General features: G+C 55.3%; 49 protein-coding genes. 30 read left to right on the top strand and 19 right to left on the bottom strand.

Features of this window, described 5'->3' with window-relative positions:
* Positions 1-404 precede the first annotated feature (404 nt).
* The 6 genes from AD930_RS03150 to bfr all read left to right on the top strand — a co-directional run bounded on the left by AD930_RS03150 (position 405) and on the right by bfr (position 8,881).
* Complete coding sequence (locus AD930_RS03150) at positions 405-1,880, top strand: DUF3375 domain-containing protein (RefSeq protein ID WP_061505086.1); 1,476 nt, start codon at positions 405-407, stop codon at positions 1,878-1,880.
* A complete protein-coding gene (locus AD930_RS03145; protein ID WP_082781672.1) occupies positions 1,877-2,635 on the top strand; it encodes a DUF4194 domain-containing protein in 759 nt (252 codons plus the stop codon). The genes AD930_RS03150 and AD930_RS03145 overlap by 4 nt, the downstream gene beginning before the upstream one ends.
* Positions 2,628-6,035 (top strand): ATP-binding protein, encoded by a 3,408-nt coding sequence (locus AD930_RS03140; RefSeq protein WP_061505085.1) that lies wholly within the window; start codon positions 2,628-2,630, stop codon positions 6,033-6,035. The genes AD930_RS03145 and AD930_RS03140 overlap by 8 nt, the downstream gene beginning before the upstream one ends.
* Positions 6,032-7,213, top strand: coding sequence for a Wadjet anti-phage system protein JetD domain-containing protein (locus tag AD930_RS03135; RefSeq protein WP_061505084.1), 1,182 nt, complete (start codon positions 6,032-6,034; stop codon positions 7,211-7,213). The genes AD930_RS03140 and AD930_RS03135 overlap by 4 nt, the downstream gene beginning before the upstream one ends.
* A gap of 170 nt (positions 7,214-7,383) precedes the next feature.
* Positions 7,384-8,166 carry a tetratricopeptide repeat protein gene (locus tag AD930_RS03130; RefSeq protein ID WP_061505083.1) on the top strand — a complete coding sequence of 261 codons (783 nt, stop codon included), beginning with the start codon at positions 7,384-7,386 and terminating at the stop codon, positions 8,164-8,166.
* Between the two features lie 229 nt (positions 8,167-8,395).
* Complete coding sequence (gene bfr / locus AD930_RS03125; protein ID WP_179193820.1) at positions 8,396-8,881, top strand: bacterioferritin; 486 nt, start codon at positions 8,396-8,398, stop codon at positions 8,879-8,881.
* Positions 8,882-8,931: 50 nt separating this feature from the next.
* Here the strand turns inward: bfr and AD930_RS03120 are convergent, their stop codons facing one another.
* Positions 8,932-9,288 carry an ArsC family reductase gene (locus AD930_RS03120; RefSeq protein ID WP_043551137.1) on the bottom strand — a complete coding sequence of 119 codons (357 nt, stop codon included), beginning with the start codon at positions 9,286-9,288 and terminating at the stop codon, positions 8,932-8,934.
* 88 nt (positions 9,289-9,376) lie between these two features.
* Between AD930_RS03120 and AD930_RS17630 the strand changes: the two genes are divergently transcribed.
* From AD930_RS17630 to AD930_RS03090, 6 genes are all read left to right on the top strand, one after another.
* Positions 9,377-9,649 carry a YtcA family lipoprotein gene (locus tag AD930_RS17630; protein ID WP_061505082.1) on the top strand — a complete coding sequence of 91 codons (273 nt, stop codon included), beginning with the start codon at positions 9,377-9,379 and terminating at the stop codon, positions 9,647-9,649.
* Between the two features lie 3 nt (positions 9,650-9,652).
* Positions 9,653-10,702, top strand: coding sequence for a multidrug transporter subunit MdtN (mdtN, locus tag AD930_RS03110; RefSeq protein ID WP_061505081.1), 1,050 nt, complete (start codon positions 9,653-9,655; stop codon positions 10,700-10,702).
* On the top strand, positions 10,683-12,500 hold the full coding sequence (locus AD930_RS03105; protein WP_061505080.1) for an FUSC family protein: 1,818 nt from the start codon (positions 10,683-10,685) through the stop codon (positions 12,498-12,500). Before mdtN ends, AD930_RS03105 begins: the two co-directional genes overlap by 20 nt.
* Complete coding sequence (locus tag AD930_RS03100) at positions 12,497-14,107, top strand: TolC family protein (protein ID WP_061505079.1); 1,611 nt, start codon at positions 12,497-12,499, stop codon at positions 14,105-14,107. Before AD930_RS03105 ends, AD930_RS03100 begins: the two co-directional genes overlap by 4 nt.
* Positions 14,108-14,248: 141 nt before the next feature.
* Positions 14,249-15,859 (top strand): carbohydrate porin, encoded by a 1,611-nt coding sequence (locus AD930_RS03095; protein ID WP_082781671.1) that lies wholly within the window; start codon positions 14,249-14,251, stop codon positions 15,857-15,859.
* Positions 15,860-16,234: 375 nt separating this feature from the next.
* Positions 16,235-18,274 (top strand): FUSC family protein, encoded by a 2,040-nt coding sequence (locus tag AD930_RS03090; RefSeq protein ID WP_244150478.1) that lies wholly within the window; start codon positions 16,235-16,237, stop codon positions 18,272-18,274.
* Between the two features lie 13 nt (positions 18,275-18,287).
* Here the strand turns inward: AD930_RS03090 and AD930_RS03085 are convergent, their stop codons facing one another.
* From AD930_RS03085 to AD930_RS03070, 4 genes are all read right to left on the bottom strand, one after another.
* Positions 18,288-18,494, bottom strand: a complete 207-nt coding sequence (locus AD930_RS03085) for a hypothetical protein (protein WP_061505077.1) — start codon at positions 18,492-18,494, stop codon at positions 18,288-18,290.
* Positions 18,495-18,950: 456 nt separating this feature from the next.
* Complete coding sequence (locus tag AD930_RS03080; protein WP_061505076.1) at positions 18,951-19,538, bottom strand: DNA-3-methyladenine glycosylase I; 588 nt, start codon at positions 19,536-19,538, stop codon at positions 18,951-18,953.
* Between the two features lie 39 nt (positions 19,539-19,577).
* Complete coding sequence (locus AD930_RS03075; protein ID WP_061505075.1) at positions 19,578-20,012, bottom strand: cupin domain-containing protein; 435 nt, start codon at positions 20,010-20,012, stop codon at positions 19,578-19,580.
* Positions 20,013-20,037: 25 nt separating this feature from the next.
* Entirely contained in the window at positions 20,038-21,057 is a 1,020-nt protein-coding gene (locus AD930_RS03070; RefSeq protein WP_061505074.1) for a zinc-binding alcohol dehydrogenase family protein, read from the bottom strand.
* A 100-nt stretch (positions 21,058-21,157) separates the two neighbouring features.
* On the opposite strand from AD930_RS03070, the gene AD930_RS03065 reads away from it, so the two are divergent.
* From AD930_RS03065 to AD930_RS03025, 9 genes are all read left to right on the top strand, one after another.
* Positions 21,158-21,511 (top strand): winged helix-turn-helix transcriptional regulator, encoded by a 354-nt coding sequence (locus tag AD930_RS03065; protein ID WP_208598557.1) that lies wholly within the window; start codon positions 21,158-21,160, stop codon positions 21,509-21,511.
* 116 nt (positions 21,512-21,627) lie between these two features.
* Positions 21,628-23,670, top strand: a complete 2,043-nt coding sequence (locus AD930_RS03060) for a lipase family alpha/beta hydrolase (protein WP_156476825.1) — start codon at positions 21,628-21,630, stop codon at positions 23,668-23,670.
* The gene (locus AD930_RS03055) at positions 23,670-24,692 is read left to right on the top strand and encodes an Lnb N-terminal periplasmic domain-containing protein (protein ID WP_061505072.1); all 1,023 of its coding nucleotides are present in this window, start codon (positions 23,670-23,672) and stop codon (positions 24,690-24,692) included. Before AD930_RS03060 ends, AD930_RS03055 begins: the two co-directional genes overlap by 1 nt.
* 159 nt (positions 24,693-24,851) lie before the next feature.
* Entirely contained in the window at positions 24,852-26,093 is a 1,242-nt protein-coding gene (locus AD930_RS03050; protein ID WP_061505090.1) for a cytochrome b, read from the top strand.
* Positions 26,093-26,905 carry a cytochrome c1 gene (locus tag AD930_RS03045; RefSeq protein ID WP_061505071.1) on the top strand — a complete coding sequence of 271 codons (813 nt, stop codon included), beginning with the start codon at positions 26,093-26,095 and terminating at the stop codon, positions 26,903-26,905. Before AD930_RS03050 ends, AD930_RS03045 begins: the two co-directional genes overlap by 1 nt.
* The gene (petA, locus tag AD930_RS03040; protein WP_061505070.1) at positions 26,905-27,552 is read left to right on the top strand and encodes a ubiquinol-cytochrome c reductase iron-sulfur subunit; all 648 of its coding nucleotides are present in this window, start codon (positions 26,905-26,907) and stop codon (positions 27,550-27,552) included. Before AD930_RS03045 ends, petA begins: the two co-directional genes overlap by 1 nt.
* 80 nt (positions 27,553-27,632) lie before the next feature.
* Positions 27,633-27,845, top strand: a complete 213-nt coding sequence (locus tag AD930_RS03035; RefSeq protein WP_043551154.1) for a heavy-metal-associated domain-containing protein — start codon at positions 27,633-27,635, stop codon at positions 27,843-27,845.
* A 332-nt stretch (positions 27,846-28,177) separates the two neighbouring features.
* Entirely contained in the window at positions 28,178-30,226 is a 2,049-nt protein-coding gene (locus AD930_RS03030; RefSeq protein ID WP_061505069.1) for a TonB-dependent siderophore receptor, read from the top strand.
* Entirely contained in the window at positions 30,144-31,967 is a 1,824-nt protein-coding gene (locus AD930_RS03025) for an ABC transporter ATP-binding protein/permease (protein WP_082781670.1), read from the top strand. Before AD930_RS03030 ends, AD930_RS03025 begins: the two co-directional genes overlap by 83 nt.
* Here the strand turns inward: AD930_RS03025 and AD930_RS03020 are convergent.
* Positions 31,918-34,290 (bottom strand): heavy metal translocating P-type ATPase, encoded by a 2,373-nt coding sequence (locus tag AD930_RS03020; protein WP_082781669.1) that lies wholly within the window; start codon positions 34,288-34,290, stop codon positions 31,918-31,920. The genes AD930_RS03025 and AD930_RS03020 overlap by 50 nt on opposite strands.
* Positions 34,291-34,395: 105 nt before the next feature.
* On the opposite strand from AD930_RS03020, the gene AD930_RS17625 reads away from it, so the two are divergent.
* The 3 genes from AD930_RS17625 to AD930_RS03010 all read left to right on the top strand — a co-directional run bounded on the left by AD930_RS17625 (position 34,396) and on the right by AD930_RS03010 (position 37,669).
* Positions 34,396-34,548 carry a hypothetical protein gene (locus AD930_RS17625; protein WP_156476824.1) on the top strand — a complete coding sequence of 51 codons (153 nt, stop codon included), beginning with the start codon at positions 34,396-34,398 and terminating at the stop codon, positions 34,546-34,548.
* 4 nt (positions 34,549-34,552) lie between these two features.
* Positions 34,553-37,228 (top strand): porin family protein, encoded by a 2,676-nt coding sequence (locus AD930_RS03015; RefSeq protein WP_167375130.1) that lies wholly within the window; start codon positions 34,553-34,555, stop codon positions 37,226-37,228.
* Positions 37,229-37,324: 96 nt separating this feature from the next.
* Positions 37,325-37,669 (top strand): metal-sensitive transcriptional regulator, encoded by a 345-nt coding sequence (locus tag AD930_RS03010; protein WP_061500950.1) that lies wholly within the window; start codon positions 37,325-37,327, stop codon positions 37,667-37,669.
* 22 nt (positions 37,670-37,691) lie between these two features.
* On the opposite strand, the gene AD930_RS03005 is transcribed toward AD930_RS03010, so the two are convergent.
* From AD930_RS03005 to AD930_RS02990, 4 genes are all read right to left on the bottom strand, one after another.
* Positions 37,692-38,003 carry a hypothetical protein gene (locus AD930_RS03005; protein ID WP_061505066.1) on the bottom strand — a complete coding sequence of 104 codons (312 nt, stop codon included), beginning with the start codon at positions 38,001-38,003 and terminating at the stop codon, positions 37,692-37,694.
* A gap of 30 nt (positions 38,004-38,033) precedes the next feature.
* Positions 38,034-38,849 carry a copper resistance protein B gene (locus AD930_RS03000; RefSeq protein ID WP_208598556.1) on the bottom strand — a complete coding sequence of 272 codons (816 nt, stop codon included), beginning with the start codon at positions 38,847-38,849 and terminating at the stop codon, positions 38,034-38,036.
* Positions 38,846-40,609: a copper resistance system multicopper oxidase gene (locus AD930_RS02995; protein WP_061505064.1), complete on the bottom strand. Its 1,764-nt coding sequence runs from the start codon at positions 40,607-40,609 to the stop codon at positions 38,846-38,848. The genes AD930_RS03000 and AD930_RS02995 overlap by 4 nt, the downstream gene beginning before the upstream one ends.
* A gap of 75 nt (positions 40,610-40,684) precedes the next feature.
* Positions 40,685-41,077 (bottom strand): hypothetical protein, encoded by a 393-nt coding sequence (locus AD930_RS02990; protein ID WP_043551166.1) that lies wholly within the window; start codon positions 41,075-41,077, stop codon positions 40,685-40,687.
* Between the two features lie 111 nt (positions 41,078-41,188).
* On the opposite strand from AD930_RS02990, the gene AD930_RS02985 reads away from it, so the two are divergent.
* Entirely contained in the window at positions 41,189-41,644 is a 456-nt protein-coding gene (locus AD930_RS02985) for a ribosomal maturation YjgA family protein (protein ID WP_167375131.1), read from the top strand.
* Between the two features lie 2 nt (positions 41,645-41,646).
* Here the strand turns inward: AD930_RS02985 and AD930_RS02980 are convergent, their stop codons facing one another.
* The 7 genes from AD930_RS02980 to pxpB form a co-directional block, all read right to left on the bottom strand.
* Entirely contained in the window at positions 41,647-43,107 is a 1,461-nt protein-coding gene (locus AD930_RS02980; RefSeq protein ID WP_061505062.1) for an aspartate ammonia-lyase, read from the bottom strand.
* Between the two features lie 134 nt (positions 43,108-43,241).
* The gene (locus AD930_RS02975) at positions 43,242-45,716 is read right to left on the bottom strand and encodes a TonB-dependent receptor plug domain-containing protein (RefSeq protein ID WP_061505061.1); all 2,475 of its coding nucleotides are present in this window, start codon (positions 45,714-45,716) and stop codon (positions 43,242-43,244) included.
* Between the two features lie 307 nt (positions 45,717-46,023).
* Complete coding sequence (locus AD930_RS02970; protein WP_061505060.1) at positions 46,024-47,244, bottom strand: MFS transporter; 1,221 nt, start codon at positions 47,242-47,244, stop codon at positions 46,024-46,026.
* Between the two features lie 125 nt (positions 47,245-47,369).
* Positions 47,370-48,284, bottom strand: a complete 915-nt coding sequence (locus tag AD930_RS02965; RefSeq protein ID WP_061505088.1) for a DMT family transporter — start codon at positions 48,282-48,284, stop codon at positions 47,370-47,372.
* A 43-nt stretch (positions 48,285-48,327) separates the two neighbouring features.
* Positions 48,328-49,086, bottom strand: coding sequence for a LamB/YcsF family protein (locus AD930_RS02960; protein WP_061505059.1), 759 nt, complete (start codon positions 49,084-49,086; stop codon positions 48,328-48,330).
* Positions 49,083-50,090 carry a 5-oxoprolinase subunit C family protein gene (locus AD930_RS02955; RefSeq protein WP_061505058.1) on the bottom strand — a complete coding sequence of 336 codons (1,008 nt, stop codon included), beginning with the start codon at positions 50,088-50,090 and terminating at the stop codon, positions 49,083-49,085. Before AD930_RS02955 ends, AD930_RS02960 begins: the two co-directional genes overlap by 4 nt.
* Entirely contained in the window at positions 50,087-50,788 is a 702-nt protein-coding gene (gene pxpB / locus AD930_RS02950; RefSeq protein ID WP_061505057.1) for a 5-oxoprolinase subunit PxpB, read from the bottom strand. The genes AD930_RS02955 and pxpB overlap by 4 nt, the downstream gene beginning before the upstream one ends.
* Before the next feature lie 298 nt (positions 50,789-51,086).
* Here pxpB and AD930_RS02945 point away from each other — a divergent pair, with 298 nt between their 5' ends.
* From AD930_RS02945 to AD930_RS02930, 4 genes are read left to right on the top strand one after another with little or no spacing between them, the layout of a single operon-like run.
* Positions 51,087-51,839, top strand: a complete 753-nt coding sequence (locus AD930_RS02945; protein ID WP_061505056.1) for an SDR family oxidoreductase — start codon at positions 51,087-51,089, stop codon at positions 51,837-51,839.
* A gap of 5 nt (positions 51,840-51,844) precedes the next feature.
* The gene (locus tag AD930_RS02940) at positions 51,845-52,300 is read left to right on the top strand and encodes an acetyl-CoA carboxylase biotin carboxyl carrier protein (RefSeq protein WP_061505055.1); all 456 of its coding nucleotides are present in this window, start codon (positions 51,845-51,847) and stop codon (positions 52,298-52,300) included.
* A complete protein-coding gene (gene accC / locus AD930_RS02935) occupies positions 52,297-53,664 on the top strand; it encodes an acetyl-CoA carboxylase biotin carboxylase subunit (RefSeq protein WP_061505054.1) in 1,368 nt (455 codons plus the stop codon). The genes AD930_RS02940 and accC overlap by 4 nt, the downstream gene beginning before the upstream one ends.
* A complete protein-coding gene (locus AD930_RS02930) occupies positions 53,664-54,131 on the top strand; it encodes an acetyl-CoA carboxylase biotin carboxyl carrier protein (protein ID WP_208598555.1) in 468 nt (155 codons plus the stop codon). The genes accC and AD930_RS02930 overlap by 1 nt, the downstream gene beginning before the upstream one ends.
* 108 nt (positions 54,132-54,239) lie before the next feature.
* Here the strand turns inward: AD930_RS02930 and AD930_RS02925 are convergent, their stop codons facing one another.
* The gene (locus tag AD930_RS02925; protein WP_061505053.1) at positions 54,240-55,442 is read right to left on the bottom strand and encodes a pyridoxal phosphate-dependent aminotransferase; all 1,203 of its coding nucleotides are present in this window, start codon (positions 55,440-55,442) and stop codon (positions 54,240-54,242) included.
* A 378-nt stretch (positions 55,443-55,820) separates the two neighbouring features.
* Between AD930_RS02925 and nac the strand changes: the two genes are divergently transcribed.
* Positions 55,821-56,762: a nitrogen assimilation transcriptional regulator NAC gene (gene nac, locus AD930_RS02920; RefSeq protein ID WP_061505052.1), complete on the top strand. Its 942-nt coding sequence runs from the start codon at positions 55,821-55,823 to the stop codon at positions 56,760-56,762.
* Between the two features lie 11 nt (positions 56,763-56,773).
* On the opposite strand, the gene AD930_RS02915 is transcribed toward nac, so the two are convergent.
* Complete coding sequence (locus tag AD930_RS02915; protein WP_061505051.1) at positions 56,774-57,595, bottom strand: nuclease-related domain-containing protein; 822 nt, start codon at positions 57,593-57,595, stop codon at positions 56,774-56,776.
* Positions 57,596-57,671: the final 76 nt, after the last annotated feature.

Below are 57,671 nucleotides of genomic sequence, written 5' to 3'. Positions count from 1 at the left end.
ATTACGGTATTTTTTAAGTGAGCGATTTATATATTTTTAATTACGATTTTTACAAAAAATAATTATTTATGTTATATTTGATTGAAAAGATCATGGAAAAATACTGTGACACACCCAAACAGATTATACTCGCCCGTTTTTAAGGTGGGACGTGAATGTTGGACGTAGTCCGATTCTTAAGTCTTATACCCGAACGACGAACTCAGTACGAAATGAGAGAGTCAAAACGCTCCCTATCGTACCCCCTAAACGCACAACACACTTAACTCATGCCATTAAGATAAGCCTCTCTGGGGCACATTGCGGCTCATACGTCTATTTGGTGGCCTCTCTCGCCTCGTTAGCCTGCATCCTGTAAAAAGTACCCTTTCGCATTGGTAGCGAGCAGGCAGGAACTGGCGCAGATGAAGCTTGATTTCACAACTCTCAACAGTATGCGCCAGCATAATCCGGCCTGGCGCCTGTTATGCTCGGACCATGCCCCCCTTATTCTCAGCTTTTTGCATCAGGCCTTCGTCCGCCCCAACGTGCGCAGTCTGGAAGCCGAGAGCATGGCGGAAGCACTGGAGGACACACTCTATGCTTTGCGCCAGCAACTGGATGAAAACGCTTTCCCCCGAACAGCCCGGGAATATCTGGAAGACTGGGCCTCACCCGACAAAGGCTGGCTGAGAAAATTCTATCAGCTAGGAACAGACAACGCCGTCTTCGACATGACCCCAGCCACCGAGAAAGCTCTTTCATGGCTGGAGCAACTCGCAGAGCGCAGCTTTGTCGGCACGGAATCCCGCCTGCGGACCCTGTTTGACCTGCTCCGCCAGATGAATGAAGGCACCCAGAGCGACCCGGACCAGCGCCTTGCTGACCTGCACCAGCGTCGGGATGAAATTGATGCCGAAATTGCCCGCATCCAGAGTGGGGATCTCAGCCTGATGGATGATACCGGCATCAAGGAACGCTTCTCCCAGTTCACCCGCATGGCACGCGACCTTCTGGCCGACTTCCGTGAAGTGGAACATAATTTCCGCCGTCTGGACCGTGCGGTGCGGGAACGCGTTGCTTTGTGGGATGGCACCAAGGGAGCTTTGCTGGATGAAATTCTGGCTCAGCATGATCTGATTAATGAGTCCGATCAGGGTCGCAGCTTCCAGGCCTTCTGGAATTTCCTCATGTCCAGCCGCAGGCAGGAAGAACTTTCGCAGCAGCTGGAACATATCCTCTCCCTGCCTGTCATTGCGGAGCAAAACCCGGACCCGCGACTGCGCCGTATTCATTATGACTGGCTGGAAGCGGGCGACCACACACAGCGCACCGTCGCACAACTCTCCCACCGCCTGCGTCAGTTTCTGGATGACCAGAGCCGGCAGGAAACCCGGCGCATTATGGAAATTCTGCATAATATCGAGGCCCACGCCATCGCCGCACGCCCTTACCTGTCCGACTGCCCGCCTGATGAGGCACTGACGGATCTGGATGCCATGGCAGCCTCACCAGACCTTATTATGGAGCGGCCTCTTTATTCGCCCCCACTCCCCACCATCCTGACGGTTGACCCGTTGCCGGAAGACACCGCGGAGGATGTGGACCCCATAGCCCTTTATGAACAGGTGGTGGTGGACCGCGTGCGCCTGACCGAAAACATTCAGCAGGCTCTGTCGGAAGCCCCGCAAATCAGCCTTGCTGCGCTTCTGAGTCGCCATCCGTTGGAACAGGGGCTGTCTGAACTTGTAGCCTATCTTCAGCTCAGCAGTGAGCGCTTCGAGAGCCTCATTGATGAAAAGACAAACGATCATGTAAACTGGGACATCATGACAGAGGACGGGTCCATCATAACGCGCCACGCCACCCTGCAACGCGTAATTTTTGTGAGGTCGGCATGAGCCAGACGGTCAATATTCCAGAGGACGCACAGGCTTCAGCCCATGCCCCGGCTTCTCTCTCCACGCTCGCCATTACGCTTTTAAAAAGCGTGATCTACCGTGAGGAAGATGAAGGCCTGTGGGGGCATCTGCTCCGCCTGCAAAATCAGGTGCGGGATTATGTTGCTGTCCTGGGGCTGGTCCTGATTATCGACCCAGCCGAGGGCTATGCCTATCTGCGCAGCGCACCAGAGCCCGAAGAGGAAGAAGGCGCATCCCGTATGCTCCGCCTGATTGCGCGGCGTCCGCTCTCCTTCCATGTCAGTCTGCTTCTGGCCCTGCTCCGCCAGCAACTGGTCCGGTTTGATGCCATGGGTGGCGAGACCCGCCTTATCCTCAGCCGCGATGATATCGCTTCCATGCTTCAAACCTTCCTGCCGGAAAGTAGCAATGAAGTTCGGCAACTTGCGCAGATTGAAACCTATATCCGCCGCGTGGCTGAACTCGGCTTTCTGCGCCCCCTTCCCCCCACCAGTGCAGATACCCCTCATGCCCCGCCACGCTACGAGGTGCGGCGTATCCTGAAGGCCTATATCGATGCAGAATGGCTGGCGACGCTGGATGAACGGCTGGAAGCCTATCTGGCGCATGCCCGCAGCCTTGAGCAAACAGATCTGCCCCTTGCGACACCCCCAACCACGCCAGAACAGAACACCGCAGCTGAGTCCGAGCTTTTTTCTGACCCTGCCGATACAGGACTGACCGATCGTGACTGACACCCAGCAAGCCCCGCTCGACTTTGCCGTGGATGATCGTCTGGCCGGGTTCCGTCTGCATCGTCTTGAAGTGCTGAACTGGGGCACGTTTGACAAGCGGATCTGGCGCTTTGACCTCAACGGTCGGAACGCGCTGCTTACCGGCAATATTGGCTCGGGCAAATCCACACTCGTAGACGCCATCACCACCCTGCTCGTTCCCGCACAGCGCATTGTTTATAACAAAGCTGCAGGGGCTGATACGCGTGAGCGCTCTCTGCGCTCCTACGTGACCGGCCATTATAAATCCGAACGCAATGATGCAACTGGCTCCACCAAATCCGTCAGCCTGCGTGACACACAAAGCTACACCGTTATTCTCGGTGTTTTCAAAAATGAAGGGTATCTTCAAACTGTTACACTGGCGCAGGTCTTCTGGATAAAAAAACAGCAGGTGCAGCCGGCACGCTTCTTTGTGTGCGCGGAAAAAGAACTGTCCATTCAGGAGCATTTCACCGGGTTCGGCACCGACATCCTGCAACTGCGCAAAAACCTGCGCGCACAGGGTTCGGAAGTGGAAGACAGCTTCAACCGCTATGCCGCATGGTTCCGTCGCCGCTTTGGGATTGAAAACGAGCAGGCTTTAGACCTGTTTCTGCAAACTGTCTCCATGAAGTCTGTCGATAATATAACAGACTTTGTTCGGGAGAACATGCTGGCGCGGTTTGACGCCACAGAGCGCATCCATGCCCTAATTTCTCATTTTGAAGATCTGGATGACTCGCACCAGGCCGTTCTGAAAGCACAGAAACAGATCAGTCTGCTCACGCCTTTAACAGAAGACCTCACCGCCCACGCGGAAAGTAAAACCCGGCATGACACGCTCAAAGCTTGCCGTCAGGCACTGCCGGGATATTTTGCCAGCCAGAAAGCCACTCTGCTTGAGCAGAAGATTGCCAAAGAACAGGACACTGCCGCAACCAATCAGCAACAGCTAACCGAACAGGATGCCGTCCGTACCACCAGCAAGCAGCAGCTGGACGAAATCAAACAGGCTATTTATGCCAATGGGGGCGACAGGCTTGAGCAGCTGGCCATCGCTATCCAGCAAGCCGAAAAGACCAGTGAAGATCGCCGCAAGAATGCCGCGTATTACGCAACGCTTGTTGAAAAACTAAATGAAAAACCTGCGCATTCTGCGGAAGGCTTTCTGGAGCTCACACAGCACCTCAAGAAGCAGAAAAACGAATGGAAAAAGCAGGACACCTGGCTAGCGAAGGATCTGACCGAACAGAGCATTCTTTTCCACGAAGAAAAGAACCAACACGCCGAGATTGTCACCGAACTGGACAGCCTACGGAAACGCCAGAGCAATATTGACGAACGACAGATCCGCATGCGCGCCATGCTGTGTGATGCGCTGGATGTGTCAGCCGAAGACCTGCCGTTTGCCGGAGAGCTCATCCGCGTGCGGGATGACGCACGGGAGTGGGAAGGTGCAGCGGAACGCCTGCTGCATGGCTTCGCATTATCTCTGCTTGTGCCGGACCATCTCTATGCACAGGTGGTGGACTGGGTGGACCGCACACAGCTAAAAGGGCGTTTGGTTTACTACCACATTCAGCAACACCGCTCGGGCTCCCATGCCGTCCGCCACTCCAATACACTCGCCCAGAAACTGGAAGTACATCCGGACTCCCCCATGCGGCTCTGGGTGGAAAATGAACTGGCGCACCGTTTTAGCTTCACCTGCTGCGAAACACAGGACGATTTCCGCCGCTCAAGCAAAGCCGTCACCCGGCCCGGTCAGGTCAAGGAACCGGGAGGCCGGCACGAAAAAGATGACCGCCATCGGATTGATGACCGGAGCCGTTATGTTCTGGGCTGGAACAATGCCATCAAGATTGCCGCTCTTGAAGAGCGACAGCGAGAGCAGGAAGCGCTGATCCAGAAACACGCGGGTGAAATTGCGCAGGCCGAAAACACCCGCAAAATGCTGCAGGAACGTTTTGAAACGCTGACCCGGCTGGAGCGCTACCCCGATTACACCCAACTGGACTGGCAGAGTGCCGCACAAACCGCAGCTCAACTGACAGCCGAACGGGAAGCGCTGACAGCGACTTCCGATGTTCTGCGTGAACTCAAACAGCAGAAAGAGCATGCGGAACAGACACAACAGCAGGCTGAAGCAGAGTATATGATCCTGTTTAAAAAACAGGCGCTTCTGGATCAGTCCGTTGAAACTCTTCAGGCCCGCCTGCAACATTGCCAGACGGTTCTGAACGACTATACGCTCACACCGCAGCAGGAGCAGGAACTCACCGAGCTTCAAATACAGCTGAATGGCGCAGAGCTATCCAGCCTTGAGGCCTGTGAGGGCGCGGAAACGCAGCTGCGCGACCAGCTGGATACACAGATTGACCACCAGCAGCGCACACTGGATTCCCTGCGCGACAGTATTTTGAAAGACATGCGGGAGTTCCGGACAACATATCCGGTCGAAGCGCAGGACATGGACGATCATCTGGAGGCTGGCCCAGAGTATTGCGCGTTGCTGGCACAACTCAAAAAAGATGACCTTCCGCGCTTTGTCAGCCGCTTTAAAAACCTGCTGACAGTCAATACGATTAACGAAATCGCTAATTTCAATGCCCATCTGGCGCAGGAACGGGAGATTATTAAGGAACGAATTGCCGTCATCAATACGTCCCTGACCCAGATTGACTATAACCCGGACCGCTATATCCGGCTGGAAGCCCACCAGACGCTGGACCCGGAAATCCGTGACTTTCAGGCCTCCCTTCGGGCCTGCACCGAAAATACTGTTTCCGGGGATGATACCGAACAGTATTCCGAACAGCGCTTTTATCTGGTGAAAACCATGATCGAACGCTTTCGGGGGCGTGAAGGTCTGGCGGAACAAGACCGCCGCTGGACCAACAAAGTTACTGATGTCCGCAACTGGTTTTCCTTCGCAGCCAGTGAACGCTGGCGCGCGGATGAGACCGAGTTTGACCATTATACAGATTCCGGCGGCAAATCCGGTGGCCAGAAGGAAAAGCTGGCCTATACCATTCTGGCGGCCAGTCTGGCATATCAGTTCGGGCTGGAATGGGGCGAGGTGCGCTCGCGCTCTTTCCGCTTTGTGGTGATTGATGAAGCCTTTGGCCGTGGGTCTGATGACTCCACCCAATACGGCCTGCGGCTGTTCCAGCAACTGAACATGCAGCTCCTTATTATTACGCCCTTGCAAAAAATCCACATCATTGAACCCTTTGTTTCAAGTGTGGGCTTTGTGGACAATAAGGATGGAAATTACTCGCGCCTGCGTGTTCTGAGCATTGAAGAGCATTTTGCCAACAAGGCATCCCTCCATGATGCAGCGCCAGCCCTGCTCAGGCATGAAGAGCAGTCTGTGTGAACTGGACTACGCCGGCAGACCTCAAAAAACAGCTTGAGCGTTTATGGAAAAAGGGGACACTCCCCAATGCCCTTATCAGCAAAACATGCTTATTTCCGTTAACCCTCACCCTGCGCACCCCAAGTGCCTCAGATATTACGAAGCACCTCCATGCCGTCAGAGACTGGACGGAAATGCTTAATGCGATGCGGCATATCAGGCTCATCCGACACACAGTGAAAAATAGGGTGCAGGGCACACAGACCATCCCGCACAAAGTCGTTATTGAAACACTGGAAGATGCTCTTGCCTTACTGGACAAGCACGACACCGCTCGTCAGATTTTGGCGCTCCATGCCCTGACAATAGAAAAAGCGCCTTTTCTACTACCTTGGCTTGCTCAAAATGCTCTCACAGCTCACCGCCACGCCACAGAATGGGAACGACTTTTAACCCTCGCTGTCTGGATGAGGGACAACCCTGCTCCCGGCATCTATCTGAGACAGGTCGACCTACCGGGAATTCATACCAAATTCATTGAACGCAACAGGACTATTCTCTCTCAGCTTTTTCAGCATGCTCTGCCAGAACAATCCGTTAATAGAGCCTGTTCTGGCATGGATCAGTTTGAGCCACGCTACGGATTTCGCACCAAACCTTTACGCATTCGTTTTCGGGTTTTGGATGCTGCACTCTCTCCCTTCCCCACCATCGCGCATCCCGACATCACGCTGGACTCCGAAAGTTTTGCAGCCCTATCCCTTATGGGATGTCGTATTTTCATTGTGGAAAATGAAAGTTGCTTTCTTGCTTTCCCTTATCTTGAGAATGCTCTGGTCATTTTTGGAGCAGGCTATTGCTGGGATGTTCTGAAACCCGCCCACTGGTTGCAAAAATGCTCTATTTATTACTGGGGAGACATTGATACGCACGGGTTCAGGATTCTTGATCACCTCCGTGCCATTTTACCCCGGACGCATTCTTTCCTGATGGATGAGCCAACCTTGCTCGCTTATAGCGCGTTCTGGGATAAGGAACCTTCCCCCGTGCGGCATCCGCTTTCCCGCCTAACGCCCTCTGAGCAGAGTGTTTTTACGGCTCTTCAAACTGATCTGTTTAGCCAGAACCTCCGACTTGAACAGGAGCGCATTCATTTTTCCGACCTGCGCAAGATACTGGACTCTCTGGTCCAGCCATAATCCCTTCAGGGATCATAACCGGGGCACGCGCATAGTTACTCGCGCTACCCCTGCGCCGGTCGGTTGAAACTTTAACATCCCACTCTGCATAGCCACCCCGCACTCCCCGCAATTGCTCCATGGCCCCAATTTTGATAATGATAATCCTTCTCAAAGAGAGGTGGAGATTCATGTCAGGCGCGGGCATTTGGCAGCAGTTGTTTTCACGGCCACAGAAGAACAAAAAGTCTGTCCCGGCCCCTTTGCCGGAGCAGATAGACGCCATTCGTCAACGGGCGGAACGCGGCCATCATCTGGATCAGGTTTTATGGGGCAAAGTGCTGCTGAATAGTGCCTATATCCAGCCTGACCACTCTAAGGCTCTTGTGTGGTTCACCATGGCAGCCAATGCCGGATACGGGCCAGCCCATAATATGCTGGGCCGCTGCCACCATTTTGGCTGGGGGTGCGGGGAAAACCTGCAGCAGGCCGCCCGTCATTATGAAACCGCCGCCAGTCTGGGCGATGAATGGGGCCGTTATAATCTGGGCATTCTGACCATGCGTGGCCTTGGTATCCCGCGTGACATGAAAAAAGCGCTCGGCCTGTTCACAACCGCGGCGCACAACGGGCACGCCAAGTCCATGAATCTTCTGGCACGCTTTTTGGAAGAAGGCTGGGAGACGCCTCAGGATAAAGAGGCCGCTTTAGTCTGGTATCGTAAATCCGCTGAGGGGGGCGATTATCGCGGCTGCCACAACTATGCCACGGCGCTGGTCGACGCCGGGCATGTGGATGATGCCCTGCACTGGTGGCGGCAGGCCCTGCCGGATGCCACGTCAGATATTCTTCTGGCCATGGATCGTGCTTTGACCAGCCTGGGCGAGGCAGGGGATCCCACGCTTTACACAGCCTTGCAGGAACGCCTGCAAACCCTCCCGCCACATACCCAACCCGCTTCCATCACGCCCTGACAGGTCTGCCCTCCTCAGGCAGCGCTGCAGGCACTCCTGAGACCACTCACATCTCCGTGACTTGAAAAACATCATTTTTTCAGAAGTATCTGATAAGAAATACCTCTTGTTGATAGTGAGACTTAATTCCTATATTCTATTGATATAGAAGAATTTTTTATTTGCCTTCTATAAAAGGTTGCGTTACATGCTGGCCCTAAGTTCTAAACCTGAACAGAAGGTCCGCATCATGGTTAAAGACGCAAAAGTTATCGAACATCTGAACACCCAGCTCACCAACGAGCTAACGGCCATCAACCAGTATTTCCTGCATGCCCGCACGCTGCGCCACTGGGGCGTGACCCTGCTGGGCAAGAAGGAATATGAAGAATCCATCGAAGAAATGCGCCATGCCGACTGGCTGATTGAACGCATCCTCTTCCTGGGTGGCCTGCCGAATGTCCAGCGCCTGAACACCATCCTGATTGGTCAGGACGTGAAGGAAATTCTGGAATGCGACCTGAAGCTGGAAGAAAAGGCAATTGGCGACCTGCGTGAAGGCATTGCCTATTGCGAAAGCGTGCGGGACTACGTCTCTCGTGACCTGCTGCTGAAAATCCTTACGAACGAAGAAGAACATGAAGACTTCCTCGATCGCCAGTTCGACCTGATCAAGCAGGTTGGCATTGAACGCTACATCCACCTGAACTCTGCTGCTGCCCCTGATCAGGACTAATCCTGTTCTCCCCTTCCCCCGGCTTTTCTGGCCGGGGGTAGTCGGCGCTCCTAGCGCGCCGCAAATGTCTGAGCATAAAGCTCCGGCTTAAACCCCACCACAACAGAGCCAGCCTCCAGAACAGGCCGTTTGATCATCGACGGCTGAGCCAGCATCAACGCCAGAGCTTTGGTGGCATCCAGATTGGTTTTCTGGTCTTCCGGCAATTTGCGGAAGGTTGTTCCCGCACGGTTGAGCAGCGTTTCCCACCCGACCACATCCATCCATTTTTTCAGACGTTCGGCATCAATCCCCTGACTTTTGTAGTCATGGAACTGATAAGCCACACCGTGCTCGTCCAGCCACGTCCGGGCCTTACGCATGGTGTCACAACTCTTGATCCCGTAAATCACGACCGGTGTTGTCATCTACTGTCCTCTCATCCTTTCGCTATGAACCCGCTACCTATGGCTGAATTGATTGACAGGCTCGTCAAAATTATACCACTTTGCAGCCATGCTTCGTTTGTCCATCCGCCCATTTGGCATCAGCTCTGCTCTTCTGCTTGGCGGATGCACGGTACAGGGCGCTCCCTCTTTTTCACTGGTCGGTGCGTATTTTCCAGATTGGATGCTGTGCGGCATGATCGGCATTGCCGTTTCTGTCGGCCTGCGCGTGGTTTTTGTTCTGACGGGCGTTGATGCTTTACTAAGCCTGCGCCTGTTTACCTACCTGTCCCTCGGGGTCATCACCGCCCTGCTAACGTGGCTCATCTGGTTTGGACCGTAGAGTATGAAGAAAGTCTCTCTTTCCACAACCAGCCCCATCGGACTTGCCATTGCTGCGGTCTGCATTCTGGGTGCCATTGGTCTGGGCGTGTACGTCTCGCGCCAGGACAGCGCCTATCCCTCATCCGATAGTGGCTCCATTGATGCCGAAGTGGTGCATATGGCCTCTACGGTCGGCGGTCGTCTGATTGCATTGCCTGTGCACGTGAATCAGGCCGTTAAAAAGGGAGACCTTCTTTACCGTCTGGACCCGGAACCGTACGAACTGGCGGTGCATCAGGCAGAAGCCAATCTGGCTCTGGCCGCCGCGGAAGTGGAAAACCAGAAGCGCCTGCTGGCTGTCAAAACTGCTAATGCGGCTGTCGCGCAGGATCAGGCAACCCGTGCGCAGACCAATCATGATCTGGCAGCCCGCACAGTGGAACGCCTCAAACCTCTTGCCGGCCACTCCTATATCCCCTGGCAGCAATATGATCAGGCCCGTGTGGCGTTGAATGATGCCGCCATTTCCCTTTCCCAAAGCCATCAGCAAGCCGACGCAGCACAGATTGCTATTGGCGATCTGAAAAGCTCTCTTGCAGCCCAACAAGCCGCGCAGGCCATGCTGGATCAGGCTCGTTACGCCCTGCGCCAGACAACCGTGGTTGCCCCGACCGATGGGTACGTCACCAGTTTGCGCGTCAAGGAAGGGGAAATTCTGGCTCCCTCTCAGGTTCTTTTCACACTGATTGCCAATGATGCCTGGTATGCCAGCGCCAATATTCGGGAAATCACTCTGCCCGCCATCGCGCCGGGAGACTGCGCAACAGTCTATTCCATGATTGACCGCCGCACGCCCTTGCGCGGCCATGTGGAGAGCATCGGCTGGGGTGTTGCCTCACTAGACTCCGCCGGTCTCGCCCGTGGGCTGCCACTGGTGCCGAGAGAGATGGACTGGGTGCATGTGGCGCAGCGCTTCCCCGTCCATATCCGGCTGGACCCGGCGGACCCGCGCCTGCTGCGGCTTGGGGCCACAGCCACAGTCGAGATCCGGCATGGCGAAGCCTGCCACTAACAAACCACCACTGACGGCGGCCCGCCTCTGGCAACTTGTCACGGAGCGCGCGCCCGGCCGGGGCGGCAACGCACTGCGCGTTGCGGCGGCCTGCACCACAACGGTGCTGGTGGGAGAAATCTGGCAAGTGCCGGACATTGCCGTGCCCGCCCTTGTCACCATGGCACTGTGGCAAAAAGACCGTGTGACCAATGTGCTGGCCGGGCTGGCTGTTAACATCCTGTTTGGCGTCATCATCCTCATGATGTTCGGGCTGATGCACCTGACGCTGGACCACCCGATGGGTCTTGTGATTGCCACAGCCGTTTTATCCTTCGGTTTCTTTTTCCTCGGGTCAGCCAGCAAGCTGAAACCCGTGGCCTACATGCTGGGGCTGGTGGTGGTGTATGCCATGATCGCCATCGGGAACGTGCCCATCGGGGAACTGGCAACCCGCGCCTTGCTCTATGCCGACCTGTTCATTCTGGTGCCGGGCGCTGTGATGGTGTGCCTCGCGCCCTTCATCTGCCCGTCTCCCAAAACCATTCTGACCCGCACTCTTGCCAACCATCTGCGCCTGAGCGCTGCCCTGCTGCGCTCCCCGGAGGATGAGCAAACAAGAGATCAGGCCGAAGCCCTGCTACGGGACGGGACGAAAGGCATGATTATGTCCCTGAAAATGGCAGGACTGGAAAAGCTGTGGCGCAAGCAGGATCTTGCCAGCCTGCAACAGGCCATTTTACGCAGTGTCGGTGTTCTGGCCGTTGCCCACGCTGCGGCGTGTGAGGCAACAGACGCACCCGATATACACTCTGAGGCGCCAGAAGCCCTGATTGAAACCCTGCTTGAAATAGCAGATATTTTTCAGAGCGGTGGCTATCCAACCGATATCGCACAGCCACCTATGCCGCATACCCCCCCGGCGCTCACACAGCTTGCAGCTTTGTTGCCGGACTTTACAAAACCAGCAGAGGAAGGCGCCTCAGAAAAATCCAAAAGCAAATCTTCTTCCTCCGGTTTTTTCGCGCCGGATGCCTGGACCAACCCGGAGCATGTGCGCTTTGCCGTTAAAGGCACCGCAGCTGTGATGCTCAGCTATTTTATCTTCAAGATTCTAAACTGGGATGGCATCCACACCTGCATCATCACCTGTTTTATTGTCGCCCTCCCAACCATGGGGGAAATGATTTCCAAATTGACCCTGCGCATTAGCGGGGCGCTGGTTGGGGGCGCACTGGGCATCCTCTCCATCATTTTCGTCATGCCCCACCTGACCAATATCGCTGCCTTTCTGGTGCTGATTTTTGCAGGCTCTCTCCTTGCCGCATGGGTTAAATCGGGGGATGAACGGATTGCATATGCAGGCTTCCAGATTGGTCTAGCCTTCTTCCTGTCCGACCTGAAGGGTTATGGCCCGACTTCGGACATGACGACGGCCCGAGACCGTATTATCGGTATTCTCCTTGGAAATTTCATTACCTATGCTGTTTTTACCAGCTTCTGGCCATCCAGTGCTTATGACAAAATCCGGGATAAAGTTTCCACCGCTCTGAAGGCTTTACAGGCGCAGTTCAATGCCTCCTCTGTGCAGGCTGAACTGCAACAGGCTGCCGCCGTGCAAAGTGCGCTGGCACAGGCCGAACGTATGATTGAATTTGCCAGCGTTGAACCCATCCATCTGCGCGCCAACATGGATGAACTCGCCACCTATCAGGCCATCACCAGCCAGATTTCCTGCCTGACAGAAGACGGTCTGATCCCCGCGCGGCGCACCGCTGCGTCTGCCCAACTCGCCTCTCTGGACAAGGTGGTGTCATGACCCGCTTCTCCCTCCGCTCAGCCCGCCTGACCACAAGCCTGCTTTTTCTGTTGGGAGGCTGCGCAACGGAAGCTCTGAAAAGCGCACCAGACCGGCCAGACGCGCCATGGCAGCCCAATGTATCGGACAAAGGCGAGTTGCTGCCGGGCAAGAATAAGCGCGGGCTAGCTCTGCCTGCGGGTTACACCCTGCCTGCTAATGAAACCATTCTCCCGCGCCCGGCGGATGCGGGTGTCAGCAGAACGCACACTTATTCCCTGCCGGAACTGATTGACCTTGCACAGTCGGCCAACCCCACCACCCGGCAGGCATGGAACACCGCGCGCGATGCCGCTCTGGCTGTTGGCATTACCCGCACCGCCTATCTGCCGCATTTAAGCGCGACGGTTGTGGGCGGCTATACCCACCAGAGCAACAACGGCAGCAATCCCAGTCTGAGCAATGCCGGGTACATCGGCAGCGTTATAAATAACGGGATCAATCAGGCGGAATCTCTTGGAGACGGCGTCCGTAATCGCAATTCCGGCCATGGCGAAGTACAGACGCTCAGCATGCAATGGCTGCTGTTTGACTTTGGCAAGCGGGAGGCCGTGGTCAACGCTGCCAAACAGACGCAGCTCGCCACCAATATCCTGTTTACGGCGGCGCATCAGAAAGTCATCTATGCGGTGGCACTGGCTTTTTATACCCATGCCGCAGCCGCCGCTCGTGTGACACTGGTGCAGCAGGCTTTGGAGAATGCCAGAAAGGTGCAGGCTGCGGCTGAAATGCGCCTTAAACAAGGGCAAGGCACCATTGTGGATGTGACCCAAGCCCAGCAGATGACGGCACAGGCGGAACTCCGGCTTGTGCAGGCCCAGAATACCGCAGAAAATACCTATCTGGACCTGATGACCGCCATGGGGATTTCCCCCAATACGCGCCTGCAAACACAGGATATTTCAAACCGACCGCTGACAATGGCCGACATGCGTCTGACAGATGAAATGGTCCGGCAGGCTGTCGCGCAGCGTCCGGATGTTCTTGCGGCCTATGCCGCGGCAAAAGCCTCACAGAGCAATATTGCTGCTGCAAAAGCCGAGTTTCTTCCAAAAGTTTTCCTGTCCGGCAATGTCGCCTACACCACAGGGCATCTGGCGCTGTCTTCCGTGCCGGGCATTGGTGCTGATTCCAACCCCACGCTGAACCTGTCGACCAACAATTTCAGCAGCCTTATTCTGGGTGGCATTACCGTGCCTGTGTTTGATGGCGGCATGCGGGCTGCCATGCTCCGGCAGGCCAAAAATCAGGCGGATAGTGCGCAGACTCTCTTGCGCAAAACTGTTGATGAGTCCGTGAAGCAGATTGTCACGGCAGAAAACAGCCTGCATGGCAGCCTGAGCGCCTACACAGCGGCAGGCCGCCTGCAAACCGCAGCGCAAACCAGCTTTAACGCCGCCTTTGCCGCGTATCAAAGCGGGGTCGGGTCCATCACGCAGGCCACGCTGGCACAAACAGGTCTGCTCGATGCGCAGCTTGGCCATTCCGATACCTATTATGCCGCCCTGATTGCCGCCGCCAGTCTGGCCTTTGCAACCGGTGCGCTGGGGGATGCGCCCCAGAACTAAGGCCACCTTCCTCAACCCCGGCCACGGTCCGGCAGACAGCCAGAAACTTTGACCTCCGGGGACAGACCAGTAGAATGGCGAAAACTGACATCGCAAACAGGAGTGTTGTTTAGAACGCCTCCCACAGGAAACCAGTGCATTATGCGGCCCGCCTTTCTGACCAGCCTTTTGGGGCATACAGAGCAGCGTTTCAGGCGGCCTCGCCTTGCATCCAAGATTCTTCTGTCTCTTCTGGCCTGCCTGCTCCCGGCAACCGGACTGGCGCAAAGCCCGGTGGACGATCAGGCGGAGCGGGACCAGCAAAGTCTGGGAAATTCGGCCCCGTTCATGAACCAGTCTGCCATGGGCATCGGCATCAATGCGCTGCATCTGCCGCGCGCCAGCAAAACCGGTAACGATGATCTGGACACCAGTGACAACTTGCTAGGCACCATGGGCGGCCTGCGGACGTGGCTGTATAAATATGGCATCACGTTTGACATGGAAGATGTGGAAGAGCTGTGGGGCAACACCTCCGGCGGGGCTCCCAGCACCATGGATGCGCACAGCGGGAAAGGCTCTGGCCCGTCTTATGACGCCATCACAGCCCCGACCCTGACCGTTGATCTGGAAAAACTGATTGGCCTGAAAGGCGGGATCTTTACCATCAGCGGCCTCCAGACCCGAGGACGCTCCATCACGCAGGACCATCTGGCCAACTATAACCCCGTCAGCAGTTATGAAGCCGACCGTTCCACGCGCCTGTTTGAGCTGTGGTACCGGCAACTGTTTTTTAACGGGAAACTCGGTATCAAAATTGGGCAGCAGAATCTGGAATCTGAATTCATGCTGACCGAATATGGCGGTCTGTTTCTGAATTCCAATTTCGGCTGGCCCATGGCGCCTTCCGTCAATTTATATAGTGGTGGACCTTCATGGCCTTTGTCATCCCCGGCTCTGCGTGTCCGTTATCACCTGACCCATGCCTGGACGCTTCTGGCGGCCGTTGCGGATGATAACCCTCCGGGCAGCCGCTATAACGCCTTCAACATCCAGAATGGTGGCAATGCGGCAGACCCCACCAATCAGGTCACGCATGATGGCAGCGGTACCCGCTTTAACACCGGCACCGGCGCCTTGCTGATTGGAGAGCTGCATTACACGCTCAACCGACAGCCGGAAGATCTTTCAGACGCCACCAAAGACCCCGGCCTGCCCGGCATTTATAAGCTAGGTGGTTTTTACGACACCGCGAATTTTCCGGATTATCGTTACAATACGCACGACCAGCTTATGGGTAAAAATGGCGGCTCCCCCCGCTGGGACCGGGGCAACTGGATGGTCTATGGCGTTATTGACCAGATGGTCTGGCGCCCTTCCTATAAATCCGATCGCTCCCTTGGCCTGTTTGCCCGCGCAACTGGAAATGGCGGAGACCGCAACCTTGTCAGCTTTGCCGCGGATGCCGGGCTGAACCTTAAAGCGCCTTTTCTGAGCCGCCCGAATGATACATTTGGCGTTGGCTGGGGCATTGGCCGCTCCAGTTCTGGCTGGCGTCAGTATAACCGGAATGCAGGCAACCTTATTCCCGGTAACGAAAACCATCTGGAAGTGACCTATCAGGCTGAAGTGCAGCCCTGGCTGGTTATCCAGCCGGACTTTCAGGAAATCTGGAACCCGATGGGTGGTAAGGCAGACCCCCGTTATCCCTCTCCGCGACGCCGCATTGGCAATGAGACAGTTTTGGGGCTGCATACAAGCGTAACGTTCTGAGCGTCTCGTTGTGCCTGTTGAAGTGCAGGCCAGAATATGAGATGAGCATGTTATAACGTACAATATCAGAGGATCCGTGTCCCCGAACATCTGTTGGCCTGATACGCCGTTTCGTGGCGACACCCCGGGTTAACCACCCGCCTGCCCCCTGTGCAGCATTCTCCTGCACCACGGGCTTTCCTCTTTCAGCATTCTCTATCCCGCAGAATGACCACATCCCGGTGTGGTCTGCTTTTTTGCTTGCAGAACACGTCCATCTCTCCGGCATGATGGCGGACGGCTTTCTGCCTCTGCCATCTTCCGCCCTTCCACCTTCAGCCTTAACTGTCCATGAAAACACATCTGCCTCTTTCTCTTCCCGGAAAACAGACTTTCATGCGTGCGGCCTCTCGCACCCTGATGCCCTCCGCCATTGCACACTGGCTGGGTGTGCGGGCTATTGCCATAGCACCAGAGCAGGTGGCCGTGCGGGAAGGGCTCCGCGCCGGGGTGGCTGTTGGCACCGTCATGCTGGTAGCACTTTACCTGCATATGCCGCTTATGGCGTGGTCTGCCTTTGCTGCGTTCTGGACCTGCCTTGTGGACCCCGGCGGCCTGCTGCGCTCCCGGCTGGAAACTATGCTCAAATTTGCAGCCCTGGGCACGGTCATCAGCGGGTCCGTCTCTGCTGCCGCCGGGTTTGGGATGCTCCCCGCCTTTGTGGCGCTCGGCGTGAGTGTGCTGGGCTGTGCGCTCCTCCGCCTGCGCGGGGCAACAGCCACGCAGATTGGTGTTCTGGCGGCCATCGTAGCTGTGGTGGCGGTCTGTTATCCCTTTCCGCCAGAAGTGGCAGTGCGCCTGTCCGGCCTGTTTGCGCTGGGGGCCATCTGGGCCACTCTGATCTGCGTTCTGGCCTGGCCGGTGGACCCGTATATGCCCCTGCGGCTGGCCTGTTCCGCCGTGCTGCGGGAAGAAGAACGCATGATGCGCCGCCTGCTGGACTACATGAAGCCCGGCGCTCCGGATATGGAGCAGGAAAGTGCGTCCATCGGGGCGTTCCGGCGGGAAATCCGCAGCCGGATTGAACGGACACGCGGCCGCATTGAAATTTTGTCTGCCGACGCCATCAGCAGCCGAACCCGCGCCACGCTTCTCCCTGCCATTGAAGCCTGTGACCGGATTTTTATCGCGCTGATTGCGTTTGAGCATGCCGTTTTATCGGGCGAGACCTCCCACGCAGCCCGCCGCACGGTGCGCGTTGTCACCACAACATTGCACCGCATGGCGCGTGAGGCCCAGCGTCCGGAACCCCGGCCCGAACGCCTGCATCGCCAGCAGCGTCTTTTGGCCCGGATTGCTGAACAGGATGCAGATCTGTTTGGCAAAGGAGCGCATGTCTGCGCGCAGGCTGTGCAGGAGCTGATCACTGCCTGGCAGACACTTTCCCCCCCGCACGCTCAACCGACTGGGCAAACAGTGTCCGGCAGACCACGCCCTGCTGCCGTCCCGCGGGCGCAGGGCCTGCGGCATGCCGCGCGGCTCTGCGTTTCGGTGCTGGTGGCGTATGCCATTTCTCTTAAACTGGACCTGCCTTACGCCTACTGGGCGATGATGGCCGTGGTGGTTGTCACGCAGCCCAGCGTAACCACAACCCTCCCCCGCACCATTGAACGCGTGATTGGCAGTATTGCGGGCGGCCTGCTGGCAGCAGTGATGGGCGTGCTCTTGCCCGTCTGGAGCATCCTGCTGCTAATCTTCCCGCTGGCAGCAGCAACTATTGCGCTGCGGAGCGTTAATTACACGTTGTGCGTCATGTTCATGACCCAGCTTTTCGTGCTGGTGACGGATCTGGTCAGCCCCGGTCTGGGGTGGGATGTGGCACTGGCCCGCGCCATCAACAACATTATCGGCAGTCTGGTTGGGCTTGCAGGCTGCTTCCTGCTTTGGCCAGAACGTCGTGGTGCTCCTCTGGCCGCACAGGTGGCCGATGCGTTTCGGGCCAATATCCGTTACGCCGCCCTTGCCACCGGGCCGGAAATCCTGAGCTGGCACCAGATTGAAAGCGCACGCCGCAAGGCTGGCACGACCAGCACCGTTGCGGAAATTCAGTGCCAGACCGCACGGCTGGAAGGGCTCCGCCGCTCAGACCAGATCGGCAAAGCAAGAGAAATTCTCTTTTTGTTACGGAAGCTGGCTGGCGCCGCCAGTGTCTGGTGGATGGAAAAAACACCCGAGCCGACACAGGCAGTCCGGCAGCGGGCAGACTTGTATAGCCGTCTGGCGGAACGCTTTGACCCGACAGAGCAGACCTCTTCCGGCCCGGCACCCCTGACGGACGCCACACTGGATGATCTGCTCACATTGTTACGGAAACTGGATCTGGCCGAGCTGGACGACGAACACATTAAGGCTGTCAGTCAGGGGCATCCCCTCTGACTGACAGCCCTGTTTACGCGGCGTAAGAAACAGCCTGATTCTGGCGGAACGCCTGCGCGACCTGACGGGCCAGCATCGCCACATCAGGCTTAATGGCATTGTGCAGCGCACGAACACTCTCATGGGCGGCATAAAAGCGCTGCCCCTGCTCGCCGCTCAACTGAATGGCTGTTCCCAGAAACACGCCGTCTATTTCAATAATTTTTGAAGTACGTATCATGACTGACCTCGAAAACAAAACCCCTTGAGGGGTGTCTCCGCCGGCAGTTTCACTCCCGGCGGATTATAGGGTGTGCCTGTTTTGCACACCGCGACCTTTGATCTGCTGCCTACGCATGCAACATCGCGGGTCCCTGCACATTCGCAGCGTCATCAAACCGCTCCCTGATTTCATTACAGCCCCACGGTGGTGAGGTGAGCCCGACCCTATGAGCAAAAATTCTGCCCGTCAACAAAAACACGATCGCAATGGTTGTTAACTTTGTGTTTCGTTAAAATTAGACGATTTAGATTTGTGGATATTTATATGTTATTTTTCAATACATTACATGAAAAAATTCCAACCTAAACCCAAAATTTCTTTTGGGCAGGAAGCGTATTTTTTTACTCCACAGACTTCACATTTTTGCGAGACTCGGATTTCAACTGTGTTTTATCGTATTTAAACACCGCAGCTTTAAATCGTGGTTTTATAACGGAAACAGGCCGGGTCATGATCCACCACCATGCCCACCGCCTGCATCCATGCGTAAACAATTACAGGACCAACAAATTTGAAGCCCCGCTGTTTCAAAGCCTTAGAGAGAGCCTGCGACGCAGGCGACTGCGCCAGCACCTGTCCTGTTGTATTCACCACCGGCGCACCAGGCACCATTCCCCAGCAGAACGCAGCAAAATCCTCACCCTGCTCCTGCATGGCCAGATAGGCCCGCGCATTGCCAATTGTCGCCTGAATTTTGGCCCTTGCGCGAATAATGCCGGGGTCCAGCATCAGGCGCTCGACATCGGCCTCATCAAAACGCGCTACCTGCTCAGGGTCAAAAGCCGCAAAGGCTTTTCGAAAACCCTCACGCCGCCGCAAGACCGTCAGCCAGGATAAGCCTGCCTGAAACCCCTCCAGCATCAGCATCTCCCACAGCATGCGGCTATCATGCACGGGGACACCCCATTCTTCGTCATGATAGGTGCGCAAAAGCGGATTTGTCTCCGCCCAGCGGCAGCGTGTGAGAGGAGTGGCGGATGAGGACGGAGTCTGACTTTTCATACCGTCCTTGTATACGCTCCTGCTGGCAGCGTCATGCCTTCAAAGACTCTTGATAAACCCCGAAGGCGTGCCCTCCGCAGGATTGATAAAGACCACATCATCCGGTGCCCGGCGGGGTGTGTCGATGGCCAGAAAAACGACTGGATCACGCAGAATACGCGGCAGCGCATGCACGGCCCGCCGAGGGAACACCAGCAAATGCCCCGGTGCAAAGGGTGCCTCATCCGCCGGATCATCAATCCAGAATGTCCCCTCCCCGGAGAGGACATGAAGCACTTCATCACACTGGGTATGATAATGAGGGGGAACATCCCGATAAATCCGAAACACTCTGATGCTGGCTTCGGTTTTATCCGTCAGATAGGTATCCAGAAGCATGGCATCCGCGGTTTCCGGGAAAGCCGCGGCAATTTTCGTGAGGTCAAACCGTCCACCACTGCGGTTTAGGGTCATCACATGCTCTTCTTCAATCATAAGGTTACGTCTCCCGCTGCGAACATCAGGCCGGAAACCCTTCGAGCACAATTTTCCCTTTTGCATGGCCGCTCTCAATAAGAGCATGTGCCTCATGCACATTGGCAGCAGTGATCTTGCCGAGATTTTTGCCAAGCGTCGTGCGAAGACGCCCTTCATCCACAAGACGGGCAACGTCGTTCAGCAGTTTGCCCTGTTTGCCAATATCCGCTGTCCCAAACAGGGAGCGGGTAAACATGAGTTCCCAATGCAGGGAGAGGCTTTTCTTTTTGAAGGGCACAGCATCAAGGGTGGCCGGGTCATCAATCAGGCCAAAATGACCCTGAGGCGCAATCAGGCCCACACTGTCTGCCACATGCTGATCCGTCTGCGTCGTGGAGAAAACAAAACCGGGCCTACCAGTTGGCAGTGCTGCAACCTGCGCAGCCAGAGGCTTGCTGTGATCCACCACAAAATGTGCCCCAAGGGATGTCACCCACTCCTGCGTTTCAGGACGAGACGCTGTGGCAATAACCGTAATATCTGTCAGAACTCTCGCCAGTTGTATGGCCATGGAACTAACACCACCTCCGCCCCCAATAATCAGAAGAGACGGCTTCACACCGGGAACGGACCGCCGGATATCAAGGCGATCAAAAAGCATCTCCCACGCTGTAATGGCTGTCAGCGGCAGGGCCGCAGCTTCAGCCCAGTTCAAAGAACAGGGTTTACGGCCAACAATGCGCTCATCGACCAGATGGAACTCCGCATTAGTCCCCGGTCGATCGAGAGCGCCTGCATAAAAAACCTCATCCCCAATAGAGAAATCCGTAACATCAGGCCCGGTCGCAACAACAAACCCGGCAGCATCCCAGCCCAGAACCCGCCATTGACCACCCTCCGGCGTTGCGCTGCGACGGACTTTTGTATCGACCGGATTGACTGATACAGCCTTGATTTCCACCAGAAGGTCTCGTCCGGCGGGAACAGGTTTTGGCAGATCAATATCCTGCAGAGAGGCCGGATTTTCGATGGGAAGAGGTGTCTGATAGCCAACGGCGCGCATGAGTTCTGCTCCTCTGTTGAGTCAGGAACACCGTGAGCGCTATGCTCTTGTCACACAAGAACGCACTTTTAACGCCCATAGTATCGGAAATGATACCGTCATGACCCGTATCCGTCATAAATCACTTGCGTGCAGTCCCGGCTGCGCTGTTGAGGCGACACTCCAGTATATCGACGGAAAATGGAAAGGGGTGATCCTGTATCATCTCCTTCAGGGAACCCTGCGTTTCAACGAAATTCGCAAGCGTCTGCCCAATATCACCCAGAGAATGCTGACAACGCAGTTGCGCGAACTGGAGCATGACGGATTTGTTCTCCGAACGGTTTATCCAGAAGTGCCCCCCAAGGTGGAATACAGCCTGACCGAACGCGGGCGCACGCTGGAGCCGGTTATCATGGCGCTCAAAAAATGGGGGGATGAAAATACCGAGTTCGGACAGGCTCCACTGCCATGACCACAGAGGATGTCTGGCACCTTGCAGAGAAGAAACACCCAGACAATCGTTTCAGCAGGGTAAAAAACCCTGTAGGGTCCGCGCAGAGAGCGACAAAAAACAATTTGCGATAGGTTATGAACAGGTTTTTTTCCAGAACAACCACCAGAAAGCTGGTGTTCAGCGCAGCCTTTCTGCTTGTGTCCGGATGCGCTTCCCCTGTTTCCGTTGCCCCGCTCTCCCTCCGGCAGGCCTATCAGGAACACAGCCAAAGTGCACTCAGTGGCGGCAGGCTCAGCAATACCACGCATACGGTTCTCCAACGGCAAAACCTGCTGCGTGCATGGGAAAACCATCCTAAAGAGGCCATCGCCACCCTCCGCAGTCTGACGCAGGCCCGCTTTTATGCGCAGGGGCTGGCTGACCAGCTTTTTGCTTTGGCAGAACTCAGCTATCTGCACGCCCATCGGCATGCAGACCGGGCCGAATTCATGGCGGCCGCCTTGTATGCCTACGCGTATCTCAATCCCAATGGCCCAGAGGCCGAACGGCCGGAAGCGTATGACCTGCATGTCCGGCAGGCCTGTGACCTTTATATGCTGGCGCTGACAGAAGCCTTTGGCAGCCCGGTCAACCTCACACCCCAACGCTGGACGTTACCGTTCGGCACGCTGGATCTGAGCACAACGCCCAGCCAGATGGTGTGGCATGACCATATGTTGCAGGACATTCGTCCTCTGGCCCGGCTTTCTGTCCGGGGGCTGGAAAATGTTTACAGCCATACCGGACTTGGCGAACCCGTCGGCGCCCTCCCGCACATGAATCACCCGGAAAGCCGTTCTTTCCAGATTACGGAAAAGCTGAGGGTACCACTTAATCTTCTCCTGTCATTCGATCATCCACGCCAGCAGGTGTTGACCACCACCCTGCGCGGCAGACTGGACCTGACGGCCATTGATGAAGACCTGAGCGAACACACAACGCCCACTACACCGGCAGCCCCACAACCCGTCCCCCTGCAATATGATCAAACGACCGCCCGCGCGCTCAGCCTGAGTGATGCGATGGACTGGTCCTCGGAATATAAAGGGTTTCTGGACGGTCGTTTTTTTGACAATGGCCGCACACCGCAACTGGCAACCATAGAACCGCATCAGGTTGGGCGTATGCCTGTGGTGCTCATTCACGGCACGGCCTCCAGCCCGGCGCGCTGGGCCAATATGGTGAATGACCTGCTGGAAGACCGGGACATTCGCAAACATTACGAATTCTGGTTCTTCTCCTACGCCACGGGAAACCCAATCCCTTATTCAGCCTTGCAACTCCGCAATGCCATTACACAGGCGGTGGCGGACCTTGGTGGGACAAAAGCAGATCCGGCCTTGGGAAACATCACGCTCATCGGACACAGTCAGGGCGGATTACTGGCCAAGATGCTGGTTATTAACACTGGAGAGACGTTGTGGGACGGCCTGATCCCGCGCCCGCTGTCATCTCTGAAGCTGACGCCGGATGCCCGGAGCTTGCTGCAGGACGCTCTGTTCCCCACACCTCTGCCGGAAGCAAAGGAGGTTGTGTTTATCTCCACCCCGCAGCACGGCAGCTATATGGCCAATTTCTCTCTGGCACGCCTTGTCGGGCGGATGGTGAGCTTTCCGCTCACGGTGCGCGAGGTTACAAAACAGGTGCTGGTCAGTGATCCGAATGTCGCCCGGCTGAACATGAATCCCTGGCGGGTGGGAAGTGTCTACGGCATGTCTCCTCACAGCCTCTTCATCCAGTCTCTGGCCGCCATTCCGGTGGTGCCGGATGTGCGCACCCACTCCATTATTCCTGTTCTGGGCAATAAAAGTCTGAAAAACTCTGATGATGGCGTTGTGAAGTATGAAAGCGCGCATGTGCCGGATGTGGATTCTGAACTGGTTGTCCGTCACTCCGGCCACTCCACCCAGTCCAACCCGATTACCATTGCAGAAATCCGCCGTATCCTCCGCAACCATCTGGCCCGCACGCAGGGTGGCACTCTGGAAGGCGGGTTGATCAGCCAGAGTGACATTACCGCCATTGGCGGGCAATTTGTTCCCACACGCGGCAACGGCCCCGGCACAGCCGAAACGCCCGGCGACCTCCTGCCCTCTATCCCGACTGCTCCGGCGGCTTCGACACAGGCGCATCCCTAATGCAGCAGACGTCTAACAAACCCGCACAGAGCAGACGCTGGGCCCACTGGTTTGCGGGCTGCGCCACTTTCCTACTGGGGGCGTTTGGTACCCCGGCCCTCTATTATTCCACGCTGGAACCGGATGCGCTGCGGCTGGGGCTAACGTGCCTGTTTCCACTTGTTCTGGCCACAGCGTTCTTCCTCCGCACGCACCAGACTGCCCGGCTGGCGTTAGCTGGCGTGAGTGCCGCGTTTGCCGTCTGGTATGTAACGGACCCACCGAAAAACAACCGGGACTGGGCCGGAGAATATGCGGTGCCTGCCAGTGTTTCGATGGAAGGTCGAACGGTACATCTGCACCATGTCCGCGACTTCATCTACAAAACACCCACTGATTATACGCCCCGCTATTATGACGCGGATTATACGCTGGATGACCTCTCGTCCGTGGATCTGGTTACGTCCTACTGGACGGGGGAAAGCATTGCGCATGTCTTCCTCAGCTTCGGCTTCAAGGATGGACGGCATGTTGCGATGTCCATTGAAACCCGCCGCCAAAAGAAATTCCCTTATTCCGCCATTGCCGGATTTTTCCACCATTATGAACTGTTTTACGTCGTGGCCGATGAGCGGGATCTGATTGGTGTGCGGACAGACGTGCGTAAGGAGCGCGTGTATCTGTATCGGGTCTCTCTCTCTCCAGAAGCCAGAGAACGTCTGTTCAAAAGCTATCTGCAGGAAGTCGATCACCTCTCCCACACACCAGAGTGGTATAATACCCTCACCTCAAACTGCACCACGGGCATTCTGACCCGCGCACAGGCCAGCTTGCGTTACCGGCTGGACTGGCGGATTTTGCTCAGCGGCTATACGGCCTCCCTCGCCTACAAGCTTGGGCTGCTGGATACACAGGTCGATTTCCACACACTGCATGACCGCAGCCGGATTCACCGGCCAGAGGGTGCCTCGCCCGGCCCGGAGTATTCTCAGGAAATCCGGCAGCCCCTGCCTGAAGAAACAAATCCTTCTTCCAACCAATAAAGCCCGAACCTCTGATTCAGAAAAACGATACCGTTCCGAAACAGGCTATCTTTGAGCGCTGCATCATTCATGCAACAATGGAATCCACATAATTAAGAGTGCTGGCTTCACTTCTGCTCACGGAGCCAGACGTTAAAAGACTGAAGTTGGATGGTGTGCATGAAACAGCCTGAGTTACGGGACGAAGCCTCCACAGATGCCGCCTCTCCGGGCGGCCCTGCTGGCTGGATAGAGCATCGGCTGCCGGTTTTTTCCGCATTCCGGAAGGAATATGTGGTCTTCCCCATGCCCCGGAACCTGAACTGGCTGTGGAATTTTGGCGCCATTCTGGTGGTTGTGCTGCTGCTTATGCTGGCAACCGGCACCTTCCTGGCCATGAACTACACCCCCACCAGTGCCGAGGCGTTCTTTTCCGTAGAAGCTATTGATCGCCAGTTGTCAGGCGGCTGGCTGCTACGCGGTATGCATATGACCGGGGCCAACCTGTTTCTGGCTGCCCTCTATATCCATCTGTTCCGCGGGCTTTATTACGGTTCCTACAAAGCCCCCCGGGAAATTCTCTGGCTCAGTGGCCTTGTGCTGCTGGTCATGGTGATGGCGACCGCCTTTGCAGGCTATATCCTGCCGTGGGGCCAGATGTCCTACTGGGGCGCTGACGTCATTACTAAGGCCGTCGGAGCCGTGCCGGTTATTGGCGGTACGCTGGAACATGTGCTGACCGGCAGTGACCATCTGGGCGACATCTTCCTGCACCGCTTTTTTGTGCTGCATTTTCTGATGGCGTTTCTGGTCGTTGCCGTTGTGGGGCTGCATGTGGCCTGCGTGCATGTGACCAAATCCAACAATCCGGTGGGAGTGGAGCCAAAAACCCCGAAAGACACACTCCCCTTCCACCCCTATTACACCAGCAAGGATCTGATCGGCCTGATTGTCTTCGCCATGGTCTTTTCTGCACTGCTGTTCTTCTGGCCCGGCCTGCTGACAGAGCCGGACAATTATGCCCCGGCAGACCCGTTGCACACGCCCGCCAATATTGAGCCGGAGTGGTATTTCCTGCCGTTCTACGGACTGCTTCAGTCTGTGCCCTCCAAATTTGGCGGCCTTCTGGCGGCGGCAGGTTCCCTGCTTGTACTGTTTGGCCTGCCCTGGCTGGATCGGTCCCCCGTGCGCTCCGCCCGCTTCCGCCCGATTTGCCGCCCGGCTCTGCTTGGGCTGGTCATCTCTTTTGTGTTGCTGGCACTGGTGGGCAAGCATCACGCCACCGGGGCGTGGATGCTCGTTGGTCGTCTGTCTGCCCTCTACTATTTCGGATATTTTCTGGTGATCCTGCCGCTGGCCTCACGGTTTGAAAAACCAAGACCGCTCCCCACCTCCCTTGCCTCTGCCAAAGGAGACGCCTGATGGTCCGGCTTTCCCGCGCACGCACCGCAGCATTTAGCGCAGCGCTGCTGGCCAGTCTGCCTCTCGTAGCACACGCAGCCCCAACTGCTCCTACACCGTCCGTGCCCCCGCACCAGAAATGGAGCTTTGATGGCCCCTTAGGTCAGTTTGACCAGAAAAGCCTGCAACGCGGCTTTGTAGTCTTCAATGAGATTTGCTCATCCTGCCATGGCATGCGCAGCGTGACGTATAATGATCTCTCCGGGATCGGACTGTCTCCGCAGGCCATCAGAGATTTCGCACACGCCAAACAGGTTCCGGGACCACTGGACGCCGCAGGCCACCCCACCATGCGCCCCGGCCTGCCGGACGACCATTTGCGCTCCCCCTTCCCCAGTGAGGCCGCAGCTGCTGCCATGATGGGTGGCGTCGCCCCGCCGGACCAGTCCCGGCTGGCCGCCATCCAGCCCCATGGCGCAGACTGGCTTTACGCATTTCTGACAGGCTACCATATGCCACCGCCACCCGGTGCGCCGGTGGTCCCGGGCAAGTTCTATAATGACTGGGCAGACGGGCATCTGGTGGGCATGCCGCCCCCGCTGATGGACGACGCTGTGGAATTCCCGGACGGCACCCCTGCCACTGCCAAGCAGCAGGCACGGGATGTGACGACCTTTCTGGTCTGGGCCTCTGACCCACACCGGAATGACAGGCACCGCACAGGCCTGTATGTTTTTGCCTATCTGAGTGGCCTGCTGGTACTGGCCATTGCCTGGAAGAGAAAAATCTGGAAACGCGGCACCACCCAGAACGCACAGGACACAGACGACTGATGACACACCCCGCAGATAATACCCCACCCAACGGGCAGGATCAGGACGCACCCGCTGGCCGTCGTGATTTTCTTGGTATGGTCACCACGGCCGGAACGGTCACGGGACTGGCGGCCTGCGCCATTCCGTTTGTCGCCAGCCTGAAACCGCAGGACAGCGCCGCCGCCCACCAGCCGGTGGAAATTGACCTGTCCAAACTGGCACCGGGCCAGCAAATGACCGCCGTCTGGCAGGGCAAGCCCATTTTTATTCTGCGCCGCACGCCGGAAGACCTCGCCAAACTGCAAAGCCCGACGCTGGTGAATGAACTGCGGGACGCGCAGTCCGACGCTCTGCAACAGCCCACCTACGCCCGCAACTGGCACCGCTCCCTTGTGCCGGAATATGGCGTATATGTTGGCATCTGCACGCATCTGGGCTGTGTGCCGGCCTACACGGCCCCTGCGGCAGCGCCTGACCAGACAGGCCGTTACGCCTGCCCCTGCCATGGCTCACAGTTTGATCTGGCCGGGCGTGTGTTTAAAGGCGCGCCTGCACCTTATAATCTGCCTGTCCCTCCCCACGTCATGCCCACACCCACAACGCTGCGACTGGGGGAAAACCCCAAGGGAGAAAGCTTCGATTTTTCCACCATTGAGCAGATCTGAAAAACAGGGTGTGTTGCCTGATGCCGGCGTTTGGCGGATAAGTTCCCCTCACGCGGCTGGCCATAAAAGGAGCGAAGGTTATGACAAAGACAGAAACATTCATTGTTGAAGGCATGTCCTGCAACGGCTGCTCCAGCAAATTGAAAAAAGCGCTTGAAGCTCTGAATGGTGTGTCCGAAGCAGACGTAGTTCTGGAAGGCGGCACAGTAACCGTGCAGTATGACCCGGCTTTAGTCACACCTGCCCAGTTTTCTGAAGTCGTTGACGATCTGGGGTTTGATCTGGCCTCCTGAGTGCCTGCTGACACAACTGTGCGTTTTGCCCTCCTGCCGGGGTGCCCATCATGAAACAAGCTGGCCGTCGCGCGCGTCATTTTGCCAGTGTTTCACAATGCGCCCTGATTTTAAGCGGAATTCTGACTGGCCTCTGGGCTCCTGTTTCTGCCGAAGCAGAAGGCCAGAGGCGTTTGAGTCCTCTGCTCTCATCCCATAAAACCAAACGCCTGATGTGCATCCGGCCCTTGTGTCATTCTATGGTGCACAAAAAAGCACAAACGCCCACACCCCATACGGTAGCGCCTCCCCTCTGTGCGCCTGCGCCTGCCAGGCCCGGTCAGGTAGAGTGCATGACAGAAGAAAAGATCGAGGTTGTGGGGAGTGGCCATTCTTACACAGCTCCGGCCGCAGAAGCATGGGGAAAAACACCTGTTGCGCTGAAGGATATTCCACAATCCGTTTCTGTTCTGACACAGCAGCGCATGCAGGATTCCAACATGCTGACCATGACGGACGCCATGCGCCAGATTAACGGCATCCGCGTTCTGCCCGGCTCGACCGCGCATTCCAACTTCTACTCTCGCGGTTATCAGATGACGACCTCGGTAGACAATACACCCGGAGCGGCTGGCACTTTGAATAATGCCAGTTTTGATCTGTCGATGTATGATCGGATTGAAGTCTTGCGCGGTTCTTCCGGCCTGCTGCAAGGTGGCGGCTCTCCCGGGGGCGTGGTCAATCAGGTGACCAAAAAACCCGGTATGGATTTTTCCGTCAATGGTGCGGCGACGGTTGGCAGCTTCAACAATTACCGGGCGGATATTGACCTTTCTACGCCCCTGAACGCCTCTAAAACCCTGCGTTTCCGCACGGCGGATTTGTTTCAGGATAATGATTATTTCTATAAATATGCCCATTCTCGCAAATGGCAGGCTTATGGTGCGCTGGAATGGGATATTACACCCTCAACCACCTTTATTGTCTCACACGCCGCGCAGCAACAGGATATTACCGCCCCTTATTACGGGCTGCCTGTCACGACAGAAAAGACCCTCTGGTATGGAGGCCGCAGCGCCAACCCTTCCCAGAAATGGGGGTACAGCAATTACATGACGCAGCAGACCATCGCCTCTCTCTCCCAAAAACTTTGGGGCGACTGGAAACTGACGGCACGCGGTACATTTTATGACCAGAGCTATAATACGCTTTACAATGAACCCTGGACGCAGATTGATGCGCAGACCGGCACCATGCAGTATCAGGATGCAGGCATTGTCGCTATGCGTGGCACCAACAGCGCACGCTCAGCCGATATTTACGCCAATGGAAGCTTTCGTTTTCTAAACCGTACCCATTACGCCCTGTTCGGCTTCAATTACAATTCCTACAATCAGGTAACACGCTACGGCAATATTCTGAGCGATACCGTCTATGATGGTGTGAACATCAACAACACCAATAGTGTGCCTCGGCCACCCGCAGGCAGTATCAGCTATCAGGACAATCCGGACGGATATGGCACACGGGATAATGCGACTCAGTGGGGCTTTTATGGGCAGTTAAGGCTTGAGGTTATCAAGCATCTCTCCCTGATTCTTGGTGGGCGCGTCTCCCGCTTTTCCGAGCGGATGCGGTATATCTCCCCCGGCCCAACCAGTAGCTGGAAGCCGGAAGCCAATATTCATGGCGAACTGACGCCGTATTTGGGCACAGTGTATCAGATCACACCGAACATCTCCTGGTACGCCAGTTATTCCAGTATTTTCACGCCCTCTGTTGGGAACATGTCCTACCACGGCGGAGGCCTGAAGCCTCAGCGCGGCAATCAGGTCGAAACGGGCTTCAAAGCCGAATATTTCAATGGCCGCCTTAACCTTTCAAGCGCGTTGTTCAGAATGGAAAACGTCAATCAACCCGTGCAGGACCCGGAACACTCCCCGTTTTATATAACAACCGGCCCCATCCGGCGGCAGGGCTGGGAGGCGCAGATTGATGGCACCATTCTGCCCAACCTCGATATTTCCATTGGATACACTTATCTGGATACAAAAGTTTCCGATTCAAAAACACGCGACTTTGGCGGCGTTTTTTCTCCGCATCACATGTTCAAATCCTGGGTGCATTATACCGTCCCCAATGGGCGGCTACACGGCCTGAATATCGGTGTTGGTCTGGATGCCAACAGCTCTCTGCGTGGCAGCTATCCCACAACGGTACAAGGCGGATACATGACTCTGGATGGCATGATCGGCTATCATATAACACCGCATCTGAAGATCCAGCTGAACGCCACCAATCTGACAAACCGCTATTATTATGAACGGGCAAGCGGTGTCTGGCAGTTCAACTTCCCCGCAGCCCCCCGCAGCTTTATGGCAACACTTCGTGCAAACTACTGAGAAAACGCCGCCTCACTCCCTTTCAGACTGGAAGGTCATTCTCCCCTACTGGCTTTCAGAAGAAAAATGGCGGGCTTTTGCCATGCTGGGAGGGATCATTGGCCTGTCTGTTGTCTATGTTCGCACGGCTGTCTGGTTCGGCAAATGGAACCAGTCTTTTTTTGACGCCATGTTTGCGTTCCGGGTGCAGGACTGCCTTTCCCTGCTCCCGCCTTATATTCTGGTATCCGCTCTTGCCGCCGCTATCTATGTTTTTCAGATTTACCTGACACAAATTTTGTCCATGCGCTGGCGACTGTGGAACACCCGCGTGTATCTGCGCCAGTATCTTTCAAACGAGACCTATTACCGGCTGGAACATGGTCTGGAGCAGGCCGACAACCCGGACCAGCGTATTGCTGACGATCTGTCTCAAATGACAATCTGGACGCTCAAACTGGGTTTGGACGCCATTCAGGCCGTCACCACCCTTATCTCTTTTTCCATTGTGCTTTGGGATATTGGCGGCACACTGTCCTTCACCTGGCATGGCCATGCCGTTCATATTCCCGGCTATCTGTTTCTCGGCACGGTTCTTGCAACCCTGTTCACGTCTTTAGTGCTGGAACGGTTTGGTGGCCCGCTGGTAGGCGCCAATTACCGCCAGCAGCATTATGATGCAGACCTGCGCGCGGGCCTGATGGATGTGCGCAGGAATTCGGAACAGATTGCCTTTTACGGCGGAGAAGAAGCCGAAAACCTGCGTTTTTCACGCTATCTTGCACATATTGCCGCCAACTGGCGCAGTGTGGTCACCTACACATGGCGCGCCAATTTCATCACGACCTTTTTCCATCAGACGGCCTCCTGCCTTCTCTGGGTCATGCTCATCCCCAAACTGCTGGCCCATACGCTGACAGTGGGCCTCTATTCCCGCATCAACGCCGCCTTTATGCAGACCCGGAGCAGTCTGCAATGGTTTATTGATAACTACACGGACCTCGCCACGCTGCGCTCCATCCTGCAACGTCTGAACGAGTTTGAGCGGATTGTTGGGCATCCTTTTGAAAAAGGCATTGTTCACAACAGCCTTTCCTCCGCCAATGTGCAGATTGAAAACCTTGTTCTCAAACGCCCGGACGGTTCCATTCTGACGACCCTGCCTAATCTGACGTTGCACGCTGGCGAACGCTGGATGATCAGCGGCCCCTCCGGCGTTGGCAAAAGCACTCTGCTGCGTGCGCTGGCAGGTTTGTGGGGCTTTGGCAGTGGTACGCTGTCTTTTGACAAACACCATACCATGTTTGTCCCACAGCGCCCTTATGTGCCCGATGGCACAGCCCTTCGGCAGGTGCTGAGCTACCCGGCCACGCCAGAGCATTATGACACACAGGCTTATGAGAGCGTTTTGAAAAGCGTCAATTTGGCAGGATATATTCCACGCCTTGATGACGTTGCAGACTGGAGCCAGATTTTCTCCCCCGGTGAAGAACAACGCCTTGCCATAGCCCGCGTGCTGCTCTTCCGCCCCCGTATCGTCTTTCTGGATGAAGCAACGTCTGCGCTGGATGAAGAAAACGAGAATCTTCTTTATACCATTCTTACAACCGAACTCTCGCACACAACGCTTGTCAGTGTGGCGCACCACGGCAACCTGCGCCGCTTCCATCAGCACGAAATTCTGCTATCCCCCAAGGGTGCACTCATCCAGCCTATCCGCGAGACTGAGGCCGCCAGCGGTTCAGCAACAACGAGTTACTGACAACCGAGACAGAACTCATCGCCATAGCCGCCCCGGCCACAATCGGGTTCAGCAAGCCGCAGGCTGCCAGCGGCAGACCAAGGATATTGTAGATAAAGGCAAAGAACAGATTTTGCCGGATTTTGGCGAGTGTTGCGCGGGAGAGTGAAATTGCGTCCAGCACACTGGTCAGATCGCTTTTCATCAGCACGACATCTGCCGTATCCAGCGCAATGGCAGACCCGGCCCCAATCGCAAAGCCGACATCCGCAGCGGCCAGTGCCGGGGCATCATTAATGCCATCCCCCACCATGCCAACAAGGCTGCCAGCCGCACGATATTTTTCAACAGCATCCGCTTTATGGCCGGGGAGAACACCGGCCATATACTCATCCACCCCAACCTGCGCCGCAACAACAGAAGCCGTGCGCTGGTTATCACCCGTCAGCATCACGACTTTGATGCCGGATTTTTTCAAAGCGCTCACTGTTGCAATGGCATCGGGCCGCAGGCGGTCAGACAAGGCGATATAACCCAGAAGCTGCGCGCCAACAGTCACACCAACAACTGTTTTGCCTTCGCTCTCAAGGGCCTCAATCACAGTATGGTCCAGCGTTACACCTGCGTCCGCCAGAAAACGAGGGGAACCCAGACGAGCTAGTGTCTCATCAATCTGTGCCGTAACACCCATCCCCGGAACAGCCTGAAATGTGCTGGCCACAGGAGGCTGCACACCCTGTGCTGTGCCGTAATCCACAACTGCACGGGCCAGTGGATGCTCGGAATCCTTTTCCAGCGCATACGCCACTGCCAGCAGATGCGTAGCATCAACCTGTGGCGCAGGCCGCACATCACTAACAGTCGGCCTGCCTTCTGTCAGGGTGCCGGTCTTGTCAACAACAAGGGTGGTCAGTTTTTCCGCCTGTTCCAGCGCATCGGCGTTGCGGAACAAAATACCACAGCGTGCGCCCAGCCCTGTGCCCACCATGATGGCCGTAGGCGTTGCAAGCCCCAGCGAACAGGGGCACGCAATGACCAGCACGGAGACCGCAGAAACAAGGCTCCATGATGCATTGCCAGTTATCAGCCAGCTGACCAGAAACGTCACCAGCGCGAAACTGACAACGGCAGGCACAAAGATGCTGGAAACCTTATCCGCCAGCCGCTGCACATGGGCTTTTGAGCCCTGTGCCTGCTCAACCATTTTCACAATACGGGAGAGCGCGGTATTTGCGCCCACGCCTGTAGCTTTTACGCGCAGCACGCCATTGGCGTTCATAGTGCCGCCAAACACCTGAGCGTCCACCTGCTTGAGCACGGGCAAACTCTCACCCGTCAGCATGGCTTCATTCACCTCAGAGGCGCCGTCCATTACCACACCATCCACCGGCACGCTCTCGCCGGGGCGCACCACCAGCATATCCCCAACATGCACCTCCGCCACAGGGCGATCCAGCACGTCCCCACCGCTTTCCACATGCGCAATTTGTGGCTGAAGCTGGAGCAGGCTCTCAATCCCGGCGCTGGTTTTGTTCTTCGCACGGGTTTCCATCAGCTTGCCAAGGGAAATCAGCGTGATGATGGACACACTGGCTTCAAAATAAACAGGCTGATGCAAATGAAACAGCACCACGGCAGCACTGAAAAAATACGCAATGCTTGTACCCAGCACTACAAGCACATCCATGTTGGCGGAACCGCCCCGCACCGCATTCCATGCGCGCTGATACAAATGGCGCGCGCAGAAAAACTGGACAGGCGTAGCCAGCAGGAACTGCACCCAGTCGGGCATCATGTGCATTGAGCCGAAGACCATACCGACCATCTCTACAAAGAACGGCAGAGATAGGAGTGCTGTCAGAATGACGCGATTGCGTTCCGTCTGCCAGATGGCGATACGCCGCGCGTTAGGGTCTTCCCGAACCCCATCATCCAGTCTCTTCGCGCCAAAACCGGCTTTTTCAATACGAGCAATAAAAGTTTCCGGTTCCACAACACCGGGTACATAGACAATATGCGCCCGCTCCGCTGCAAAATTCACGCTGGCCTGTGTCATGGGCAGTTTGTTGAGAATTTTTTCAATCCGGGCTGCGCAGGCAGCACAGGTCATGCCGGAGAGGGAAAGATCAATGCTTCTCTCATCCACCGTAAAGCCCGCTTTGCGGACTGCACTCACCACGGTCTCGATAGAGGTAGCTGGCCCATCCATCTGCACCTGAGCGCGTTCCGAGGCAAAATTGACCGTCGCGTGCACACCGTCCTGACGGTTCAGAACTTTTTCAATCCGCGCCGCACAGGCTGCGCAGGTCATGCCACCAACGGGGAAACTGACGGTCTGTGACACAGAGGACTCCTTAGGGGATTTCATTGTATTTTATACCCCATACCGGTATAAAAAAGAAAGAAAACCTGCATACAAAATGCGTGTTCTGTGAGGGAACAGCCTTATATGACCAGCACGGCCTTCCCCCACAACCCCGGCCAGATTCTCAGTCATGCTGCCCCGGCTCCTTCCGGAACAGCATCCTTTCTTGAGGCCATACTCCCATCGGGGTATCAGGTTGCTCCCGCCCTGCTTTTCTGCGTCCCCTCATTTGTCTGAGTTCATGCCTGTTCTTCTGCTTCGTGTTCTGCCCTGCAGAGCTTTTACGTCGTCACGGTCCGTACGGCTGATCGCGCCAACAGTTCTGGCCGGTGGCCTTGGTCTGGTGAGTGCGGCACAGCCTGCGCTCGCGCAAGCAACAACCAGCACCAGCACCAGCACCAGCACCAGCACCAGCACCAGCACCACTTCAGAAAATCCCCAAACGGCGTCCACCCAAAAAACTGAAAATATTGATGTCGTTGGCCACAAAGCCCGGGGCGAGGCGCTGGGACATCTGAAACCGATCATGCAGATTAAGGCCGATGAAATCCGGGCCTATGGTGTGGATTCCGCCTCTGATCTGCTGACAGCTATCTCCTCGGAAACACGCTCCGGGCGCGGAGCCGGTGGAGGCGCGCCAATCACGCTGCTGAATGGCAAGCGTGTTTCGGGCATGCAGGAACTTCAGGATCTGCCCTTTGAATCCATAGACCATGTCGAAATTTTTACCGAAGAGGAAGCGCTGAAATACGGCTATTCCGCCAACCAGCGCGTAGTAAATATTATCACGGTGGAGCACTTTCGGGCCGTTCGCGCACGTCTGAGTGGCACAACCTCCACAGATGGCGGGGGAGAAACTGGTGCGCCCTTCATCAGTTATACAAAACTGGATGGAGAACGACGGATCAATCTGAGTGCGCGCTATTCAGATCAGGCACAACTGAGAGACAGCCGGCGCGGCGTGGTGCCCGCGCGAGCCAGCGGGCTGTATGCCAATGCAGGGAATGTGACCGCAGCAAACGGCGGCAGTCTGGACCCTACGCTGGATGCGCTGGCAGGAACGCCTGTCACCGTCGCGGGCGCACCCTCACTGGCCAGCACGCAGATGCCGACACTTCAGGATTTTTTGCCTTACGCGAACCTGCCGCACAGTAACGGGGATGCCTCCGCCTACACTCTTCAGCCCAGTGTGCAAAAGCTGGCGCTTAATGGTGTTGTTGCAGGACAGATTTTTAAAACTGTCACGTCCTCCCTCAACCTGACCTATACCCGCCAGGACCAGCACAGCCTGCAAGGCCCGGCACACGGCATTCTGACACTTCCAGCAAGCAACCCCTTTTCTCCTTTTTCAGAAGATACTTTACTTTATAGAAATTTTACCGAGACCTCTCCCCTCCGCCAAAAAGTGCATACCGAAACAGCTCATGCCGGGCTGAAGTTTGATGGCGATGTGGGAAACTGGAAGTGGAACACCACAGGCAGCTATGACCGCTCAGACACAACAACCAGCAGCCAGACCGGCCTGAACCTGCAAACTGTCCAGACGGATCTGACAGGCGGCAGCATTGCTCTCAATCCGTTTTCTGCTTTCCCCAGCAATGATCTGTCTCAACGCGCCCTGAACACCGGCCACACCATAAGTAATAGTGGGCAGGTAAGCGGCCTGATGTCAGGGAATGTCTTCTCCCTGCCTGCGGGAGACGTGGCAACCAGCACCTCTCTCACCGGCGCTCTGACGGACCAGAACGCCGTTTCCTCCGTCAAAGCCGTGCGGTCTTACAGCCATATCCGGCGGGAAGTGGGTACATTCCAGTTCAATGCGGATATCCCTATTGCCAACAAAAATAAGCATGTTCTGTCTTTTTTGGGAAAACTGGACGGCAATGTGAACGCAGCGGTCGATCAGGTGTCACAATTTGGCACACTGGGTACAATTGGTGGAGGCGTGACATGGGCTCCCCTTTCATGGGTGCAGTTTCCGTTTTCCATAACCGACAGTCAGGAGGCGCCCACGGCGTCCCAGCTTGTTGCACCGAGTATCCAGACGCCAAATGTGACAACCTATGATTATGTCACCGGGCAATCCGTACAGGTCACCAGTCTTTCAGGCGGCAACCCGAACCTGAAAGCCACCAGCCGGCACGAAATCAGTCTGGGCACGTTAATCACCCTTCCCTACATCACCGGCGCACGGCTACATGTGAACTACGTGCATGACACAACACACAACACCATTCGCTCGCTGCCCACAACGACCGCTGCGATCGAAAACGCCTTTCCTGACCGCTTCCAACGCAATACGGACGGTGTTCTGGAAAGTGTTGATATTCGCCCGGTCAATGCAGAGAGTGAAAGTCGGAGCGAGTGGAACGCCACCCTCTCCTTCTCCCAGCCATTACACGGTAGCGGGACGGACCGGCAGGGCAAACCCAAAAAAGCGCATGGCCGTATTTATCTGGTCGCTACACAGGTCTGGCGGTTGCAGGATACCGTCACGCTGCGGTCCGGCCTGCCTGCCATCAATCTGTTGCGGGGTGGCACCATCAGTGGTCTGGGCGGTCAGCCCCGGCATGAAATGGAACTTCAGGGCGGGATTTATGACAAAGGTCTGGGCGTCCGTCTGGTCGGAAAATGGCAGGCTGGCACATCGACTCTGGCATCCTCTCCTGCTGATAGCCTGTATTTCAGCGCACTGGGAACACTCGACGCCACGGTGTTTGCTGATCTGGGGGAACTGCCCCATTGGGAAGACCGGAAATGGGCGAAAAACTTCCGTCTGTTTTTATCTGTGGACAATGTTTTTAATGAGCGCATCCATGTCCATAATGGAAAGGGCGCAACACCAGCGGGCTACCAGCCTGCCTTTATGGATCCGCTTGGCCGCACTATTACATTTTCCATCCGTAAAACAGTGTGAATCACTCTCCTGCACAAGGGCGTCTCATATGGGCCTACGGATAGCGGGATAAGAGATGACCTGCTAGGAAGGCGCCACAGAGAGAAAGGGGACACCATGGCAACGCAACCCCGGGCCACAACCGCCCCGGCAAAATGTGACACATGTGAGAGCGAAGGAACTGCCGACAAACGCGTGCAGCAACCCCATAAAAAAGCTCTGATCAACCGGCTGCGCCGTATTGAAGGTCAGGTTGGCGGTGTGCTGAACATGGTGGAACAGGACCGCTATTGTGTGGACATCCTGATGCAGATTTCTGCCGTGAAGTCCGCGCTGGATGGTGTTGCGACCGAAATTCTTTCAACCCATGCCAATGGCTGTGTGCGCAAGGCCGTGCAGGAAGATGGTGGAGAAGAAGCCATTGCGGAACTGCTGCGCGTTGTGCGCAAAATGATCCGGTAAGCCCCTTCCCCACTCTGCTGGTTTAGCGTTCCAGCGTGGCATCCGGTGCAGGCTGCGCAGGCATGCTCATGCTGCCGTTCATTTTGTCGCAAACGGCTTTCTGCTCCTTCATGGCCGCAGTCAGCACCTTGCCCTGCTTTTGCAGTGTTTCAATCTTGCTGCACACAGCCATCTGCTGTTCCATGCTCATATTTTCCATATCGTGCGAAGCTGGCTGTTTGGGGGCTGTTTTCTTCATATCCCCCATGCTCTGCCCCGGTGCCATCTGCATCGGTTCAGCGTGCGCAACACCGACAAAAAAAAGAGTTGCAATGGCAATAAAAGAAGACCGCATTGATTATATCCTTTTTATAATAAGAAAAATTCAGAACCAGCTCCGAATCCCCATTGTGAAACGCACCGTGCCGGTCTCGCCGCCCTGGTCATGCACAATCCGGCGCGCTTGCGTGAGATATCCGGAATAAGTCACTGCAACGTAGGGCGCGAACTTCCGCCAGAGCTCATAGCGCAGGCGTAAACCGGCATCGACATCCGACAAACCCGCCCCCACCTGCCTCCCGGCGTCTGACTTTGTGTAGAGATTGAACTCGGCCTGCGGCTGAAGAATAAGGCGATTGGTCAGCAGAAAATCGTAAGAGCCTTCCAGCCGAGCGGCAAAACGCCCACGATCACTGACATAAGCCGTGGCCTGTACTTCAAACTGATACAGCGCCAGCCCCTGAACCCCGAACGCGCCCCATGTGCGTGTCGGGCCGTCATCAATATCCGCGCGCACACCCCCCTGAAGGTTGAAATAGGGGGAGATGGAGCGGCTATAAAGCAGTTCGTGGTCACCATCATGCAGGCGGCCTCGCTCAAGCGTGCCTTCGGTTTTTAGCCAGACCTTGTTGTAGTCAGAGCCGTACCAGGCCTCACCATCCCAGCGAAAATCCGTCCCGCCGGGTGCATAACGCCCTTCAAGTTCATTCATGATGCCGTGGAAATAGCTCTCCTGATCCATGACCGGATTGATATTGCCCAGATACACAACAGGCGTGGCAGACGGGGCATCTGCCGCATGGTAGCGCGTGCCGGAAATATTGGACGCAGCAGCAGACGTGGCGTTATCCGCCGCCTGTCCTATAGGCACGGCCAGCGCCTGCGCGACCAGACACGCCCCCATCAAAACACGGTGCTTCATTCCACAATCACCGTGCGAAACATGCCCAGATCCATATGGAGCATCAGGTGGCAATGATAGGCCCACACCCCGGGCACATCCGCCGTGACCAGATAGCTCATCCGGGACCCCGGCTGGGAAATAAGCGTGTGTTTATAGGGCCGATAGTCCCCCTGCCCGTTTTCCAGTTCACTCCATAATCCATGCAGGTGGATGGGGTGTTCCATCATGGTGTCGTTAATCAGCGTAAAGCGGACGCGCTCGCCTTTTTTCAAACGGATCGGACCGGATTCTGAAAACTTCCGACCGTTAAAACCCCAGATATACCGCTCCATATTGCCCGTCAGATGCAGGATGATTTCACGCGACGGAGGCCGCGGGTCCGCACCCGGTCTGGTGGCCCGCAACTGTTTGTAGTTCAGCACGCGCCGACCATTCTGCTCCAGTCCGTCACCCGGACTGCCCAGCCGGTCAACCGGCATCATCGCCACATTCTGGTTTTCAACATTGATGGGCGGCGGACCGGGATCATCCACCTCAAGTGGCGGCATGGTATGGTGCATATGACTCATATCCATGCCGGGCATATCCCCGCCCGGCATCTGCATGTCTTTCATACTTTCGCCGGGCTTCATGTTCCCCATCCCCATGTCGATCATGGTGCGGACAGGGCGCGGGTCCATCGGGGGCACCGGGCCAGCCATGCCAGCACGCGGAGCCAGTGTGCCGCGAGCATATCCCGTTCTGTCCTCGCTCTGGGCAAAAATGGTGTAGGCGCGGTCCTCCTTCGGCTGCACGATCACATCGTAGGTTTCCGCCACGCCTATGCGAAATTCATCGACGGGCACTGGCTCAACATCATTCCCGTCCGCCTGCACAACCAGCATTTCCAGACCGGGAATACGGATATCAAAAAAGGTCATGGAGGACCCGTTGATAAACCGCAGACGCACCCGCTCACCGGGGCGGAACAAGCCATTCCAGTTGATATCCGGGGCGTGACCGTTCATCAGGTAAGTGTAGATAACCCCGGTCACATCCGAGATATCCGTCGCTGCCATACGCATGCGGGACCAGGCCAGCCGGTCCTTCAGGGCCGCCATAGCACTGCCCGCCTCGCGTGCCTCCTTCGGGAAAGAGGCTGCCGTCCGCTGGCGGAAAACGTAATAGTCATCCTGCATCTTCAGGTTGTTAATCATGTCCATGGGGGATACATCCGTCCATTCGGACAGCAGAATCACGTAGTCCCGCTCACAGGCATTAGGGTCCGGATGGATGGGGTCAATCACCACCGCCCCGTAAAGACCCTGCGCTTCCTGCATGCCGGAATGGCTATGGTACCAATATGTGCCACTTTGATGCAGGCGGAAGCGATAGGTGAATGTCTCACCCGGTTTGATACCGGTAAAACTCAGACCCGGCACGCCGTCCATATCCGATGGCAGACGAATACCATGCCAGTGAATGGACGTATCCTCATGCCTGAGCGTGTTGGTCACGTTCACCACCACCGTATCCCCCTGCCGCCAGCGCAGCACAGGGCCGGGCACCGTGCCGCCAACGCAGGGGGCGTTTAGAGCCTTGCGGTCAATTTCAATATGGGTGCGGCCAACACGCAGATCCCACGTCGCCGAAGGCTCTGCCGGGATAAGCCCGGCAGGCAATGCGGCAGTCGCAGAGCGCGCGGGGTGTGGAAGGGCTGCCATCAGGCCGCCAGCCCCCATCCCCGTCACAAACCGACGACGTGTCAGGCCGCCCCGCAAACGGGACGAAGAAAACATTCTGAAAAATCCAAACAGTCACACGCAACACCCCGTTTTCCGGCAGGAAACAGGACGGAGGACGCCTGTCAGCGCCTAGCTGTTCAGAATTCTGGGGGGACGCAGGGGGGGCAGCCAGTCAGCCCCGGCAAACGCCGTTTGGGCAGACATGCAGAAAGACTGCGCTTTTACCATTGGGCGCAGAACCGGATACAACGCTTCTGCCGGGGCGGGAATATCTGTCGCGGCAACATGAACATGGCAGCATTTATCACCATGCGGCATGGTGTGGGTGTCCGGGTGCGTCATCATGCACCGCCCATCCATCGCGTCGGCTTCGGAGCAGGACGCTGCCATATGATGCATCATGACGTGATGCGCCTGCGCTTCTCTCTGGGCCTGTGCGGGGGAAATGCCCGCCAGCAGCCCCACCTGCATCAGCAGGCAGGCTAGCAGACCAATCCATATCCGGGCCTGTGTCCTGACCATTCAGGGCTCCTGTGCTCAGACGCGAGAACGCAAACGTATTGCTATTTTATACCCATGGGGGGAATAAACGAAAGGCCTTTTCTCCAGAGTAGCAGGCAACCGGTTCTCAGCGTGACGGCCCCTTCTCCCCACAACAGACGCACGCCATCAAGGCAAGTCTCCGCAAGGATACGCATCAATCTGCTTATGGTTGGCGTCATCCTCGCTGGTGTTGCTGTGCGCAAGCTCCCGTTGGGCCTGCCATTTTTTGTGACCAAATGGAGCGATTCATGGCTGTGGAGGATGATGATGTGGTGTGCTGTCACTTTGCTCTTCAGCTCACGGCACCCTGTGCGCAATGCGCTGCTCGCTCTTGTGCTGGCCAGCATGAGTGAGGGGCTGAAATGCCTCCATACTCCAGCTCTTGACCATTTTCGGAGCAACGCCCTTGGCAGCTTTCTCCTTGGGCATCACTTTGCTCTGACTAATATCGGGGTCTATGCGCTGGCCATCCTCGCCACTGCATACGGTGCAGGGTGCTGGGAGAGGCGGACGCCCCGCAACACCACACCGCCACCTGCATTGTAAAATTAGCTAGCCTGTATGCTTTTCTGTTTGCGCAATGGGGCCGTCATGGCTTCCGGCTTCAGAAGATCCGCCAGCAGTTCGGGTGACATCGGCACACGCTCCTTCAGCACATCGGCCACCAGTCGGTTTTCAGCCAGAGCCTGTTTGGCGATGGACGCGCACAGCTCATACCCCAGCACCGGCACAAAGGCGGTAATAATGCCAATGCTGTTCTGCACCTGCTCCAGACAGCGCTCCTTATTGGCATGAATACCGCGCACGCATTTTTCAGCCAGGACGTCGAAGGCGTTCTTCATCATCTGGATAGAGTCCAGAATGCAGTAGCCCATGGCGGGTTCAAACGCATTCAGCTGGAGTTGCCCGCCTTCCGCACAGAAAGAGACGGTCTCATCATGCCCGATCACCATAAAAGCCACCTGATTGACCATTTCCGGAATAACCGGATTAATCTTACCCGGCATGATGGAAGAGCCGGCCTGAGCAGCAGGCAGAACAATTTCCCCCAACCCGGCCCGCGGGCCGCTGGACAGCAGGCGCAGATCATTCGCAATTTTGGAAATCTTGATAGCCAGCCGCTTCAGAACACTGGAGCAGGTCACAAACGCCCCAACATCCGACGTTGCTTCAATCAGATTCTCAGCCTGCTTTAGCGGAAAGCCACACAGGTCAGACAAATGGGCCGTCACCAGAGCGCCATATCGTGGGTCACAGTTAATCCCCGTCCCAATCGCCGTGCCACCCAGATTGATTTCAGAAAGCTGTGGCACCACACCTTCAACAGCGGCAATTTCCTTCCGCAAAGTGCCAGCATAGGCCTTGAACTCCTGCCCCAGCGTCATCGGGACCGCATCCTGTAACTGCGTACGGCCTATTTTCAGGACAGATTTGAACTCGTCCGCTTTTTCCTCAAACGCATTCACCAGCTGTTTCAAAGAAGGCAGGAAAGACCGCAAGGCAAAACAGACGGAAACTTTTATGGCAGTCGGATACACGTCATTAGTGGACTGAGACATGTTCACATCGTCATTGGGATGCAGACTGTCATACTGGCCGGCCTCAAGGCCTGAACTTAGAAGCCCGACATTGGCCACCACCTCATTGGCGTTCATGTTAGTCGAGGTTCCGGCCCCGCCCTGCAGAACATCAACTTTAAAATCACTTAAATATTGAGGAAAATTCTGAGTGATTTCCTGACAGGCCTTTTCAATCATCGCAGCCTTTTCTGGCGACAGATAGCCCAACTGATGATTGGCTGAAGCCCCAGCCTGTTTAACCAGAACAAGTGCTTTAATGAGATCCGGAAATTTTCCTATCGGTGTTCCTGTGACCGGAAAATTATCTATGGCGCGCGCAGTATGCACCCCCCACCGCGCATGACGCGGCAGGACATAGGCTCCAAGACTATCCTGTTCAGTCCGCTGGTCTTTGTCCACCTTCGGATCGACACTTTTTTCACAAGACATCAGGCCACCCTTTCCGCCCGGATTTTCTCAAAAAAACTGCCGCAGACCTGTCACCCTATTCTGGTGAACCGATCTGCGGCAGCGCTCATACCCTTAAATCTAGCGTGTGCACCATCATGGAACACTTAGCGGCGTTAAAAATCCAAAGAGGTTTTGACGTAATACATGCCACCGCTAAACCCATAAGGAGAATAGGACGCATATTTAGCCAAACCCTGCTGCGTATTGGCAATAGAGTGCGGCACACGCGTCGGGTGCTTGTTCCCAACGTTATTGGCACCCACACCAACAGTCCAACGTGGCAGAATTTTATAATCTACTTCCAGATTGGTGATGAAGCCCGGATTCTGCTGGAACGGCACAGCCCCCGCCCCGGTGGGCGCTGCCATATAGACAATGGACCCATAACGCAGTTCCTGCACGGAAGCAGACCACTTCCCGCGCGTCCAGTTCATGCTGATCTGTTCACGGTTTTTCGGAGCGGAATGCAGAACCATCATCTTGGTGTATTCATTCACCAGATCAGATTTTGCAGACCGGATTTCGTTATCCGAGAAGTTTATCCCCATCGCAAATCGGAACTGACCAAGCTTTGCCGTATGCAGCGTATAATCGGCGCTGAAGTCCCCACCAAATGTCTGCGTGTTATACAGGTTTGCATAATAAGAAAGCGATGTTGCACTTTCCAGATTTGCATTTTTCAGCAGTTCCAGAAGCTCAGAGTCATTCTGGTTGACCGAATAGGTTTTGGTGCTGCCCATTCTGCCGTTAATGGCAATATAATACAGGTTCCCCGTTACATGGAAATCATCAACCGGGGTTGCATCAAAACCGATTGAATAGCTGCGTGAATATTGGCCCTTCATGCTGCCTGCACCAAGATATTTGGCAATAGCGCTGCTGGCCGGAATCTGGTCAACCGTATAACCGGGATACGGTGCTGAATAGAAATAAGACAGCGCACCCAGCGTAGGCGGACGATAACCCGTATTGATATTGGCGCGAATAGCCCAGCGTTTGTTGAAGTTATAGCGAGTACCAACAGAGCCGGTTTCAACAGTGGCAATATTATTATAGCTGCCTACGCGACCACCCAGCGTCCATTCCCACTTCTTGGTGACATAGAAATCGAGATTGACGTTGCCTTCATACACATCACGGTTCTGGTACGTTGCGGCCATCGGGACGTTACCCGGATGGTCAGTCGCCCCCATACCACTCCAGGACGATGCCTCACCTTCAACCATCTGGAAGGTATCGTGGCGATATTCACCACCAAACCGCAGGTTGATCGGCTTGGGTGCCCAGTCCGGACGGAATGAACGAGACCCACGCAAACCAGCCGTCAACTGCGTGGCAATAGATGCACCATCATAAAAGGACGTTTGCGTGCTACCGGGAATAGAAACGTTTTCAGAATTCGTGGTGCTGTAATTCTGTTTGTCACGCGCGTAGGTCACGTAAGCATCCCACGCAAAACCAAACTTGCGTGCCTTGATGCCGTTATCGGTCTCAAAATCAAGCTGATCCATGGCAATGTAAGGCTGGTTGCCATCGGGATACAGATCGGGATTGATCCACTCATCCGAGCTGGTGTTCGCACGGTAGGTTTCCGGCACGTTCGCACGACGATGAGAGAAGGTGGACGTGCTGTAAAAATTAAAGCCACGCGCCATGGGAACAGACATGTTCTCGCTGATGGTTTCCAGCGTGGATTTGGGGATTCCTAAGCCACGCTGAACATTGCGGTTGGCTGTTTCATTTCTGGAATCATCAAATAGTCTGCCGTAAAAATCTCCACCACGCGTTGTGGGCAGCTGATGGGAAACCTGAGCAGCAAGGTCAAGGTAGCCGCCATTCCGGCCCAGAGCCATACCGTAATTGGCAGAACCATCCAGAGCCTGACCATCCCCTGCGTAGTAGCCGCTATTTTTAAAATTGATTGTGCCACCATGTGTATCATGCTTCAGCACAATATTCACGGCACCTGCAATGGCGTCCTGTCCATACAGAGCAGAAGCCCCTTCTGTCACAACTTCAATATGATCAATAGCGGAAACCGGAATAAGGGAAATATCAGCCGGTTCACTCCCCCAGTTGGTGCCAGAGTTTGAATTAAAATTCGCGCCGATATGGCGACGATGGCCGTTAACAAGAATCAGCGTATCATCCGGGGACTGACCACGCAGCTGCATGGTCTGCACAAAGGAGCTTGCGCCACCGCCCGGAAGAGCCGCCGTCGTAATAGCCGGATTGGCCTGTGCCAGAGCAGAGAGAACGTTTGTCTGGCCAGTTTTCAAAAGTTCAGCACCCGTCACAACAGTCACCTGCGTGGTGCTGTGCTTAGGCGTAGTAGGCGAAAATACGGAACTGCCAGAATGACCACCGACCTCGATGGATTCTTCACCACCCCTCATAGAAGTGGGCTTTGAACGCGCACGTGTGGGGGCTGCTTTTACAGAAGTTACTTTTGTCTTTTTCACAAAAACTTTCTGTGGCTTTCCTGTCGGTGATGCTGCACTTGCTGCAAACCCACTTCCTGCCGGAACAAGAGCACCGAACGCCACACTCGCGACGAGTGACAATTCAAATTTCGATATTCTGGCCATCGCATCACCCTGAAATCCGGTAGGATTAAGAAACTTATCTGGTTTCCCTATGATACGTTTCCGTTATGTTTTGGCGTCATACTGAATATTGATATGTTGCTTCCTGAAGGAATTTTCTGGCTGGTTTAAAAATATAACTTCTTCTTTGCGACATAAAAAAAATCCCCTGCACAACCATCAATGGCCCTGCGGGGGGTTCATTTCTAAAAAACTCAATTAAAACCTATATATGACAGACAGCACCACAGATCAGCCTCTTTCTATTACCATTCTTGGTCAGCGCTTAGAGGAAAACAGTTTCACAAAATCATTCCATAACAATCGGCTTACGCACGGTCATGAGGGAAATCAGGCCAGCAACAATCAGAGCAACAGCGCACAGGTACCACGCCATGTTGAAATTCCCTGTCCAGGCAACGATATAGCCCGTCAGAATCGGAGCCGTAAGGCCAAGGGCATTACTAAATGTCAGCGTTACCCCGGTAACTGATCCGATTTTCTGGCCGTCCTGCAACATATCTGCAAGCATGGCGGTATTCGCTCCGTTCGCCGCAATCAGGCAACAAAGTGAGAGGGACAATACAGCCAGAATCGGCATTTCTTCATGAAAGAACGGAAGAAAGCCAATCATCGCGCTCCCGATAATACAAAACGCGACAATAAAGCGCCGATGGCTTGGGTCAGCATTTTTGCGAAAAACAAAATACTCTGCCACGCGCCCCAAAAACACCGCCCCGATAGCACCCAGCACATAACACCCTGCCGTGCCACTTCCGGACCCCAGAACATTCAGGTGTAATTCATGAATCAGATAGAACGGCACCCAGGACATCAGGAGAAAGTTCAGAAAATTCTGTGTGCACTGCACAACCAGAATGCCGCAAAATGTGGAAGAGCGGAACAGAGACAGCACCTCTGAAACGCGAATAGGGCGAACACGCCCCTGCGTGTCTGACTTTTCTGGATTCCTATAAAGCAGCCACCAGGCAAGCGCCCAAATCAGGCCCACAACACCCAGCGCCATAAATTCAAACCGCCAACCCACTTTTGCAATCAGGTAGGCTCCGGCAATCGTACCGCCGGCAAGCCCGATCTGCATACCTGTCAACAGCACCGTCATGACGGTGCCGCGCTCCTGCGGTTTGGCCCAGTTGCGAACAATGGTTGCACCCACACCAAATGTGGGAGCTTCCCCCACGCCCAGCAGCATGCGCGTTAAAATAAATTGCGTCACATTGCGTGTCATGCCACCCAGAATCATCGCGCAGGACCAGACGGAAACCGCCAGACTACCCACAAGGCGCGCGCCGACGCTATCCAGAAGAATGGTCGATGGCAGGTTCAACACAAAATAAGACCAGAGAAAACTGGAAGAGACCCACCCCATCTGAACAGACGAAAGGGAAAATTCACGGCCAAGGTCAGGCAGAGAAATGGAAAGAGCCGCACGGTCCCCGTAACTGATGACATACATTAGGAAAATCATGCCAAAAAATACGTATCGTGATGAGTCTGCGTTCTTGTTCATCGCTTGATTACCCTTCAAACCTTCTGCCTTGAAAGGCACCCCGGCCTCACACAACCCATCAGTCTTTTTTACGATAACGGAACATTACGATTACACCATACCTTCGGTGCTTTTTTACGGATTTTTTAAGGTGTTCCTGAGGAAGATTCTGATTCTAAAATTGTTTTTTGCTTTGCCGGTCTTTCATGCCGCAGCATCCAGAGACCAGAGCCAATAATCAGCAAACCACCCACAAACATGGCTACACCGGGAACTTCCCCAAAACCCAGCCAGCCAATGAGTGCTGCCCAGACCAGACCGCAATAAGCAAACGGGCCAATGGCGGAAACCTGAGCAGAAGCAAAGGCTTCTGTCTGCAAAACCTGTGCAATCCCGGCAAACGCGCCAACGGCAATAAGGCAGAGTAAGTCTGCGCGTGTTGGCATATGCCAGACAAACGGCAAGGCTGCAGCGGTGGCTGCCGTCATCAAAATAGCCTGCCACATGGCAATCGTTGTGCTTTTTTCCGTCGCGGAAAGCTGGCGGATCTGCATGGTTGTCAAAGCACCGACTGCCCCTTGCGCCAGAGCAACGGCATAAGCCCATGTGGGAACGGTGCCATGACTGTCGCCCAGAAGTCCTTTGCCGGTTGCCACAACAACAACCCCCACAAATCCGACGGCCACCGCAACCCAACGCTGAACGGACGGACGCTCATGCATGAGCGGAATCGACAGAAGGATGAGAAAAAGCGGCTGCGTGTAAGATAAAACCTGCTGTTCTGCTAACGGGAGATGTGTGACAGCAACAACCGTCATAATCATGCTGATCAACCCGACAACGGAGCGGATGACATGGCCGCCAAAGTGGTTGGTCTTCAGCACAAGGCCGCCCCGCAGCGCAATCACCACGACAAAGGGCAGAGAAAACAGGTTTCTGAAAAAGACGATTTCAACAACAGAGAGTGTTGACCCGGTAATTTTCTGAAGGGCATTGAGAAGAGCGGTAAAAAGTGTGGCCAGAGCCAGCAGATACGCACCACGCGCAAGGTTATGTTGCATGGTCATTATCGTTCTTTTTCTGCCCCGGTCTTCTCAAAGCCTTTTACCCTTCAGCCGCCGCAATCTCACCACCCATCGCAGCAATCTGCGAGGCGATAGCCTGCGCCAGCTTGTCGGAGCCGGGTGTATCGCTATGCACAAGGATAGAGCGGGAATGAATGGGTAGAGACTTACCCTCAATTGTAATCACATTTCCGGTTTCAAGAAACTTCTCTACGCGTTCCTTGACTTTATCCAGATCATGAATCACTGCCCCCTCCAACCCGCGCGGCACCAACGCCCCGTTAGCCTGATAGGCACGATCCGCCAGAAAAAGAGAACGCACCCGCAAACCGGCTTTTCTGGCTGCCAGATCAATCGGCTGCCCTTCCATGGCCAGCATCACCAGATCAGGATCAATCTGCGCAATGACGCGTGCAAGACGGTCTGCCAGGTCCTGGTCCGCATTGGCCATTGTGCCGAATGCGGCATGATAGCTGACATGGCCTACCCTTACGCCATGCCGTGCGGCAACCCCTTTAAGCGCACCAATCTGGTAGGCCAGCATGGCTTCCATTTCTTCAGCGCTGACAACCATGGTCCGGCGGCCAAACCCCATCCGGTCAGGCAGGCCCGGGTGGGCCCCAATGCTCACACCACGCTCTTTGGCGGCCCGCACAACGCGGTCCATAATCAGATGGTCACCCGCATGGAAGCCACAGGCAATATTGGCCGATGAAATCACGTCCATTAGCGCGGCATCATCCGCAATCATCCAGCGACCAAAGCCCTCGCCAATATCGGCATTCAAATCAATCTTCATGATTTTTTACCGGCCTGACCGGCATCCCTGCGCATAAAAGATTTTCTGTAAAGGGCTGCATTATCCTGAAGGGCCTGCAAATAAGCCTCTTCATTCCGCATGGCCTGCAAACCTTCTGCGTGGTCACAGCACTGCAATTGCACAAAACTGCCAATGCGCGCCTGCGCAAGACGCCACAAATCAGCTTCGATCACAGTAGCAATGCGCGGGTAACCCCCGGCTGTATTGGCGTCCGCCATCTGCACAATCGGCTCGCCTGCCGGTGGGACCTGAATAATTCCCGGAATAACCCCGTAAGAACGCAACTCGACAGGATGCGTCAGCTTTAAAGCCCCGCCTTTCAGACGGTAACCAAGCCGGTTGCTTTGCGCTGTAATCTGCCAGGAGGCGGACCAGAAATGGGCACGTGCTTCTTCCGTGAACAGGAAATGGTCCGTTGCCGGAATAGCCCGCAGGATCACGGTCTTTTCTTTTTCCTCGGCACTGGCTGCGGGAAGTGCGCGCAAGTGAGGAACCGCCCCGAAGCCGTCCGGCACACAACCACCAACGCCCGCAAGCTGATCGTCCGCCTGCAGCGGGCGCCCGAGATAACCTCCAAAGCCCCCGCGCAACTGCGTGCTGCGAGAGCCGAGCACAACCGGCAAATCAATTCCGCCACAAACACACAGATACATCCGCGCGCCGACAGAAGGGCGGTCGAGTGTCAGAACGTCCCCCGCCTGCGCCGTAGCGACTGACCATGGTTGAAGCGCCCGCTCCCCAAGTTTGATCGTCCCTTCTCCGCCGGTGACAACAAAGCTGACAGCCTTGTCGAACCGAACCTTGAAAGGAAAGGTCTGCACTTCAATACAGGCGGCATCCGGCGCATTGCCCAGCAAAATATTGCCGCAACGCAGTGCCAATGGGTCCATTACGCCGGACGTGCTCACACCCAGATGGCGATACCCAAAACGGCCCGCATCCTGCACACTGTTCAGTACGCCGGTTTCAAGAACTGTAATCACACGTCAATACTTTCGGCATAAAAGCGAATCTGGTCACCCACTTCGAACAAGGCGGCCGGCTCGCGTTCCGGGTCGAACATCACCAGGTCGCTAAAACCGATGGAGTTCCAGCCATTCGGGCCTGTCAGCGCAGAAATCCCGGCCTGCGGTCCACCAATCGTAACTGTGCCTGCAAGCATTTTTAAGGATGGGACAGATTTACGCGGGGTTTCCAAACGCGGGTCCAGCCCGTGCAGATAGCCAAACCCCGGCACGCTCCCCAGCGCACACACTGTATAAAGGGGTGCCTGATGCAGCGTGATGACTTCCTGAGGCGACATGCCGCAATGCTCGGCAACGCGCGGCAGGTCAGACCCAAGCTCACCGCCATAGCATACTGCCACTTCAAACAGGCGCCCCTTGATGTGCTTCTCGGGCAGCGTCTCCCATGCCTTACGCAGCCAGCACGCCACTGTCTCCGGATTTTCCGGCGGGATGGAGAAAATCAACATCAGATTAGTGACACCCGGCATGACTTCCGCAATATCCGGACGCTCGGAACAGGCATCCATTAGCGCCCAGATCCGCCGCTGGCAGGCCAGCGTAAACGCGCCGGGTGCTTCAAACAGCATGGCCCGCGTGCCGATCATGCTGATGGTGGGCACCTCTACGGAACCAGCAAACTGATCTACCTTCAGCGTAGTGATGGTTTCAGTCATGCGCGTCGGAACAATAGTGTAAAATGGCAGCCACCAAATAACATCCTGTAAGGTGTTCTATATTGCGTCCGTAACGATACGGTCAGAGAGCGAACCCCCGCCAACATTATCTGCCTGTGATGACATACAATAATCTTATGACCACCACGCCACGCGGAGACATTGGATAATCTTATGACGCAAGACGGAACTGATCTTGGTCAATGGAATTTTCCGTCTCTAAAGTGAAATGACTTATTGAAGTCTGGCCTGCACAGCAGGGCAGTTCCAGTCCATAGACATCAGGATATTTCATATCATGACGACACAGCCTTACAGCACAGCACTTGTTACAGGCGCCTCCTCTGGCATTGGTGCCGCGACCGTCCGTCGCCTGCGGGAACTGGGGCTGGAAGTGCATGCCGTGGCCCGTGACAAGGAACGCCTGGACAAACTGGCCGCAGAAACCGGCTGCATTGTGCACGCCGCCAGCGTGGCCGATCTGGACGCCATGGGCGCGATCTTCAAAGAGCATGAGATTGATATTCTCATCAACAATGCCGGTCAGTCCCGCACGGGTAACATCACCAACACCACGGAAGAAGATATTGACGGACTGGTGGACATCAACCTGCGCGCCGTCCTGCAGCTAACGCGTCTGGCTCTGCCGGGCATGATTGCACGGGATCGCGGCCATATCGTCAACATCACGTCCATTGCCGGCCATTACGCGTTTGCCGGTGGCAACACCGTTTATCACGCCACCAAGGCTGGCGTGCATTCTCTTTCTCAGCAGCTCCGATGTGACCTGTTCGGCAAGAACATCCGCGTAACGGAAATCTCCCCGGCCCGCGTGCAGACGGAAGTCTTCGGCCGCCTGATTGGCAACATGGAAGAAGCTCAGCGTCGCTTCTTTGATGAATACGACTCCCTGCTTCCGGAAGATCTTGCAAACTCCATCGCTTTTGCCATCACTGCACCACAGCGCATGAATGTCAGCTTCATGGAAGTACTACCCACCATGCAGGTTGTGGGTGGTCTGAACTTTGCAAAGAAACCGGCTAAATCCTGACAGCTATGGACACTCAAGCTCTCAAAGCGCTGATAGACCTGTTTGGCCGTGCTCCGCTCCGTGAGCTTGAGATTTCGGAAGGCGGCCAGACTCTTAAAATCACGCGTTCAGAACAGGGTGCCGTATCAGCGCCCCCTGCTCCCAGCCGCCCTTCCGCATCGGTAGAACCGTCTGCCGGGCAAACCCCATCTAGCCCCGCTCCAACGCCTGCGCTCCCCCCGCAGGCAGAGCGTGTTGTGACCGCCCCCATGTATGGCACCCTCCACCTGTCTCCTTCCCCGGATGCCCCACCTTTTGTGGCGGTAGGAGACACTCTGAGCGTCGGACAGCAGATAGGTCTGATAGAAGCCATGAAAGTTTTCACCCCGGTCAAAACCGAGGTTGCTGGCCGTGTTGAGGTCATACTGGCGACCGATGGCAGTGAAGTTGAGGCCGATCAGCATCTGATACGTCTGTCATGAGCGCGGTCCACCCTTTCGGGCGCGTCCTGATTGCCAACCGGGGCGAGATCGCCCTGCGCATTCAACGCGCCTGCCGCCAACTCGGGCTGGAAACGGTTGCTGTCTATTCCGAAGCGGATGCCCAGAGCCGCCACGTTCTGGAAGCAGACGTTGCACTGTGCATTGGTCCGGCCTCTGCTGCCCGCAGCTATCTGGATGCCGACGCCATTATTCTGGCCGCCAAGGTTACGGGGGCAACGGCAATTCACCCCGGCTATGGCTTTTTGTCGGAAAATGCCGACTTTGCGGAAGTTGTTGAAAAAGCCGGAATCACCTTCATCGGTCCGACGCCTGAATCCATCCGGCTGATGGGCGACAAGATTACCGCCAAGCAAACCATGCAGGCGTCCGGCGTGCCGTGTGTGCCCGGTTCAGATGGCCCCCTGCCAGACAACGAGCAGGCTATTCTGGAGCTGGCTACTGCGGTTGGCTTCCCGGTCATTGTCAAAGCCTCTGGTGGTGGTGGTGGTCGTGGGATGCGGGTAGTCTGGTCAGCTGACGATCTGATCAAGGCTGTTGCGCTGACCCGCAAGGAAGCCCAGCAAGCCTTCGGGAATCCGACGCTGTATCTGGAACGCTTCATGCAGAAGCCCAGACATATTGAAATTCAGGTGCTGTGCGATACCCATGGCAAGGCTCTCTGGCTGGGCGCGCGTGACTGCTCATTGCAGCGGCGGCACCAGAAAGTGCTGGAAGAAGCGCCACCGCCCGGCATCCCGCCCGAACTGATTGCAGAAATCGGGGCAAGTTGCGCTCAGGCCTGCCGCAATATTGGCTATCGCGGTGCTGGTACGTTTGAGTTCCTGTATGAAGACGGCATTTTCGCCTTCATTGAAATGAACACGCGCCTGCAGGTTGAGCATCCGATTACGGAAGAAACCACCGGTATTGATATTGTCTGTGCACAGATTGAAATTGCACAAGGCAAACCACTGGATATCGAGCAAAGCGCTATTCACACCACAGGTCATGCCATTGAATGCCGGATTAACGCGGAAGACCCATTCTCCTTCGCGCCCTCTCCGGGCCGTGTCAGCCGCTGGGATGTACCCGGCGGGGCAGGCATCCGTCTGGATACGCATATTGTCGCAGGGAGCGCTGTACAGCCGTATTATGACTCCCTGATTGCCAAAGTCATTGCACGGGGGTCAACGCGCGACGAGGCTATTCGCCGCCTTAAAGTGGCCCTTGCTGAACTGCAGGTTGAAACCATCCTGACCAACATTCCGCTCCATCAGGCGCTCTTGTCTGATCCCGGATTTGTGGAAGGTGGCGTGGATATTCACCATCTGGAGCATTGGCTGGCAAAAAGGGAACAGTCCTGATGAATATGCCTTTATCTGTCCCGAATTTTGAAACTCTTCCGAATTCAGAAGAGGTTGTGCAGATCAGCCAATGGCTTAAGGACGCGGGCCTGAGCAGCCTTGAGCTGTCTAATGCCCATGGCACCCGTCTGCGTATCAGCGTTGGTGACTATGAGCCTTCTGCGGCTTCTTCCGCTGTGCATGTGTCTCCCTCTGCACTGCCGCATCCGGAAAAAGCACCTTCCACCGACATTCCGGTAAAGGCTCCGTATTTTGGGAATGTGCTGCTGTGCAACCCTGTTACAAAGAAAGAGTTTGCACCGGAAGGCAGCTCGGTGCAGGCAGAAGATACCGTTGCTATGCTGCAAATTGGGGAACTGACGGTTCCTATTACAGCGCCACAAAACGGCACCGTGGCGCAGTTTATAGCAAAAGAGGGTGATCTGATTGGCTATGGTCAGACAGTTCTGACGCTTCAGCCTGCCTGATTAACAAACGCTTTTCATAAAGCAGCCATAAGAAAACCCCGCCTGTTCAAAGCGGGGTTTTTCATTATCCGGCAAACCTTGAAAGACTTGCCGGATTGTATGTTTCTTTTACTTCAAGCCTGCCACAAATCTGGCAATCCGCTCACATCCTTCGCGCAGGGTTTCAACATCTGTCGCGTAAGAAACACGGAAGAATGGGCTCATGCCATAGGCTGTTCCCTGCACGGTAGCCACCTGCTGCTCTTCCAGAAGACCCATGACAAAATCCGTGTCTGCTGCAATGGTTTTCCCACCTACGGAAACCTTATTCATGCAGGCACTGATATCTGCATAAACATAAAAAGCGCCCTGCGGCTTGTGGCAACGAATACCCGGAATGGCGTTCAGCAGACCAACTACCAGATCACGCCGGGTCTGATACTCCCGCGCACGGTCTTTCAGGAAATCCTGCGGGCCTTCCAGAGCAGCAACAGCGGCGGCCTGCGCTAGCGTATTAATGCCGCTGGTGGACTGCCCCTGCATGTTGTTCATGGCGGCAATCAGCTTTTTAGGGCCGCCACCATATCCAACGCGCCAGCCTGTCATGGCATAGGCTTTGGAGACACCATTAACCGTCAGAACACGGCCTTTCAGGCGCGGTTCAACCTGCGCAATCGTGCAGAACTCAAAGCCGTCATAAACCAGATGTTCATAGATATCATCTGTCATAATCCAAACATTTGGATGTTTGAGCAGAACGGCTGCAATAGCTTCCATATCTGCACGCGGGCAGCAGGTGCCGGATGGATTGTTCGGAAAGTTCAGAATGACCCATTTGGTGCGCTCTGTAATGGCGGCATCGAGATCGTCTGCAAGCAGACGAAACCCGTTTTCTTCCTTACAGGGAACCTGAACCACACTGGCCCCTGCCAGACGCGCCTGATCGGCGTAGCTGATCCAGTATGGCGTGGGCAGCACAACCTCATCACCCGCATTACAGGTGGCCATGATCGCATCAAAAATAATCTGCTTGCCGCCATTGGCAACCAGGATCTCATCCAGCGCATAATCCAGATTATTTTCCCGCAGGAACTTATTGCGGACGGCCTTCTTGAGTGCGGGCTTGCCAGCCTGCGGCGGATATTTTGTATCCCCTGCACGTGCCGCTTCAACTGCTGCTTCCACAACATGCGGGGGCGTCGGAAAATCTGGCTCACCGGAAGAGAGGCTAATGACCCGAATACCTTCGGCCTTCAGCGCTGTTGCTTTGTCCGTCATTGCTGCAGAGGCAGAAATGGAAATTCCGTTAAGTCGATCCGCTAAACCAGGCATCACACACGCACTCCGAAAACTCCGCTCTGGCACCCCGAGAGAGAAGTCAGTGAATTATCGATATGAAATGAATTTATGCCTAACGCCCATGCAGGAGATAGCATTGAAAAGCATCTACCCCCATACAAGAATTCTATGACAGGAAATAATGCATTTCTTATAGGAAGAGACGCACTCAAACGGACTCCGAACAAGTGATTTATAAAAAATAACAGATAATTTTTGGTTTTTATTATATTTATTTTATTTATATAGATTTATTTATTACTATATTTGTTCTGTTAAGCCATATTTACAGAACAATAACTTTACATTTATTGACGAACCATAACAATTTCGTTAGGAATCTGATTCAATACGGCGCATGGAGAAAGCAACGTGGATATTCGGCGGTTACAAGCGTTCGTAAAAATCATTGATATCGGAAGCATTTCCCGCGCGGCCGATATCCTGAATATTGCACAACCCGCCCTGAGCCAGCAGCTTGCCTCGCTGGAAACAGCCTTCAAACAGAAGCTGTTGATCCGCAGCAAGATGGGTGTAACCCCTACGGCCGCCGGGCTGGAGCTCTATCGCCATTCTCAGACCATCATCAAACAGCTTGATCGCGCTATGACGGAGATCAGCAATGGTGGGGGGCCGCTTGTCGGCAAGGTGTCTGTTGGGCTTTCTCCATATTCTTCCGGATCTACCCTCTCACTAGCACTCCTCAAGGAAGTGCGTGCCAGGTTACCTGGCATTACGCTCCATCTCACCGAGAGTTTTGACGATATCTATAGTGAGATGGTCATGACTGGCCGCTTGGATATGGCTGTCATCCATGGGGCAGGCCCTATTAAAGGTGTGCATTTTACACCGCTGATGAAGGAAGATTTCTTTTTGGTTGTGCCGGAAGAGGCGCCTTTTGCAGAGAATCTCTCATCGCCAGTCAAATTGTCTGATCTGACTGAAGTGCCTTTACTCCTGCCGCCTGACTATAATTTTGTCCGCAAACGCATCAACATGGCTTTTGCCCGAAAGCAGATTACGCCCAATATTGTTGCGGAAGTTGAAGCCCTGCTGACCCTTCAGGACGCTGTCGCGGCAGGGATCGGCTGTACAATTCTGCCATGGTCCGTGGCCAGCAAGATTATCGTGCCCGGCAAATCGCGGGTGTGCGAGCTGTGCAGCCCCGTTATTCAGGAAGACGTTTCTCTGTGTGTTCCGGAAAGCATTCCGGAAACAGAAGCGGGACTGGCCGTGCGAGAAATTCTTATTGAACTGGCGAAAAGTATGGTTGCCTCACAAAACTGGCCCGGCACCAAAATTATGGATACCTGAGAGCTTCAGAATTACTGTGAGCGTCTTTTAAGCTGTTCAAGATGTTCTGCTGCCCGTCCGCTGTTGGCATAGGCATGCCGCTTCAAGGCATCCCACGCTGCATCGCGGTTCCTGTCTGGAAGATAATCCGTTGTGGGACGCTGGCGCAGTGCTGTTTTCAGATGTTTGATTCGGACAATTTGATTATGCACACGTCGACTTGTGCGGGCTGAGCCTGCAAACACAACCATAGAAGAAACATGGTCATTTAAGCCGGTAACATATCTGACGGCAGCAAGATGTCGAAAATTCTGGCAAACTGGATTTTGGAATAGATAATATTTATCACTCCCAACCAGACGAAAGCTTTGCTTCCATTCCTGATAGTTTCGAGTGCCTGAAATAAAACCGCCATAGGTTTTGGTTTCAACCACCACCAGTCCCCATGGCATTTTTGCAATATGATCGATCTGTGTCAGGCCACGCTCATCTTCCAGATAGACATCTGTCAGATGATCCATAGCCACCCGATTCAAAATGCGATCAACGCGAAGCTCTCCCTCTTTTCCAATTTTTAAAGCTGCTTCATTTTCGAGGGCGTCATCAACTTCTTCAATGACGGCATCAGGAGACGGCGCGTCATCCGTAAGTGTCGGCAGAGGGTCATCACTCTCGGCCTGGAAGGCTGAAGGTCTAAAAGAAGAATGAGGTCTTGGAGCTTGCCGATCCTGGGATGCCACCAGCATTGTGACAAACCGATAGAGGCCATAAACGACCCCGCCAATTAGTCCCCATTCAAGGATGGACCAGAAATAAGAATAACAAATAAAGGCTGCAACAATCAGAGCGAGCAAAGGGTACACAAGACACTCGTTTCAAGTCTGAATTTTCATATTATCGGCAACTCAAGCCTAGCTTTAGAGCATGACC

The organism is Acetobacter malorum (genome assembly GCF_001580615.1).
GTDB lineage: Bacteria > Pseudomonadota > Alphaproteobacteria > Acetobacterales > Acetobacteraceae > Acetobacter > Acetobacter malorum.
Note: the sequence above shows the minus strand (reverse complement) of the source record. Positions and strands in the feature narration are given on the sequence as shown.

What these genes read in the sequence shown, in the direction of transcription:
- AD930_RS02930 (WP_208598555.1), top strand. Translation starts at nt 53,664, where the DNA reads ATGAATATGCCTTTATCTGTCCCGAATTTTGAAACTCTTCCGAATTCA.
- AD930_RS03070 (WP_061505074.1), bottom strand. Translation starts at nt 21,057, where the DNA reads ATGCGCGCCGTTGGCTATCAGACACCTCTTCCCATCGAAAATCCGGCC.
- AD930_RS03055 (WP_061505072.1), top strand. Translation starts at nt 23,670, where the DNA reads ATGCAGCAGACGTCTAACAAACCCGCACAGAGCAGACGCTGGGCCCAC.
- AD930_RS02990 (WP_043551166.1), bottom strand. Translation starts at nt 41,077, where the DNA reads ATGGTCAGGACACAGGCCCGGATATGGATTGGTCTGCTAGCCTGCCTG.
- AD930_RS03100 (WP_061505079.1), top strand. Translation starts at nt 12,497, where the DNA reads ATGACCCGCTTCTCCCTCCGCTCAGCCCGCCTGACCACAAGCCTGCTT.
- AD930_RS03065 (WP_208598557.1), top strand. Translation starts at nt 21,158, where the DNA reads ATGACCCGTATCCGTCATAAATCACTTGCGTGCAGTCCCGGCTGCGCT.
- AD930_RS02995 (WP_061505064.1), bottom strand. Translation starts at nt 40,609, where the DNA reads ATGTTTTCTTCGTCCCGTTTGCGGGGCGGCCTGACACGTCGTCGGTTT.
- AD930_RS02980 (WP_061505062.1), bottom strand. Translation starts at nt 43,107, where the DNA reads ATGTCTTGTGAAAAAAGTGTCGATCCGAAGGTGGACAAAGACCAGCGG.
- AD930_RS03095 (WP_082781671.1), top strand. Translation starts at nt 14,249, where the DNA reads ATGCGGCCCGCCTTTCTGACCAGCCTTTTGGGGCATACAGAGCAGCGT.
- AD930_RS02975 (WP_061505061.1), bottom strand. Translation starts at nt 45,716, where the DNA reads ATGGCCAGAATATCGAAATTTGAATTGTCACTCGTCGCGAGTGTGGCG.
- AD930_RS02970 (WP_061505060.1), bottom strand. Translation starts at nt 47,244, where the DNA reads ATGAACAAGAACGCAGACTCATCACGATACGTATTTTTTGGCATGATT.
- AD930_RS03030 (WP_061505069.1), top strand. Translation starts at nt 28,178, where the DNA reads ATGACAGAAGAAAAGATCGAGGTTGTGGGGAGTGGCCATTCTTACACA.
- AD930_RS03130 (WP_061505083.1), top strand. Translation starts at nt 7,384, where the DNA reads ATGTCAGGCGCGGGCATTTGGCAGCAGTTGTTTTCACGGCCACAGAAG.
- AD930_RS03015 (WP_167375130.1), top strand. Translation starts at nt 34,553, where the DNA reads ATGCCTGTTCTTCTGCTTCGTGTTCTGCCCTGCAGAGCTTTTACGTCG.
- AD930_RS03105 (WP_061505080.1), top strand. Translation starts at nt 10,683, where the DNA reads ATGGCGAAGCCTGCCACTAACAAACCACCACTGACGGCGGCCCGCCTC.
- accC (WP_061505054.1), top strand. Translation starts at nt 52,297, where the DNA reads ATGAGCGCGGTCCACCCTTTCGGGCGCGTCCTGATTGCCAACCGGGGC.
- bfr (WP_179193820.1), top strand. Translation starts at nt 8,396, where the DNA reads ATGGTTAAAGACGCAAAAGTTATCGAACATCTGAACACCCAGCTCACC.
- AD930_RS03025 (WP_082781670.1), top strand. Translation starts at nt 30,144, where the DNA reads ATGAACGGGCAAGCGGTGTCTGGCAGTTCAACTTCCCCGCAGCCCCCC.
- AD930_RS03060 (WP_156476825.1), top strand. Translation starts at nt 21,628, where the DNA reads ATGAACAGGTTTTTTTCCAGAACAACCACCAGAAAGCTGGTGTTCAGC.
- petA (WP_061505070.1), top strand. Translation starts at nt 26,905, where the DNA reads ATGACACACCCCGCAGATAATACCCCACCCAACGGGCAGGATCAGGAC.
- AD930_RS03005 (WP_061505066.1), bottom strand. Translation starts at nt 38,003, where the DNA reads ATGCGGTCTTCTTTTATTGCCATTGCAACTCTTTTTTTTGTCGGTGTT.
- AD930_RS02940 (WP_061505055.1), top strand. Translation starts at nt 51,845, where the DNA reads ATGGACACTCAAGCTCTCAAAGCGCTGATAGACCTGTTTGGCCGTGCT.
- AD930_RS03035 (WP_043551154.1), top strand. Translation starts at nt 27,633, where the DNA reads ATGACAAAGACAGAAACATTCATTGTTGAAGGCATGTCCTGCAACGGC.
- AD930_RS02925 (WP_061505053.1), bottom strand. Translation starts at nt 55,442, where the DNA reads ATGCCTGGTTTAGCGGATCGACTTAACGGAATTTCCATTTCTGCCTCT.
- AD930_RS02960 (WP_061505059.1), bottom strand. Translation starts at nt 49,086, where the DNA reads ATGAAGATTGATTTGAATGCCGATATTGGCGAGGGCTTTGGTCGCTGG.
- AD930_RS03120 (WP_043551137.1), bottom strand. Translation starts at nt 9,288, where the DNA reads ATGACAACACCGGTCGTGATTTACGGGATCAAGAGTTGTGACACCATG.
- AD930_RS03150 (WP_061505086.1), top strand. Translation starts at nt 405, where the DNA reads ATGAAGCTTGATTTCACAACTCTCAACAGTATGCGCCAGCATAATCCG.
- AD930_RS03090 (WP_244150478.1), top strand. Translation starts at nt 16,235, where the DNA reads ATGCGTGCGGCCTCTCGCACCCTGATGCCCTCCGCCATTGCACACTGG.
- AD930_RS17625 (WP_156476824.1), top strand. Translation starts at nt 34,396, where the DNA reads ATGACCAGCACGGCCTTCCCCCACAACCCCGGCCAGATTCTCAGTCAT.
- AD930_RS03080 (WP_061505076.1), bottom strand. Translation starts at nt 19,538, where the DNA reads ATGAAAAGTCAGACTCCGTCCTCATCCGCCACTCCTCTCACACGCTGC.
- AD930_RS03075 (WP_061505075.1), bottom strand. Translation starts at nt 20,012, where the DNA reads ATGATTGAAGAAGAGCATGTGATGACCCTAAACCGCAGTGGTGGACGG.
- AD930_RS03010 (WP_061500950.1), top strand. Translation starts at nt 37,325, where the DNA reads ATGGCAACGCAACCCCGGGCCACAACCGCCCCGGCAAAATGTGACACA.
- AD930_RS02945 (WP_061505056.1), top strand. Translation starts at nt 51,087, where the DNA reads ATGACGACACAGCCTTACAGCACAGCACTTGTTACAGGCGCCTCCTCT.
- AD930_RS03000 (WP_208598556.1), bottom strand. Translation starts at nt 38,849, where the DNA reads ATGAAGCACCGTGTTTTGATGGGGGCGTGTCTGGTCGCGCAGGCGCTG.
- AD930_RS17630 (WP_061505082.1), top strand. Translation starts at nt 9,377, where the DNA reads ATGCTTCGTTTGTCCATCCGCCCATTTGGCATCAGCTCTGCTCTTCTG.
- AD930_RS02965 (WP_061505088.1), bottom strand. Translation starts at nt 48,284, where the DNA reads ATGCAACATAACCTTGCGCGTGGTGCGTATCTGCTGGCTCTGGCCACA.
- AD930_RS03050 (WP_061505090.1), top strand. Translation starts at nt 24,852, where the DNA reads ATGAAACAGCCTGAGTTACGGGACGAAGCCTCCACAGATGCCGCCTCT.
- pxpB (WP_061505057.1), bottom strand. Translation starts at nt 50,788, where the DNA reads ATGACTGAAACCATCACTACGCTGAAGGTAGATCAGTTTGCTGGTTCC.
- AD930_RS03145 (WP_082781672.1), top strand. Translation starts at nt 1,877, where the DNA reads ATGAGCCAGACGGTCAATATTCCAGAGGACGCACAGGCTTCAGCCCAT.
- mdtN (WP_061505081.1), top strand. Translation starts at nt 9,653, where the DNA reads ATGAAGAAAGTCTCTCTTTCCACAACCAGCCCCATCGGACTTGCCATT.
- AD930_RS03085 (WP_061505077.1), bottom strand. Translation starts at nt 18,494, where the DNA reads ATGATACGTACTTCAAAAATTATTGAAATAGACGGCGTGTTTCTGGGA.
- AD930_RS03045 (WP_061505071.1), top strand. Translation starts at nt 26,093, where the DNA reads ATGGTCCGGCTTTCCCGCGCACGCACCGCAGCATTTAGCGCAGCGCTG.